At 57.6% G+C, this 45,503-nt stretch carries 41 protein-coding genes (1 of these 41 cut by a window edge); 24 read left to right on the top strand and 17 right to left on the bottom strand.

Annotation, left to right across the window (positions count from 1 at the left end; all coding sequences use genetic code 11):
• Positions 1-591: 591 nt before the first annotated feature.
• Together H8F21_RS02295 and H8F21_RS02290 are read right to left on the bottom strand one after the other, a co-directional pair.
• Positions 592-1,812 carry a CaiB/BaiF CoA transferase family protein gene (locus H8F21_RS02295; RefSeq protein WP_203476950.1) on the bottom strand — a complete coding sequence of 407 codons (1,221 nt, stop codon included), beginning with the start codon at positions 1,810-1,812 and terminating at the stop codon, positions 592-594.
• A 15-nt stretch (positions 1,813-1,827) separates the two neighbouring features.
• Entirely contained in the window at positions 1,828-3,009 is a 1,182-nt protein-coding gene (locus tag H8F21_RS02290; protein WP_136473928.1) for an acyl-CoA dehydrogenase, read from the bottom strand.
• A gap of 160 nt (positions 3,010-3,169) precedes the next feature.
• Between H8F21_RS02290 and H8F21_RS02285 the strand changes: the two genes are divergently transcribed.
• The 10 genes from H8F21_RS02285 (at position 3,170) to H8F21_RS02240 (ending at position 12,929) form a co-directional block, all read left to right on the top strand.
• The gene (locus H8F21_RS02285) at positions 3,170-4,096 is read left to right on the top strand and encodes a LysR family transcriptional regulator (RefSeq protein ID WP_203476952.1); all 927 of its coding nucleotides are present in this window, start codon (positions 3,170-3,172) and stop codon (positions 4,094-4,096) included.
• A 406-nt stretch (positions 4,097-4,502) separates the two neighbouring features.
• Positions 4,503-5,624 carry a Re/Si-specific NAD(P)(+) transhydrogenase subunit alpha gene (locus H8F21_RS02280; RefSeq protein WP_203476953.1) on the top strand — a complete coding sequence of 374 codons (1,122 nt, stop codon included), beginning with the start codon at positions 4,503-4,505 and terminating at the stop codon, positions 5,622-5,624.
• 11 nt (positions 5,625-5,635) lie between these two features.
• On the top strand, positions 5,636-5,953 hold the full coding sequence (locus H8F21_RS02275) for an NAD(P) transhydrogenase subunit alpha part 2 (RefSeq protein WP_203476954.1): 318 nt from the start codon (positions 5,636-5,638) through the stop codon (positions 5,951-5,953).
• Between the two features lie 2 nt (positions 5,954-5,955).
• Complete coding sequence (locus H8F21_RS02270) at positions 5,956-7,392, top strand: NAD(P)(+) transhydrogenase (Re/Si-specific) subunit beta (RefSeq protein ID WP_203476956.1); 1,437 nt, start codon at positions 5,956-5,958, stop codon at positions 7,390-7,392.
• A 177-nt stretch (positions 7,393-7,569) separates the two neighbouring features.
• The gene (locus H8F21_RS02265; protein WP_203476958.1) at positions 7,570-9,063 is read left to right on the top strand and encodes an acetyl-CoA hydrolase/transferase family protein; all 1,494 of its coding nucleotides are present in this window, start codon (positions 7,570-7,572) and stop codon (positions 9,061-9,063) included.
• A 319-nt stretch (positions 9,064-9,382) separates the two neighbouring features.
• Positions 9,383-9,598 (top strand): DUF1127 domain-containing protein, encoded by a 216-nt coding sequence (locus H8F21_RS02260; RefSeq protein ID WP_136473923.1) that lies wholly within the window; start codon positions 9,383-9,385, stop codon positions 9,596-9,598.
• A 295-nt stretch (positions 9,599-9,893) separates the two neighbouring features.
• Positions 9,894-10,211, top strand: a complete 318-nt coding sequence (locus H8F21_RS02255) for a DUF2388 domain-containing protein (protein ID WP_203476960.1) — start codon at positions 9,894-9,896, stop codon at positions 10,209-10,211.
• Positions 10,212-10,332: 121 nt separating this feature from the next.
• Entirely contained in the window at positions 10,333-10,626 is a 294-nt protein-coding gene (locus H8F21_RS02250; RefSeq protein ID WP_203476962.1) for a DUF2388 domain-containing protein, read from the top strand.
• Between the two features lie 27 nt (positions 10,627-10,653).
• Entirely contained in the window at positions 10,654-10,974 is a 321-nt protein-coding gene (locus H8F21_RS02245; protein WP_136473920.1) for a DUF2388 domain-containing protein, read from the top strand.
• Positions 10,971-12,929: a DUF7844 domain-containing protein gene (locus tag H8F21_RS02240; protein ID WP_203476964.1), complete on the top strand. Its 1,959-nt coding sequence runs from the start codon at positions 10,971-10,973 to the stop codon at positions 12,927-12,929. Before H8F21_RS02245 ends, H8F21_RS02240 begins: the two co-directional genes overlap by 4 nt.
• A 10-nt stretch (positions 12,930-12,939) precedes the next feature.
• Here H8F21_RS02240 and H8F21_RS02235 read toward each other — a convergent pair whose 3' ends face one another.
• A complete protein-coding gene (locus H8F21_RS02235) occupies positions 12,940-13,341 on the bottom strand; it encodes a GFA family protein (RefSeq protein WP_136473918.1) in 402 nt (133 codons plus the stop codon).
• A gap of 301 nt (positions 13,342-13,642) precedes the next feature.
• Between H8F21_RS02235 and H8F21_RS02230 the strand changes: the two genes are divergently transcribed.
• The 9 genes from H8F21_RS02230 to H8F21_RS02190 all read left to right on the top strand — a co-directional run bounded on the left by H8F21_RS02230 (position 13,643) and on the right by H8F21_RS02190 (position 23,768).
• Positions 13,643-14,950: a CitMHS family transporter gene (locus H8F21_RS02230; RefSeq protein ID WP_203476966.1), complete on the top strand. Its 1,308-nt coding sequence runs from the start codon at positions 13,643-13,645 to the stop codon at positions 14,948-14,950.
• Positions 14,951-15,021: 71 nt separating this feature from the next.
• Entirely contained in the window at positions 15,022-15,795 is a 774-nt protein-coding gene (locus H8F21_RS02225; protein WP_136473916.1) for a TerC family protein, read from the top strand.
• Positions 15,796-16,014: 219 nt separating this feature from the next.
• A complete protein-coding gene (locus H8F21_RS02220; protein WP_203476968.1) occupies positions 16,015-17,673 on the top strand; it encodes a Na/Pi cotransporter family protein in 1,659 nt (552 codons plus the stop codon).
• Between the two features lie 33 nt (positions 17,674-17,706).
• On the top strand, positions 17,707-19,083 hold the full coding sequence (locus H8F21_RS02215) for a M16 family metallopeptidase (protein WP_203476970.1): 1,377 nt from the start codon (positions 17,707-17,709) through the stop codon (positions 19,081-19,083).
• 112 nt (positions 19,084-19,195) lie between these two features.
• Positions 19,196-20,215, top strand: coding sequence for a DUF5924 family protein (locus tag H8F21_RS02210; protein ID WP_203476972.1), 1,020 nt, complete (start codon positions 19,196-19,198; stop codon positions 20,213-20,215).
• Positions 20,216-20,253: 38 nt separating this feature from the next.
• Positions 20,254-21,396 (top strand): ABC transporter permease, encoded by a 1,143-nt coding sequence (locus H8F21_RS02205; RefSeq protein ID WP_203476973.1) that lies wholly within the window; start codon positions 20,254-20,256, stop codon positions 21,394-21,396.
• 26 nt (positions 21,397-21,422) lie between these two features.
• Positions 21,423-22,196, top strand: coding sequence for an ABC transporter ATP-binding protein (locus tag H8F21_RS02200; RefSeq protein WP_413242974.1), 774 nt, complete (start codon positions 21,423-21,425; stop codon positions 22,194-22,196).
• 1 nt (position 22,197) lies between these two features.
• A complete protein-coding gene (locus tag H8F21_RS02195; RefSeq protein WP_203476977.1) occupies positions 22,198-23,136 on the top strand; it encodes an MlaD family protein in 939 nt (312 codons plus the stop codon).
• A complete protein-coding gene (locus H8F21_RS02190; RefSeq protein WP_203476979.1) occupies positions 23,133-23,768 on the top strand; it encodes an ABC-type transport auxiliary lipoprotein family protein in 636 nt (211 codons plus the stop codon). Before H8F21_RS02195 ends, H8F21_RS02190 begins: the two co-directional genes overlap by 4 nt.
• Here the strand turns inward: H8F21_RS02190 and H8F21_RS02185 are convergent.
• From H8F21_RS02185 to H8F21_RS02165, 5 genes are all read right to left on the bottom strand, one after another.
• Entirely contained in the window at positions 23,750-24,979 is a 1,230-nt protein-coding gene (locus H8F21_RS02185) for a nucleoside recognition domain-containing protein (RefSeq protein WP_203541724.1), read from the bottom strand. The two genes, H8F21_RS02190 and H8F21_RS02185, sit on opposite strands and share 19 nt — an antisense overlap.
• Before the next feature lie 150 nt (positions 24,980-25,129).
• On the bottom strand, positions 25,130-26,461 hold the full coding sequence (gltP, locus tag H8F21_RS02180) for a glutamate/aspartate:proton symporter GltP (RefSeq protein ID WP_136473907.1): 1,332 nt from the start codon (positions 26,459-26,461) through the stop codon (positions 25,130-25,132).
• A 763-nt stretch (positions 26,462-27,224) separates the two neighbouring features.
• Positions 27,225-27,389 carry a DUF1328 domain-containing protein gene (locus H8F21_RS02175; protein ID WP_203476983.1) on the bottom strand — a complete coding sequence of 55 codons (165 nt, stop codon included), beginning with the start codon at positions 27,387-27,389 and terminating at the stop codon, positions 27,225-27,227.
• Positions 27,390-27,433: 44 nt separating this feature from the next.
• The gene (locus tag H8F21_RS02170) at positions 27,434-27,706 is read right to left on the bottom strand and encodes a hypothetical protein (RefSeq protein WP_203476985.1); all 273 of its coding nucleotides are present in this window, start codon (positions 27,704-27,706) and stop codon (positions 27,434-27,436) included.
• 172 nt (positions 27,707-27,878) lie between these two features.
• Positions 27,879-28,679 carry a BON domain-containing protein gene (locus H8F21_RS02165; protein WP_203477461.1) on the bottom strand — a complete coding sequence of 267 codons (801 nt, stop codon included), beginning with the start codon at positions 28,677-28,679 and terminating at the stop codon, positions 27,879-27,881.
• 245 nt (positions 28,680-28,924) lie between these two features.
• Between H8F21_RS02165 and algB the strand changes: the two genes are divergently transcribed.
• The gene (gene algB, locus H8F21_RS02160; RefSeq protein ID WP_203476987.1) at positions 28,925-30,271 is read left to right on the top strand and encodes a sigma-54-dependent transcriptional regulator; all 1,347 of its coding nucleotides are present in this window, start codon (positions 28,925-28,927) and stop codon (positions 30,269-30,271) included.
• A complete protein-coding gene (locus tag H8F21_RS02155) occupies positions 30,268-32,055 on the top strand; it encodes a KinB sensor domain-containing domain (protein WP_203476989.1) in 1,788 nt (595 codons plus the stop codon). The genes algB and H8F21_RS02155 overlap by 4 nt, the downstream gene beginning before the upstream one ends.
• A 15-nt stretch (positions 32,056-32,070) precedes the next feature.
• On the opposite strand, the gene H8F21_RS02150 is transcribed toward H8F21_RS02155, so the two are convergent.
• The 7 genes from H8F21_RS02150 to H8F21_RS02120 all read right to left on the bottom strand — a co-directional run bounded on the left by H8F21_RS02150 (position 32,071) and on the right by H8F21_RS02120 (position 39,203).
• Positions 32,071-33,690 carry an EAL domain-containing protein gene (locus H8F21_RS02150; protein ID WP_203476992.1) on the bottom strand — a complete coding sequence of 540 codons (1,620 nt, stop codon included), beginning with the start codon at positions 33,688-33,690 and terminating at the stop codon, positions 32,071-32,073.
• Between the two features lie 78 nt (positions 33,691-33,768).
• A complete protein-coding gene (locus H8F21_RS02145) occupies positions 33,769-34,542 on the bottom strand; it encodes an N-acetylmuramoyl-L-alanine amidase (RefSeq protein WP_203476994.1) in 774 nt (257 codons plus the stop codon).
• Between the two features lie 61 nt (positions 34,543-34,603).
• Positions 34,604-36,556 (bottom strand): GGDEF domain-containing protein, encoded by a 1,953-nt coding sequence (locus H8F21_RS02140; RefSeq protein WP_203583921.1) that lies wholly within the window; start codon positions 36,554-36,556, stop codon positions 34,604-34,606.
• Between the two features lie 27 nt (positions 36,557-36,583).
• Positions 36,584-37,441 (bottom strand): endonuclease/exonuclease/phosphatase family protein, encoded by an 858-nt coding sequence (locus H8F21_RS02135; RefSeq protein ID WP_203477473.1) that lies wholly within the window; start codon positions 37,439-37,441, stop codon positions 36,584-36,586.
• Positions 37,442-37,450: 9 nt separating this feature from the next.
• On the bottom strand, positions 37,451-38,083 hold the full coding sequence (gene dsbA, locus H8F21_RS02130) for a thiol:disulfide interchange protein DsbA/DsbL (RefSeq protein ID WP_203476997.1): 633 nt from the start codon (positions 38,081-38,083) through the stop codon (positions 37,451-37,453).
• Between the two features lie 166 nt (positions 38,084-38,249).
• Complete coding sequence (locus tag H8F21_RS02125) at positions 38,250-38,867, bottom strand: c-type cytochrome (RefSeq protein ID WP_203476999.1); 618 nt, start codon at positions 38,865-38,867, stop codon at positions 38,250-38,252.
• Between the two features lie 33 nt (positions 38,868-38,900).
• Complete coding sequence (locus H8F21_RS02120; RefSeq protein ID WP_203477001.1) at positions 38,901-39,203, bottom strand: c-type cytochrome; 303 nt, start codon at positions 39,201-39,203, stop codon at positions 38,901-38,903.
• A 192-nt stretch (positions 39,204-39,395) separates the two neighbouring features.
• Here H8F21_RS02120 and yihA point away from each other — a divergent pair, with 192 nt between their 5' ends.
• Positions 39,396-40,028 carry a ribosome biogenesis GTP-binding protein YihA/YsxC gene (yihA, locus tag H8F21_RS02115; RefSeq protein ID WP_203477003.1) on the top strand — a complete coding sequence of 211 codons (633 nt, stop codon included), beginning with the start codon at positions 39,396-39,398 and terminating at the stop codon, positions 40,026-40,028.
• A 303-nt stretch (positions 40,029-40,331) separates the two neighbouring features.
• On the opposite strand, the gene polA is transcribed toward yihA, so the two are convergent.
• Positions 40,332-43,094, bottom strand: a complete 2,763-nt coding sequence (gene polA, locus H8F21_RS02110; protein WP_203477005.1) for a DNA polymerase I — start codon at positions 43,092-43,094, stop codon at positions 40,332-40,334.
• 74 nt (positions 43,095-43,168) lie between these two features.
• Between polA and H8F21_RS02105 the strand changes: the two genes are divergently transcribed.
• Together H8F21_RS02105 and H8F21_RS02100 are read left to right on the top strand one after the other, a co-directional pair.
• Positions 43,169-43,459: a DUF2782 domain-containing protein gene (locus tag H8F21_RS02105; protein WP_136473892.1), complete on the top strand. Its 291-nt coding sequence runs from the start codon at positions 43,169-43,171 to the stop codon at positions 43,457-43,459.
• Positions 43,460-43,523: 64 nt separating this feature from the next.
• On the top strand, positions 43,524-44,474 hold the full coding sequence (locus H8F21_RS02100; protein ID WP_203477007.1) for a homoserine kinase: 951 nt from the start codon (positions 43,524-43,526) through the stop codon (positions 44,472-44,474).
• A 136-nt stretch (positions 44,475-44,610) separates the two neighbouring features.
• Here the strand turns inward: H8F21_RS02100 and H8F21_RS02095 are convergent, their stop codons facing one another.
• Positions 44,611-45,503, bottom strand: the 3' portion of a protein-coding gene (locus H8F21_RS02095; RefSeq protein ID WP_203477009.1) for a zinc ABC transporter substrate-binding protein. 25 nt of this gene lie beyond the right edge of the window; 893 of the gene's 918 nt are visible here — the last part of the coding sequence; the start codon falls outside the window, past its right edge; the stop codon is at positions 44,611-44,613.

Genomic DNA, 45,503 nt, shown 5'->3' with positions numbered 1-45,503 from the left:
TCAATACTGCTTGGGTTTTGAGAAAACCCTAAACTTGGCTCAGCAATCTCAAATGACTAATTCGAAGTCTTTCGACTTCTCGTGCAGTCACTTGTGATGCTGATAATCTTTCTGACTATCAGTCTGAGTCACAAGCACCCACACGAATTGCTTGATTCGATTGTTAAAGAGCGTTGGCTGAAGTCTTTCGCTTCAACCGAGGCGCGCATTCTACGCTTTCCTCAGAGTGTGTCAAGCGCTTATTTTGAAGTTTTTCAGAATTTCTCTTTCAACTTCAACCGCTTAACTCGCTGCGATCTCTCGTCAGCGGGAGGCGAATTCTACAGCGTTTCAATTCGCTGTCAACCACCTTTTTCACCGCTGCCGATCTTTCGATCGAAGCACTTCCAGCACTACCTGAAACATCTAACTCATTGAATATCAAGGAGTTTTCTGTTCCGACTATGCCGGAAGTGGGGCGAATTATAGACACATCCGCAGGGGCGTCAAGGACTTATTACAACTTTGATTAAGGAGGGGCATTTTGGCTATAAGAAGCAAGCTGCACGCTAAAAGGAGAAACGCGCACACCGCGCTTCTCTCCTTACCGCGTCAGACCACCCCAGCAGTACGCAAGCGCTCAATATCCGACGATGTCATCCCCAGAACATCGCCCAATATCTGCTCGGTATGCTCGCCTAAAAGTGGCGGGGCATTGCGGTACTCCACTGGCGTCTCAGAAAGCCGAATAGGGCTCGCAACCTGCGGCACATGCCCAGCCAATGGGTGAGGCATCTCAATAGCCAGCTCTCGCGCCTTGACCTGCGGATCGGCAAACATCTGCGCCAGATCATTAATCGGCCCACAAGGCACACCAGCCTTCTCAAGCAACGACACCCACTCGGCAGTGGTCTTGAATACTGTTGCCTGACGAATCAACGGGATCAGCACCGTCCGATTCGCCACTCGCTGCTTATTAGTAGCAAAGCGCGGGTCGTCCGCCCATTGCGGTTGACCAGCCACCTCAGCGAACTTGCGAAACTGCCCGTCGTTGCCCACGGTAAGAATGAAGTCGCCATCAGACGTGGGGAAGGCCTGGTAAGGGACGATATTAGGGTGTGCATTGCCCAGTCGATTAGGCGGCGTGCCCGTAGTCAGGTAATTCATGGCCTGGTTGGCCAAGCAGGCAACCTGGACATCGAGCAATGCCATATCGATATGCTGGCCTCCACCATCATGATCGCGATGGGCGAGGGCGGCCAGAACTGCCACAGTAGAATACAGCCCGGTAAGAATGTCGGTCAGCGCTACTCCTACCTTTACCGGACCCGCACCCTCCTCACCCTCCGCAAGGCCGGTAAGGCTCATCAAGCCGCCAAGCCCCTGGATCATGAAGTCGTACCCGGCACGCTTGGCATACGGGCCAGTCTGGCCAAAGCCGGTAATCGAGCAATAAATCAGCTGTGGGTTGATGACCCTCAGGCTTTCATAATCCAGCCCATAAGCGGCCAAACCACCCACTTTGAAGTTCTCGATGACCACATCCGATTTTGCCGCAAGCTCACGCACTAAGCGCTGACCTTCCGGCTGGGTGAAGTCGATAGTCACCGAGCGCTTGTTACGGTTGGCCGACAAGTAGTAGGCCGCCTCGGTAGTGTTCTTACCGTAGGCATCTTTAAGGAAGGGTGGCCCCCAGGCACGCGTGTCATCGCCGGTTCCCGGGCGCTCGACCTTGATCACTTCGGCCCCAAGGTCGGCGAGAATCTGCCCGGACCAAGGCCCGGCCAGCACTCGCGACAAATCCAGTACCCGCAGATGAGATAGCGCGCCCATGGGCTGGCTCCTTAATTAATAGAAGGACTGGATGCCGGTTTGTGCGCGACCCAGGATCAACGCGTGAACGTCGTGGGTACCCTCATAGGTGTTGACCACTTCGAGGTTAACCAGATGGCGGGCCACACCGAACTCGTCGGAGATGCCGTTACCACCGAGCATGTCACGTGCCATGCGAGCAATTTCCAGGGACTTGCCGCAGGAGTTGCGCTTCATGATGGAAGTGATTTCGACAGCCGCAGTGCCTTCATCCTTCATACGCCCGAGACGCAAGCAGCCTTGCAGTGCCAAGGTGATCTCTGTCTGCATGTCCGCCAGCTTCTTCTGGATCAACTGGTTGGCCGCCAGGGGACGGCCAAACTGTTTACGATCCAAGGTGTATTGGCGAGCGGTGTGCCAGCAGGCTTCTGCCGCACCCAACGCACCCCAGGAAATGCCATAGCGAGCAGAGTTGAGGCAGGTGAAAGGACCTTTCAGGCCGCGCACATCCGGGAAGATGTTCTCTTCAGGTACGAACACATTATCCATGACGATTTCGCCGGTGATCGAGGCGCGCAGGCCAACCTTACCGTGAATCGCTGGAGCGCTGAGGCCTTGCCAGCCTTTTTCCAGAACAAAGCCGCGGATGTCGCCGGCGTCGTCCTTGGCCCACACCACGAACACATCAGCGATAGGGCTGTTGGTAATCCACATTTTGCTGCCAGACAGGCGATAGCCACCGTCGACCTTTTTAGCCCGGGTAATCATTGAGCCCGGATCGGAACCATGATCAGGCTCGGTCAGACCGAAACAACCGATCCACTCACCACTGGCCAGCTTCGGCAGGTACTTCTGCTTCGTCGCTTCAGTACCGAACTCATTGATAGGCACCATCACCAGAGAGGACTGCACACTCATCATCGAACGATAGCCGGAGTCGATACGCTCGACCTCACGGGCGATCAGGCCGTAGCAGACATAGTTCAGGCCACTGCCACCGTATTGCTCAGGAATGGTAGCGCCAAGGAGACCGACCTCACCCATCTCGCGGAAAATCGCGGGGTCAGTCTGCTCATGCCGAAAAGCTTCCAGCACGCGCGGGGCCAGCTTGTCCTGGGCGAACTGATAAGCGCTGTCACGCACCATGCGCTCTTCTTCAGTGAGCTGTTGGTCTAGCAACAGCGGGTCGATCCAGTTGAAGCTTGCTTTACCGGCCATGAGCGTATCCTCGAAATAGGGGAGCAAAGTTGTTGTGGATTGATCCTAGGCCTGTTCGAGGCATGAGACAAACGAGGAATACGCATGGTCTTGTGATAATTTCTCACTCCGTGATGGTAGAGAACCCCACACTTACGCGCTATTAGTGAGGTTGACGTACATGCGACGAAAGATTCCCAGTACAGCGGCCCTGGTTTGCTTCGAGGCAGCCGCCCGCCACGAGAGCTTTACCAAGGCTTCCCAAGAGCTGTCCCTTACCCAGGGCGCCGTCTGTCGGCAAATTGCCGGACTCGAAGAATTTCTCAACGTTGAACTGTTCCGTCGATCGCGGCGCGGGGTAAAGCTCACAGAGGCTGGCCTCTCTTACAGCCGCAGGGTGGCCACGCAGCTCGACGCCGTGGAGCGCGACACCTTGTCAGTGATGGGCCAACAGGGCGCCAACGTTATCGAGCTTGCCGTGGTTCCGACCTTTGGCACCCAATGGTTGCTGCCAAGGCTCAAAGACTTCCAGCAGCGCCATCCGGAGGTCACCGTCAATCTGACAAACCGCACGCGGCCGTTCCTGTTCGCCGATACCCCCTTTGACGCAGCCATCTATTTCGGTGATGCCGATTGGTCGGGCACTCACTCTCATCGACTGATGAGCGAAAGCCCGGTACCGGTTTGCAGCCCTGACTTGTTGGCAGGTGCCACACAGCTGGATGCGGAACAAATCGCTCGGTTGCCGCTACTTCAACAAACCACGCGCCCATACGCCTGGCGCCAATGGTTCAACAGCTTGGACATGAACGTTAACCGTGACATGACAGGGCCACGCTATGAGCTATTCTCGATGCTGGCTCAGGCGGCCATGCATGAGATGGGAATAGCCCTGATTCCTCCTTTTCTGATTCAGCGAGAATTGGCAGAAGGGCACCTGGTAATAGCCAACCGACACGGCTTGTCCAGCATCAAGGCGTATTACCTGATGATCCCTGAACGGAAGGTCGAATCTGCTTCGTTGCGCGCTTTCCGCGATTGGCTGGTTGCCGAATCTCAGCGCTACGCCGCGGAGCACAAGGCTGAAAGCGATAACCTGACCCCGTAGTCAGCAAAGTCAGAACCCTACAGATATAAGTAAATGTCGCAATTATCAAAACTGTATTAATTGGCACGACATCGCTCTTAACCCTAGTATCTATGCGGCATTCGCAGCATAAATCACGTTTTGACCGAAGCAATCGGCACATTCAGCGGAATTTTTTTAAAAATTACCGTAATCTCCCTGAAGCCCGTATTTAACGGGCTCCAGGCCTGTTCTTGCGACATTCAGTCACAGGGTGACTTGTAGTTTGATTACCGTCACCCTCCAAAACTGGTTGAAGCAACTCGGGAATCACCTGCAAAATGCCGCGCCCCGCCTGGATTCGGCGGGGTCGTGCTGATCGGCCGCCCCAGACGCACCATCCGCAGTGCGCTGGTTTTCCAACAAAAGATCACGCAGGAGATTTGACGTGCACATTGGTGTTCCTCTCGAAACGCAGACGGGCGAAACACGGGTTGCTGCAACCCCGGAAACCATCAAGAAACTGATTGGTCAGGGGCATCAGGTTACTGTCCAAAGTGGCGCCGGCATCAATGCCAGCGTTCCGGACAGTGCCTATGAAGCAGTAGGCGCTGCTATTGGCAGCGCAGCCGATGCGTTTGGCGCACAGCTTGTTTTGAAAGTTGTGGCTCCCAACGATAGCGAACTGGCCCAAATCAAGAGCGGCACCATCCTGGTGGGCATGCTCAATCCGTTCAACAACGACATGATCGCCAAGATGGCCGAGCGCGGTATTACCGCATTCGCGCTGGAGGCGGCTCCTCGCACATCACGGGCACAAAGCCTCGACGTGCTGTCTTCGCAAGCCAACATTGCCGGTTACAAGGCCGTGTTGCTGGCTGCCCATCACTATCCGCGCTTCATGCCGATGCTGATGACCGCTGCCGGTACCGTGAAGGCCGCTCGCGTGCTGATTCTCGGTGCAGGTGTTGCCGGGCTGCAGGCCATTGCCACGGCCAAACGCCTGGGTGCGGTGATTGAAGCCTCGGACGTGCGTCCTGCGGTGAAGGAGCAGATCGAGTCGCTGGGTGCCAAGTTCATCGACGTGCCTTATGAGACCGACGAGGAACGTGAATGTGCTGTCGGCGTGGGTGGCTACGCCCGCCCAATGCCAGCAAGCTGGATGCAACGTCAGGCCCAGGCTGTGCATGAGCGCGCCAAACAGGCCGATATTGTTATCACCACAGCCCTTATTCCTGGGCGCAAGGCGCCGACGTTGCTCAGCGCCGAGACGGTTGCACAGATGAAGCCAGGCTCGGTGGTCATCGACCTGGCGGCAGCACAAGGCGGCAACTGCCCATTGACTGTCGCTGACCAGGTGGTGATAGAGCAGGGCGTAACCATTGTCGGCCCGACCAATCTGCCCGCGCAGGTGAGTGCCGATGCTTCGGCCCTCTATGCTCGCAACGTGCTGGACTTCATGAAGCTGCTGTTCGACAAGGACAGTCAGCTGGTGATCAACCTCGAAGACGATATCGTCGCCGCGTGCCTGATGTGCCGCGACGGCCAGATCATCCGCAAGAACGGATAAGGAGCCAGACAATGGAAGACATGCTGATCTCTCACGGCGTCTATAACCTGATCATCTTCGTTCTGGCGATCTATATCGGTTATCACGTGGTGTGGAACGTTACGCCCGCGCTGCACACCCCCTTGATGGCAGTTACCAACGCCATCTCCGCCATTGTCATTGTCGGGGCCATGCTGGCCGCCGCCCTGACTGTTACGCCGCTGGGCAAAATCATGGGCACCCTTGCGGTGACCCTGGCAGCGGTAAACGTATTCGGTGGTTTCCTGGTCACCCGGCGCATGCTGGAGATGTTCAAGAAGAAAGCCGCAAAGGCTGAGGGGAAGCAGTAAACATGAGCATGAACCTGGTTACACTTCTCTACCTTGTCGCTTCGGTGTGCTTCATTCAGGCGCTCAAGGGCCTTTCGCACCCGACCACATCTCGGCGCGGCAACGTTTTTGGCATGCTAGGCATGGCCTTGGCCGTGGTCACCACTGTCGGGCTGATCTACAAGCTGGGCGCTGAACTGGCCACTGCCGGCATCGGCTACGTAATTGTCGGCCTGCTGATTGGCGGTACGGCGGGCTCGATCATGGCCAAGCGCGTAGAAATGACCAAGATGCCTGAGCTGGTTGCCTTCATGCACAGCATGATTGGTCTGGCTGCCGTGTTCATTGCGATCGCCGCAGTGCTCGAGCCGCAGTCGCTGGGTATTGTCTCCAGCATCAGCGACCCGATTCCTACCGGCAACCGTCTGGAGCTGTTCCTGGGCGCAGCGATCGGTGCAATCACCTTTTCCGGTTCGGTCATTGCCTTCGGCAAGCTCTCCGGCAAGTACAAGTTCCGATTGTTCCAGGGCGCCCCGGTACAGTTCAGCGGCCAGCATAAGCTGAACCTGATCCTGGGTCTGGCTACAATAGGCTTCGGCTTGGTCTTCACGTTTACCGGCAGCTACAGCGCTTTCGCCCTTATGTTGATCCTGGCATTCGTCATGGGTGTACTGATCATCATCCCGATTGGTGGCGCCGACATGCCGGTGGTGGTCTCGATGCTCAACAGCTACTCGGGCTGGGCGGCGGCTGGTATCGGCTTCTCGCTGAACAACTCGATGCTGATCATCGCAGGCTCGCTGGTAGGCTCGTCGGGTGCCATCCTCTCGTACATCATGTGCAAGGCGATGAACCGTTCGTTCTTCAACGTGATCCTCGGTGGCTTCGGCGGCGCCACAGATAGCGCCGGCCCGGCTGGCGCGCAAGAGGCTCGTCCGGTCAAGTCCGGCTCAGCCGATGACGCGACCTTCCTGCTGAGCAACGCCGACACCGTGATCATCGTTCCGGGCTACGGCCTGGCGGTAGCCCGCGCCCAGCACGCACTCAAGGAGCTCACCGAGAAGCTTACGCACAACGGCGTAACCGTTAAGTATGCAATTCACCCGGTAGCTGGCCGTATGCCTGGCCATATGAACGTGCTGCTGGCAGAAGCCGAAGTGCCCTACGACCAGGTGTTCGAGATGGAGGACATCAACTCCGAGTTCGGTCAGGCTGACGTGGTGCTGGTACTGGGCGCCAACGACGTGGTCAACCCAGCAGCCAAGAACGATCCAAAGTCGCCGATCGCGGGTATGCCGATCCTCGAAGCCTTCAAGGCCAAGACCATCATCGTCAACAAGCGCTCCATGGCCAGTGGCTATGCCGGCCTTGATAACGAACTGTTCTACCTGGACAAAACCATGATGGTTTTCGGTGACGCGAAGAAGGTCATCGAAGATATGGTCAAAGCCGTCGATTAAGCCTTTTCCAGGCTGTGACAATTAGCCCCAGCGCGGTATCGGCTGGGGCTTTCTAATGCCCGGCCCACCGACAGATGGCTTCAAATCAAAGCCTAGCATTCGACCATGGTCGCGGGACGCCGGGACACTAAATCTCTAGACTGCGCATCTAGCTTTAGTAGCCTGAGATAACAATCCATGTACCGTGATCGTATCCGCTTGTCCTCCCTGCACAGCAAGGTTATGAGTGCGGCTGATGCCGCTGGCCTGATCGAGGACGGCATGACCGTCGGCATGAGCGGTTTTACCCGCGCCGGCGAAGCTAAGGCCGTGCCGCACGCACTGGCCGAGCGCGCCAAGCAATCTCCGCTGCAAATCAGCCTGATGACAGGTGCCAGCCTGGGCAACGACCTGGACAAAGAACTGACCGAAGCCGGCGTTCTTGCCCGTCGCATGCCTTTTCAGGTCGACAGCACACTGCGCAAGGCCATCAATGAAGGCAAGGTCATGTTCATCGACCAGCACTTGTCTGAGACCGTGGAACAGCTGCGCAACCAGCAGCTGAAGCTGCCAGACATCGCGGTCATCGAAGCCGTTGCAATCACTGAGCAAGGCCACATTGTTCCGACCACGTCGGTGGGCAACTCAGCCAGCTTCGCCATTTTTGCCAAACAGGTGATCGTCGAGATCAACATGGCTCATAACGCCAACCTGGAAGGCCTGCACGACATCTACATCCCGACTTACCGCCCGACCCGCACTCCGATTCCGCTGGTCAAAGTCGATGATCGTATTGGTAGCACCGCCATCGCGATCGACCCTGCAAAGATCGTCGGCATCGTCATTACCGAACAGCCGGACTCGCCGTCGACTGTACTGCCGGCCGATGCAGAAACCCAGGGCATCGCCGACCACCTGATCAACTTCCTCAAGCAGGAAGTTGAAGCTGGGCGCATGACCAACAAGCTGGGTCCATTGCAAGCGGGCATCGGCACCATCGCCAATGCCGTGATGTGCGGCTTGATCGACTCGCCTTTCGAAGACCTGACCATGTACTCCGAAGTACTCCAGGATTCGACTTTCGACCTGATCGATGCAGGCAAGCTCAGCTTTGCCTCGGGCAGCTCCATTACCCTGTCGAGCCGTCGCAATGCCGACGTATTCGGTAATCTGGAGCGCTACAAGGACAAGCTGGTGCTACGTCCCCAGGAAATTTCCAACCACCCGGAAGTGGTCCGTAGACTCGGCATCATTGGCATCAACACTGCCCTGGAGTTCGACCTGTACGGGAACGTCAACTCCACTCACGTCTGCGGCACGCGGATGATGAACGGCATCGGTGGCTCGGGGGATTTCGCACGAAATGCACACTTGGCAATCTTCGTTACCAAGTCCATTGCCAAAGGCGGCGCGATTTCCAGCGTTGTACCCATGGTCAGCCACGTGGACCACACCGAGCATGACGTCGACATCCTCGTCACAGAACAAGGTCTGGCCGACTTGCGCGGTTTGGCGCCCCGCGAGCGCGCCCGAGTGATCATCGACAACTGTGTGCACCCGGACTATCGCGAAGCCTTGAATGACTACTTCGCTCGGGCCTGCGAGCGCGGCGGTCATACGCCGCACATCCTGCGCGAAGCACTGTCCTGGCACGAAAACCTGGAAGAAACCGGGCGCATGCTCGCCAGCTAAAGCTGATTGGATCGCGGCCGGTGATGCGCAATGCTCACCGGCTGTACAGTTACTACCGATTAGATGCAAAAAACTGTACTACTGTATCGGTGTTTTTACCCCGCAAGCCCGTCCTACCCTCCCAAGCCTCGCGCAAATCGCACCATTTCAGTGCATACCAGTACAGTTCCGTCTATTTAGAGTGCAACAGTGCTATAAAACAGTTAACTGGACCATCACAATGCAACCGAACTGTATCTACTGTTATGGACGACAGAGGAGGATCATGGGCACCAGTTAAATCACTATCTAATGCCGCCACAAGCGGAAGGATGACATCATGGAACGTACCCTCAGTTCCGATCTGGTTTTCGAACGTAACAACGAACAATCCAAAGCTGCGCTGCCACTGCGCCTGTTGGCCAACCTGATGCTATGGCAACGCCGCATCGCCAGCCGCCACCAGTTGGCTCGCCTGGACTCGCGCCTGCTGGCCGACGCTGGTATCAGCGAAGCACAACGCTACGAAGAGCTGAGCAAGCCGTTCTGGCGTTGATGCAGGGCTCGCCGGCCCTAGGCCGGCGCCCTCGAATTCTAAAACCCGTCGCAGGTAACTGCTGACGGGTTTTTTATTTTCAAAGCCCTGAATAGAGCCTTCGCCATCGATACCAGTACAGTTTATTTGATCTAATAAATTGCCGGTACAGCTGAGAAGCTTCCTGTTTACCCTGTCCAACTCGCAGTTGCTCATCGCGTGATACGCTTACAGCACCCAGTCGGGGAAATAAGTAGCCCTTCCGGCTGAGCGTGCGTCTGACACAAAGAACCCGTCTTAAACCAGGAGATTGACCATGTTCCGTACAAGCTTGTTTGGCGCCGCGCTGGTACTTGCTCTGGCTTCCACAGCCAACGCCACCAGCTTCGTGGTAACCACTGATGCCGTTGTTGGTGCTGTTGCAGCCTCCACGGACGCCACTTCCGACGTATCGTCTTCGTTTCGTGACGACAAAATTGTTCGCGCTGCCCGCGACGATGCCGCCAGCTTTGTAGCCAGCCATGGCGAAATCCGCGGCGTAAAACTGGAAAGCGCATTTGCCCACATCCGCAAGCAGGCCCCAACCCTGCAAGCAAGCGATGCACAATTGGCCCAGGCAATCCTGGCGCTGTGAAATCGTCTGCCCCCGGCTCAGTCATGTAACAACATGCAACGAAGCCGGCCCCCCTGCGCTGGCCCTGGCCAGCGCATTGGGATAGCCTTTGCCGCCTGATCCGCCAAGCCCAACGAAACTCATGCGTTATCTGTCATTTCTATTGTTTGTGCTCTGCTGGACGAATACAGCCCAAGCGCTGGACCTCACCACCAACAATCTTGTCGTAAGCGGTTATGTCACCAGCAAGGTGACCTCGGCGCCCTTCGATCGCAAATTGCTTCTTGACGCTCAAGATGATGCCGCCGCGTTTGTTGCCAGCGACGGTCAGATACACGGCGCGCGACTCCAGGCGGCCTTTGAGCGACTACGCCTGGCAGACCTCGAACTTCATGCCGACGACCTTGAACTGGCGCAGGCAATTCTCGTCCAATAAGTAACCATATTTTTTCGGAGATGCTCCATGCGTAACCCGCTGATTGCCGCCACCCTTGGCCTTATGTTGCTGGCCGATGTGGCCCAGGCACAAACCCTGGTGGCCACCAGCAATATTATCGTTCGTGCATTCGGCCGCTCGATCGACTTCACCTCTGATACAACCACTTCAATCCGTGACTCCAAAGTCGTGCGTGAAGCCCGTGACGACGCCGCCAGTTATGTCGCCAGCAACGGCGAAATCCGCGGCGCACAACTGGAAGCTGCCTTTGACACACTGCGCCAGCGCGTACCTGATGCACGCCAGGCGAGCGATCAGGATCTGGCTGAAGCCATTCTCGCCCTGTGAACACCCTGCGCGCCTGGTTGCTCGGTAGCCTGCTAGCGCTACTGGCTAGCCCTGTTCTGGCCGATCTAGAGCTGCAGCTGCAGACCGAGGGCCTGGAGCCTGCCCAGCAGCGAGCCAGCCAGGCGTTACTGGATGAAGCATTGCAAGCCTTGCCGCCCAGTTTCAAGGCGCGCCTGGATCGCCGTATCCAGGTCAACTGGAGTGCGAAAATGCCTAAGGATGCCTATGGCCAGGCATCACTGGTTTCCACGCTTGAGCTCAATAGCCAACTTCTGCCGAGCCTCACCGACGGCAGCGCAGCTACTAGCAAAACCGGACGCGCGCATGGCACTGTGCGCCAGGAACTGCTCGCCACAGTGCTCCACGAGCTGACGCACATCTATGACCGTGCGCGGCTGTGGCAGGGCCGCGAACGGCAACTGATCATTCAATGCACGCGGCACGTGAGCAGCCAGGGCAAAGTCGGCCTGCCCGAGGAATGTCGCGGCCAAGCTGAGCGACGCTTTACGCTCAGCGACGACCCACGCCTGCTCGACCTGGCCGGCTGGCCGCAGTATGTAGGCCGACGAGGGGAGAGGGAGCAACACAACCGCCAGGTCGCACGCAGCCCTGACGACTATGAATTGAGCAGCCCGAAGGAATTCATCGCGGTCAACATGGAGTACTTCCTCCTTGACCCGAGTTTCGCCTGCCGACGCCCAGCGCTGCACACCTATCTCAAAGCACACTTTGACTGGGCCCCAGATCATCCGGCGTGCGCGCAGGCGCTGCCATTTCTCAATGCCGGAAATGATTTTGCCAAAGCGCCTCTGGGCGAGATTGATCCAGAGCGCGTATACGCCGTGGATTACCTGCTGGCTGAAGCCAACCAGAACTGGGTCAGTCGCTGGGGACACAGCATGCTGCGCCTGGTCATCTGTGCCCCGGGGCGCCCGCGTGGGCCTGACTGCCGGCTGGACCTTGATCAGCACTTGGTGCTGTCGTACCGCGCCTTCGTCAATGATGTGCAATTGTCGAGCTGGGACGGCCTGACAGGTGCATACCCCTCGCGCCTGTTCGTATTGCCCCTGGCTCAGGTTATCGATGAGTACACCAAAACCGAACTGCGCAGCCTGGCCTCGATACCTTTGAAGTTTGACCGTAATGAGCTGGAAAGCCTGGTCCGCCAGGCAGCGGAGATGCACTGGAGCTACGACGGCAACTATTACTTCTTGTCCAACAACTGCGCAGTGGAAACCCTGAAGTTGCTGCGTAGCGGCACTGCCAACCCGCGTCTTTCAGACTTGGACAGCATCGTGCCCAATGGTTTGCTGGAAGTTTTGCAAGGGCGCGGACTGGCCGATGTCAGTGTCCTCGATGATCCCCGCGAGGCCTTGCGCCTGGGATACCGCTTCGACTCCTACCGCGACCGTTACCAGGCCATGTTCCTGGTGTTAAAGCAGCACTTGCCCATCCCCCAGGACAGCGTCGAAGGCTGGCTGGAGCAATCCGCCGAGCAACGCCGGCAGTGGTTCGCCAAGGCTGACTTGCGCACCAGCGCAGCACTACTCCTGCTAGAACAGGCAAGCCTGCGCAAGCAGTTGCTGCTGGCTCAGGATGAAGTCAAACAGCGTTACTTGACCGGGCGCGCCGAAAATGATGCCAGCGTCAGCAAGGCCAATGGCACGCTGCAGCAGATTCTCGCCAACAGTGGGTTTCTCAGCCGGCCCGCGGAGCTCTTGGGAAGTAGTGGCTACGGACTACCGCAAGCAAGTGAACGCAAGCAACTGATCAGCGAGTCCAGCCAACGGCAAAAGCAGTTGCAATCACTCAGTGCCGAACTGGACAAAGAAGTGCGTGCACTTCTTGGCCCTGCCCGGACCGCAGAAATTGCTGCGGTCGAAGCGAACATCAAGCAGGTTGGCGAGCACCTGCGCGCTTTGCACAAAGCCGCCGGAGGGTTGCAGCTACCGTGAGGGCTCCAAACTAAAGAGTTTCCTCTGGCTCGCCGGGCAAATGCTCATCCAACTGCAGCCAGGGTAGGCGACTGCTGGTCCAGATATGCCGACTGGGCCGGGCCACTTCAGGCTGGTCCAGCGTGGCTATTGTGATGTCGATAGTTTCCGGGCTCAGATCCGTGCTCAGCGCCACATGAGCACCGCACCGACTGCAGAAATACCGCACGCAGCTAGGTGATGAGTCATAGCACTGCGGGGTCCCGCTCAACCACTGGAAATCAGCGCAGGGCAAGGTTGCCCAGGTTACCAGCAGCCCACCGCTCACCCGTCGACACACCGAACAATGGCAGTGTGCAACGTCGATTAATGGCCCCCGAACCTGGTAGCGCAGGGCCCCGCAATGACAGCCACCTTCATGCATGTCGCGCATCGCAACTCCCTCTCCCTTCAGTCTATTGCCAACAATGCACCTCTCGTCGTCTTTGAGCCAGCGAAAGCTGGCTGAAAGCTTGCCGACTTAGGATTGCCTCCACCACCGGCACAGACCGGTCAGCCAGGGTATCTGACGTCCAGTACAGCGCCCGGCCCAATTAACAACAACAATGGTGATTCTGATGTCTGCTTACAACCGCCACCCCGCCGTATTTCCCCCGCTACTCCACGCACTGCGCCTCGCGCGCTGATCCGCCCGACCCGTTCCCTATTCGACGCGATACGCCTGGAGTACTCCCATGCTGACCTTCCTCGGCTTTGCCATGGTCATCACCTTCATGTACCTGATCATGACCAAGCGCCTTTCAGCCTTGATCGCCCTGATTCTGGTACCGATCCTGTTCGCCTTGTTCGGCGGTTTTTCGGGCGATATCGGCCCGATGATGCTGCAAGGTATTACCAAGCTTGCCCCTACCGGGGTGATGCTGATGTTCGCCATTCTGTATTTCGGACTGATGATTGATTCCGGGTTGTTTGACCCAGCCGTGCGCAAGATCCTCAAAATGGTCAAGGGTGACCCGCTGAAGGTATCGGTAGGCACCGCGGTGCTGGCACTGGTTGTGTCACTGGACGGCGATGGCGCCACCACCTACATGATCTGCGTGGCCGCCATGCTGCCGCTGTACAGCCGCCTGGGCATGAGCCCTCGGATTATGGCTGGCTTGATCATTCTCGCAGGTGGGGTGATGAACATGACCCCCTGGGGAGGACCGACCGCCCGCGCCGCCAGCGCCCTGCATGTCGACCCCTCGGATATTTTCGTGCCGATGATTCCGGCCATGCTCTTCGGCGTGGTCGCCATCTTGGCTATTGCCTACATGTACGGTAAACGTGAGCGTGCACGCCTTGGTGAGCTGCACCTTCCCGGCGATGAAATCGATCACAGTGAAATCAGTGTTTCGCAGTTCCCGGATGCCCGTCGGCCAAAAATGATTTGGTTCAACGGCGCACTGACGGCCGTACTGATGGTAACGCTGGTAGCCGGGCTGCTGCCGCTGCCCGTGTTGTTCATGGTTGCCTTCAGTATCGCCATGATCGCCAATTACCCTTGCCTGCAGATGCAGAAGGATCGGGTTGCGGCACACTCCGGCAGCGTGCTGGCTGTGGTCGGGCTGATCTTCGCCGCAGGTATCTTCACCGGCATTCTCTCCGGTACCGGCATGGTCGAAGCCATGTCCAAGAGCTTGCTGGCAGTTATTCCAGACGCCCTGGGCCCCTATCTGGCGGTGATTACAGCAATTGTCAGCATGCCATTCACCTTCTTCATGTCCAACGACGCCTTCTATTACGGGGTGCTGCCAGTGCTGGCAGAAGCAGCCAGCCACTATGGTATTTCGCCTGTGGAAATGGCTCGCGCGTCGATCGTCGGCCAACCGGTACACCTGCTCAGTCCGCTGGTACCCTCTACTTATCTGTTGGTGGCTCTGGCCGGGATCGAGTTTGGCGATCATCAGCGCTTCACCCTGAAGTGGGCAGTGCTGGTTTGCCTGTGCATAATGCTCGCCGCGCTGCTTCTGGGAACATTCCCACTGTTCAGCAGCCTATAAACCGTAGACTTATCCAACCGTAGTGGCGCCTTTGCCCAGGCGCCCTGCATCAAACGCTCGAAGGAATACACATGGAATGGCTGACCAGCCCAGAAATCTGGGTTGCCTTTTTTACCTTGACGGCTCTTGAGATCGTTCTCGGCATCGACAACATCATCATGATCTCGATCCTGGTCAGCCGTATGCCCAAGCATATGCAGCAGCGCACCCGGATTTTCGGTCTGGCCCTGGCAATGGTCACGCGTATCCTTCTGCTGCTGTCGATTACCTGGGTAATGCGCCTCACCGCCGACCTGTTCGTGGTGATGGGCCACGGTATTTCCGGTCGCGACCTGATTCTGTTCTTTGGTGGCCTGTTCCTGCTGTGGAAAAGCTCTCAGGAGATCTACCACGGCCTCGAAGGCGAAGATGAGACCCACGACGAACCTACCGGCAAAGGCGGCAAGTTCCTCTACACAATTATCCAGATCGCGATCATCGACATCGTCTTCTCCCTGGACTCGGTGATCACTGCTGTGGGCATGGTCTCGCACGTTCCGGTGATGATCGCCGCAATTGTCGTAGCGGTATTGGTGATGATGCTGTGCGCCGGCGCTATCAGTAACTTCATCGACAAGCACCCTTCATTGAAAATGCTCGCCCTGTCGTTCCTGATTGTGGTCGGTACTGTGCTGATCGCCGAAGCCTTCGAAGTGCATGTACCTAAAGGCTACGTATACTTTGCCATGGCTTTCTCTCTGGCAGTCGAAGCCGTCAACATCAAGATGCGCTCGGCCATGGCCCGGAAGAAAAACCAGGAGCAAGGCGACCCGGTGAAACTTCGCAAGGATATTCCGGGTCAGTAACCCTGGAGTGTTTTGATCAAAGGGCCTGCGGGCCCTTTTTTCATTTGTTTTCATGACGCTTTTGTTTCAAAGCCTGTGCAGGCTATGCGATGCTGGCGTCAGTCCTTCGGACCGACTAAAGCTTAAGTGAGCACTGGTAAAAACCGCCTACGATCAGGCCGGGCTCACGGCACTATCCATTCTGTCCCACTGGGGCACGCTCAACAGGGGGCCTGTTAAATGCTGACCCTGCTCAATCTGCTTTCCGCTGTAGCGCTGTTGATCTGGGGTACGCACATCGTGCGGACCGGAATCCTGCGGGTGTACGGTTCCAACCTGCGACGCGTATTGAGCCAGAACATGTCCAAGCGGCCGCTGGCGTTCATCGCTGGCATTGTGGTTACCGCCATGGTCCAGAGCAGCAATGCCACGGCAATGCTGGTGACCTCATTTGTGGGGCAAGGATTGATGACCTTGACCCCGGCGCTGGCGATCATGCTCGGCGCCGATGTCGGTACAGCGCTGATGGCGCGCGTACTGACTTTTGACTTGTCATGGCTGTCACCGCTGCTGATTTTTCTCGGGGTGATCTTTTTTCTGTCCCGTAAACAAACCCGTGCCGGACAACTAGGCCGCGTCGGTATTGGCCTGGGCCTGATCATCCTCGCTTTGCAACTGATCGTGGAGGCTGCCGCGCCCATTACCCAGGCTCAGGGCGTAAAGGTGCTGTTCGCCTCCCTGACCGGTGACATACTTCTCGACGCCTTGGTCGGCGCCCTGTTCGCACTTATTTCCTACTCAAGCCTGGCCGCTGTACTCCTTACCGCGACCCTGGCTGGTGCTGAACTGATTAGCCTGCCCGTTGCCATCGGCCTGGTGATTGGCGCCAACATCGGCAGTGGTTTGTTGGCGTTCCTCAGTACCAGCATGCAAAACGCAGCCGGGCGGCAAGTTGCCTTGGGCAGTTTGTTGTACAAGCTGATCGGTCTGGTCCTGATCATCCCGGTACTTGATCCACTGGTGCACTGGATGGACACACTGAGTTTCAGTGCCCAGGAACTGGTGATCGGCTTTCACCTCATCTACAACAGTCTGCGTTGCCTGATCATGCTGCCAACGGTCACCCCCATGGGGCGGCTCTGCAGTTGGTTGTTGCCGGAGCGGGCAGAGACCAATGGTCGGGCCAAGCCGCGCCATCTCGATCCCGCTGCATTGGGAACCCCCAGCCTGGCCTTGGCCAACGCTGTGCGTGAAACCCTGCGTGTAGGTGATTTGATCGATAACATGCTTGATGCCATGCAGGGCGTACTGCTGGGTACTCACACAGCAATGACCCAACAGGTGCGCGGCCTGGCTGAAGACGTCGAAGCGCTCAACAATGCGATCAAGCTGTACCTGGCGCAGATGCCCCGAGAGGACCTCAGCGATCAGGACAGCAAGCGTTGGGCAGAAATCATTGAGCTGGCAATCAATCTCAAGCTGGCCAGCGACTTGATCGAACGTATGCTGCGCAAGGTACAGCAGCAGAAAACCTCCCAGCGTCGGGAATTCTCTGACGTGGGCCTCGAAGAGTTGACCGGGCTGCATAGCCAGCTACTGGCCAACCTGCGCCTGGGGCTTTCGGTGTTTCTCAGCGCCGACCCGGAGAGCGCTCGCCAACTGTTACGGGAAAAACGCCGTTTCAGAGCGCAAGAGCGGCGCCTGGCCCACGCCCATGTAAGCCGACTGCAACGTAAAGTGTTGCAAAGTATCGAAACCAGCGCGTTGCACCTGGAACTGATTGCCGATATGAAACGATTGAACTCCTTGTTCTGCAGCAGTGCCTATGTGGTATTGGGTGGATCCGATACCGGCGGTCTACTGTTGGATAGCGTGCCAGATGATGCCCACTCACCTTGACCACTACCTAGAACGCCCGCAAGGAAGCTCCCCATGCGTTGCCTGATGTTCTTGTGCCTGTTATTAGGTGCCTTGCCCAGCTTTGCACTCGACCGCTCTCAGGTCGAAGGCTACTTGCTGCCCAATGGCCTGCAGGTGCTGCTCAAATCTGGATATGAACGCAACCATGTGTCGATCCGCCTGGTTGTGGGTGTCGGCTTTGACGACTTTCCCTGCGAGCAGCAAGAACTACCGCATCTGCTCGAGCACCTGCTGTTCAGTGGCCTGGATAACACCGGTGAAGGCGGTTTAGAGGCCCGCATGCAGGCTTTAGGCGGGGAGTGGAACGCCTATACCAGCAGTGCTGATACCACCTTCGTTATCGAAGCCCCTGCGCGCAACCAACGTAAAGTGCTCGACCTGCTGCTGGCTATGATCAAGGACACCGAGATCAATGAGAAATCGCTGGCACTGTCGAAAAAGATCGTCGAGCGCGAAGACGGTGGGCACTATTCGCACCTGCAGCGCTGGCTGGATCGTCAGGATTTGGGTCACCGTGCAAGCGATCAGCTCGCAGTGGAGCTGGGGCTCAAATGCGCAGAGCGCTCAGCCGTTGCGGACATGACGCTGGAACAGGTCAAGGACGTCCGCCAGCACTGGTATGCCGCTAACAATATGAGCCTGATCATAGTCGGCGGCCTGGATCGTCTGCTGCCGGCCTATCTGGAACGAACCTACGGCGAACTCGACCCGGCTGAGCCTGGCGAGCGTCGGGCCCTTGACGGTGTTGTTCACAAGGCTGAAGCACGCCGCGAGCTGACCCGTGGCTGGCTCGGCGACAGCGCCCGCCTGCACTGGATGTTTCTGGAGCCGGTGCTGGACAACGATCACGGCCAGACTTACGACTTGTTGCAGCGCTACCTGGAGTGGAGGCTCTACGAAGAGTTACGCCTCAACCACGGGCTGTCCTACGGGCCGTTCAGCCAACGGGAGAGTTTTGGCGACACGGGGATAATGAGCCTTAATGCCGATCTGGATCGCGCCGACGTCAAGGACGCCGAGCAAGCGTTGGGCGACATGCTTGAACGCTTGCGCAAGGACGGTCTGGATCCGGCAACCTTTGAGCGCATCAAGCAAGCCGCAATCGACCGCGAAGCCTGGACTACACAAGGTAACGCGGCGCTGGCCGATTACTATTGGGGTGCGCTCAACGATTACCTTGACGGGCACTTTGCCGATCCCGTGCGCTCAATGCGCCGGGTAAGCCTGAAAGACGCCAACCAGGCCCTGCGCCAGCTACTGGCCGAACCTGGCTATGTGCGTGTTGAGCAACCCATGATCAGTTATGACGAGTTGTACGGACTGATTGCTCTAGGGCTGGGTGTAATACTCGCTGGCGGCCTGATCCTAGGGCGACGACGGCGCCCCTGATTCTATCGCTTGCGTGGCCGGAAAACGCTGACCACGCAAGCAATAGAGACCGCCTGAAACACAAACAAGAGTATTCTGTTCAGGTTTAAACCCGACCCCTGCGAACACCGCCATGCCTCTCTATCTTCAGCGCGTGATCGAACTGATCAAGCGCTATCCCGGCGTCATCGCCCTCGGCGGCTTTATCTCCGGTATTGCCAGTTTCATTCTGGTCGACCGTCAGGAAAGCCTGGCCAGCTGGATCGCCATCGTGATGCTGATCAGTTGGATCTGGCTGATGATGGAAAACACCTTTACCAAAGTGTTCGCCAAGGTGTTCAAGCGCGAAATACCGCAACCGTTGCTGCGCTACGCCACACAGATGATCCACCAGGAAAGCCTGTTCTTCGTCCTGCCGTTCTTTTTCGTCACCACCACCTGGAACAGTGGCCAGCTCGTGTTTACCGGGCTGCTCGGCGCCGCAGGACTGATATCGATCGTTGACCCGCTCTATTACAAATGGCTGGCGCCGCGACGCTGGCTGTTCCTCGCACTGCACACCCTTACCTTGTTTGCGGCGCTACTCACTGCGCTACCGATCATTCTGCATCTGACCACTTCGCAAAGCTTCAAGCTGGCACTGGTGATTGCCATGCTGCTTTCCTTCCCAAGTCTGGCCAGCAGCTTCCCCATCAACCACTGGCGACGCGGCGTTATGCTGGTAGTCATAACACTTGCAGTAGGCGCCAGCGGCTGGATGATGCGTTCCTGGGTACCGCCGGCAACCTTGTGGATGACCGAAGTAGCTGTCAGTACCCAGCTGGAAAACCGCACGCCCGGAAACAGCTTGAGTGAGGTAACAGCCAGCCAGATCCGCACAGGGCTATACGCATTCACGTCCATCAATGCACCGCGCGGGCTGAATGAGCGGATTTATCACGTCTGGCAATTCAACGGCAAAGAGGTCGATCGAATTGCCCTGGATATTCATGGTGGCCGCAAAGAAGGCTACCGCGCCTGGACGCACAAGCAGAACTTCCCCGCCAATCCGATCGGACGCTGGCAGGTGAGGGTACTGACCGAGGATGGTCAGGTCATCGGTGTCCTGCGCTTCAATGTGGTTGACGATGGTCAAGCACCCAAAGGCGAGTAACGCTATGCTCTGAGGTTGCGAAACGTCAGTCGGAATGCATGGAGCCTATGACTACACAAGCCAGCGCAACCCTGGACACCTCGAGCAATCCGTCGTGCCTGCGGATTATCGGTGACTGGACACTGGCCAATTACGCCAGTCTCAAGCGCACCATCGATGGCCTGATCGGCCAATACGACCAAAGCACCGAGGTCGACTTCCAACAGCTTGGACATCTGGATACCGCGGGTGCTTCTCTGTTGGTGGAGTTGCTCGGAGCCGATCGGCTATCCCGTCTGACCGCAACGACACAACTGCCCGAGGCCAGCCGCGCGCTGCTGCAGACGGTGTACTGCTCGGTGCAAGACTTCTGCATCCCGCAGAAGCAGCCTGAGCAGTCGATAATGATCCAGTTGCTCAGCCGTATTGGCTGCGCGGTCGACACCCTTTGGAATGACACCTTGCAGGTATTGGGCTTTGTCGGCCTGATTCTGCAATCCCTGGTATCGCGCCTGTTTCAGCCTCGGCGCTGGCGGATCACCGCCGTGGTCGCGCATATCGAACAAACCGGACTGGACGCAGCGCCCATCGTTGCCTTGCTGACTTTTCTGGTGGGCGCCGTGGTGGCCTTCCTCGGTGCCACAGTACTGGCCGGATTTGGCGCCAGCATCTTCACCGTGGACCTGGTTGCATTCTCCTTCCTGCGTGAATTCGGTGTCCTGCTAACAGCGATTCTTATGGCTGGCCGCACCGCCAGTGCGTTTACTGCACAGATCGGCTCGATGAAAGCCAACGAGGAAATTGATGCCATTCGCACCCTGGGCCTGGACCCGGTCGAGTTGCTCGTAGTGCCTCGGGTGCTGGCCCTACTAATTGTTTTACCACTGCTTACGTTCCTCGCCATGCTCTGCGGCATGGTTGGCGGCGCGGTGGTGTGCGCGCTGTCGCTGGACATTTCCCCGGCCATGTTCCTTTCGTTGCTGCAAAGCGACATTGGCGTCCAGCATTTCCTTGTCGGCCTGGCCAAGGCGCCATTCTTCGCCTTCCTGATCGCTGCAATTGGCTGCCTGGAAGGCTTCAAGGTCAGCGGTAGCGCCGAGTCGGTAGGTGCTCACACCACTTCCAGTGTGGTGCAGTCGATTTTCGTGGTGATCGTTCTTGATGCGGTGGCTGCGCTGTTTTTCATGGAGATGGGCTGGTGAGTCAGACAACCCCCAATAATCGCGAGGTGGTGATCGAGGCGCGCGGCATTTGTAACCGCTTCGGCACCCAGAGCGTGCACGAACAACTCGACCTGGACTTGTTTCGCGGCGAGATCCTGGCTGTGGTGGGTGGTTCCGGCAGTGGCAAGTCAGTGCTGTTGCGGAGCATCATCGGCTTGCGCCGCCCCAACGAGGGCACGATAAAAGTGTTCGACCAAGAACTCAGCGGCCTGAACGATGATCAGCGCTCAAAGGTTGAACGTCGCTTTGGGGTGTTGTTTCAGAAGGGTGCCTTGTTCTCTTCCCTGACCGTCACCGAGAACGTCGCCTTGCCACTGATCGAGCATGCCGGCCTGTCACGTGCCGACGCCGAGCACCTGGCTGGGGTCAAGCTGGCGCTGGCCGGTTTGCCGATATCCGCCGCCGACAAATACCCCTCATCCTTGTCCGGCGGCATGATCAAACGCGCGGCACTGGCCAGGGCCTTGGCCCTGGATCCAGACATCCTGTTTCTCGATGAGCCCACTGCGGGCCTTGATCCAATCGGTGCAGCGGCCTTCGATCAATTGATTCTTACCCTGCGCGACGCCTTGGGCTTGAGTGTGTTCCTGATCACCCATGATCTGGACACCCTCTACACCATTACCGACCGGGTGGCGGTGCTGTCGCAGAAGAAAGTACTGGTCGCAGGTCCGATTGCCCAGGTCGAAGACACCGACGACGCCTGGATTCATGACTACTTTCATGGCCCTCGTGGCCGTGCGGCGTATGTGGCCGCCTCAGCAGCAAAGGAGCGCTGAAATGGAAACCCGTGCACATCACGTGCTGATCGGTCTGGTCACAGTCATTGTGGTCGCTGGCGCCATGCTGTTTGGCCTATGGCTGACCAAATCCAGCGTCGACAGCACTTTCAAGGACTACGAAGTGGTCTTCAACGAAGCGGTCTCGGGTTTGTCCCGGGGCAGCTCGGTGCAGTACAGCGGTATCAAGGTGGGGGATGTCACCAGTTTGCGCCTTGATCCCAAGGATCCTCGCCGAGTGTTGGCCCAGGTGCGCTTGAGTGCCGATACACCGGTAAAGGAAGACACCAAGGCGAAGCTGACCTTGACCGGCATTACCGGCACTTCGTTTATCCAGCTCAGCGGCGGTACGCCGCATAGTCCCGAGCTCAAGGGTAAGGACGGCAAGCTGCCGGTGATCGTTGCATCGCCATCACCTATTGCTCGCCTGCTTGATGACGGCAGTGACCTGCTGACCAATATCAACATGCTGGTGCACAACGCCAACAAGCTGTTCTCCGAAGACAACGCCGCCAGCCTGACCAACACCTTGAATCATTTGGAGCAGACAACAGCTGCATTCAGCGAACAGCGTGGCGACATTCGTACCGCGATTCAGCAATTGGCCCAGATCGGCAGTCAAGCCAGTTCCATGCTTGAGCAGACCAGCGAGCTGATGCGCAATGCCAATGGCCTGCTGAGTAACCAGGGCAAGCAGGCCTTCGGCAGCGCGGAACTGGCCATGCAGTCGCTGGCGCAAAGCACTGCGACCATCAACAGCCTGCTCAACGACAACCGTGAAGCTCTTGATGGCGGTGCACAGGGGCTCAACCAACTGGCGCCTGCCATTCGCGAACTGCGCGAGACCCTCAATTCGTTGAAAGCTATCTCCCAGCGCCTGGAAGCCAACCCCAGCGGTTACCTGCTTGGCCGTGACACTAACAAGGAGTTCACCCCATGAGTCGCACCTGCCGCTACTTGGCCCTGGCTGTGGCGCTGAGCCTGGGCAGTGCCTGCTCAATCCTGCCCAAGCCAGAGCCTGCCGATGTCTACCGCCTGCCGTCGTTGCAAGCCGCTCACCCCGCGCTGGCGAGCAGCGCAGCCACCTGGTCGCTGCGTCTGAACAAGCCGTTGGCCAGTGATGCCCTGAACAACCCAAAGATTGCCGTGGTGCCACAGGGTGATTTGATCAGTCACTATAAGGGGGCACGCTGGAGTGACCCGGCACCCCTGTTGCTACGCAACCGCATGCTCGATGCCTTCCAAAGTGATGGCCGCGTACCCCGGCTCAGTGCCGACGACAGCAACCTGCAGGCCGATTATGAATTGGCGGGTGAACTCCAGGCATTCCAGAGCGAATACAGTGCCGAGGGGGTGATGGTGGTGATCCGCTACGACGCACGCCTGGTGCAAGGGCGCGACCAGCGCATCCTTGCCAGCCGGCGCTTTGAAGTGCGCCAGCCGCTCAGCGACAAGCAAATACCAGCAGTGGTCAGTGGCTTTGCCGCTGCCAGTGACAGGCTAATGGCGCAACTGGTGGACTGGACCGTGGCCCAGGCCAACCGAGCGCAGGTTCAGGCAAAGAACCAGTAGCAGACACAGATAGCCGCGATAACCCCGGACAACTCGGCAAGCAAGGCGCAGCCCACCGCATGGCGGGCACGCTGAATGCCGACAGCACCAAAGTAGACTGCCAGTACATAGAAGGTGGTCTCTGTACTGCCCTGGATAGTCGCGGCCACCAGTGCCGGGAAGCTGTCGACGCCATGGGTTTGCATGGTTTCGATCAACATCGCCCGAGCGGCACTGCCAGAGAAGGGCTTGACCAGTGCAGTAGGCAAGCCTTCGACAAAGCGCGTATCCATGCCCAGCCATTCAACCACGTGTCGGATGCCATCCAGGCTCAGCTCCAGAGCCCCTGAGGCGCGCAGCACGCCGACTGCGCAGAGCATGGCAACCAGATAGGGCAGCAGGCTTTTGGCGACGTCAAAGCCCTCCTTGGCGCCTTCCACGAAGGTTTCGTACACCTTCACCCGCTTGAACGCACCAATCACCAGAAACAGGATGATCAAGCCGAACAAGGTGAGGTTGCCCAGGATCGACGACAACCCGGCCAAGGCGGTGGCCGAAAGGGTGCCGAGAAAAGCCATGAAACCACCCAGCATGAGGGCGCCAGGAATCAGATACGCCAGGACTACCGGGTCCCAAAGACGCAGGCGTTGCATCACCGCGACCGAAAGTAGACCCACCAGGGTCGAAGCACTGGTCGCCAGCAGGATTGGCAGAAATACCAGGGTCGGATCGGTGGCGCCTTGCTGGGCGCGATACATGAAGATAGTCACCGGCAGCAGCGTCAAAGAAGACGCATTGAGCACCAGGAAAAGAATTTGCGCATTGCTGGCCGTGGTCGAGCTGGGGTTGAGCTCCTGCAGAGCGCGCATAGCCTTGAGGCCAATGGGTGTGGCGGCGTTGTCCAAGCCCAGGCCATTGGCGGCGAAGTTCAAGGTGATCAGACCCAGTGCCGGGTGACCGGGTGGAACTTCGGGCATCAGACGGGCGAAGAGCGGACCGAGAACCTTGGCCAGCCAATCGACAATGCCCGCCTTTTCGGCAATCTTCAGAAAGCCTAGCCAGAGGGTCAAGGTGCCAAACAGCAAGACCATGACTTCAACCGACAGTTTGGCCATGGCAAAAATACTTTCAACCATTGCGGCAAAGATCCCGGCATTACCGCCTATCAGCCATTGCGCCAGCGCTGAGACGGCTGCGACCAAGAAAAAACCAAGCCAAAGGCCGTTAAGCATCCGTTGTTCCCCCACAAAGTTGCGACGAATGATAACGGCAGAGGTCGCGCAATGCACCGCTGCAAGAAGGGCCGATCGTGGAGCAGGGCACCGCCAACAACGAAAAAGCCCCGACCAGGTCGGGGCTCATTCAGTCAGCCAGGCGATATCTTAATCGTTGGCCGTCTTGCCAGCAGGAACAGCTTCTTTGCTGCGCCAGTGCGGCAGCGAGTTCCAGTAGCGCTGACCTTTGGCGTCGTCGTACATGCCTTCCCAGCGTGCAATAACCAGTACGGCCAGAGCGTTACCGATCACGTTCAGTGCGGTACGGGCCATGTCCATGACACGGTCGACACCGGCGATGAATGCCAGGCCTTCCAGCGGAATACCGACGCTGCCCAGGGTGGCCAACAGAACCACGAAGGAAACACCCGGTACACCGGCGATGCCCTTGGAGGTAACCATCAGGGTCAGAACCAGAAGCAATTGCTGGCTGATCGACAGGTCGATGCCATACAGCTGGGCAATGAAGATGGCCGCGATGCTCTGGTACAAGGTAGAGCCGTCAAGGTTGAACGAGTAGCCGGTCGGGACCACGAAGCTGCAGATGGCTTTCGGCGCACCGTAGGCTTCCATCTTCTCGATCACACGCGGCAACACGGTCTCGGAGCTGGCAGTGGAGTAGGCCAGGACCAACTCATCCTTGAAGATGCGCATCAGCTTGATCACCGAGAAGCCAAACAGGCGGGCGATCAGGCCAAGGACCATGAAGGCGAAGAAGGCGATGGCGAAGTACACCAGCAACACCAGCTTGGCCAACGGCAGCAGCGAGGCAAAGCCAAAGTTGGCTACGGTCACGGCGATCAACGCGAACACACCGATTGGCGCGTAGTTCATGATCATGTGAGTGACCTTGAACATGGCTTCGGAGACGCCCTGGAAGGTTTTCACCAATGGGTCGCGGATGTCTGCCTGCAGGCTCGACAAGCCAAGACCAAACAATACCGAGAAGAAGATGATCGGCAGCATTTCGCCACGCATCAGCGCTGCGAAGATGTTCGACGGAATCAGGTTGAGGATAGTCTCGATGAACGCGTGTTCATGCTGAACCTCGGCCGCAGTAGCCTGGTATTTGGAGATATCGACGGTACCCAGGGTACTCATGTCGATACCTGCACCCGGGTGGAACAGGTTGGCCAGAACCAAACCCACTACGATTGCGATGGTAGTAACCACCTCAAAGTAAATGATGGTCTTCAGACCGATACTACCCAACTTTTTCGCGTCGCCTACCCCGGCGATACCCACAATCAGTGACGAAATCACGATTGGGATGACGATCATCTTGATCAGGCGAATGAAGATGTCCCCAGCAGGTTGCAGGACGTTACTGATCCACCATGCCTTTTCTGCACTGAAATGATTCAGTAAAGCGCCGATTGCAATCCCCAGAACCAGACCGATGAGGATCTGCCAGGCGAGGCTTAGCTTTGCCTTCTTCATGTCGTTACCTTTTCTTCAAGTGGACACGGGCGTCTGACTAACAACCGCGACCTAGACCTGTTGAAGCGTCATTTTGATCGTGAATGGTTATCGACAGATGACTCCGTAGAAGGTCACCGCAGGCGAGCGTAGGAACGTTCGACCCAGCGAAAAAAGGCGCAACTATTCCCACGTGAGGGGGGGGCGTCTAATGCCGTAAACGACTACCCCATGCCGAATCGGCATGACCTTTTTACACCAAAACGAGCGTCCCAGAGGGCTTCTTAGAGCGCGTTCGGAATTCCGACGATGACCAAAGCGCCACATTTAGGCCGATTTAGACGTATCCTCCTGAGTGGAAAATACGGTTGTTCGACAATCCGAATGCGTGAAAGCGCATCGATCAAGTACCCCTGGCAGGGTAAAAAAATATCGATGTACGGTCGGATGAAAATGTGCCTGCGTACGTCTGGCGGGGAAACTCGAGAAAATAGATAGCTAACGATCGATGTCCAAAGCGATACGGAAGCCAGATCAAACACCTTGCCTGAAAGGCAGTTGTTCGACCTGAAACTTCCGCTATCGCTTCACCTGACCCGGCCCTCGTCGGAGGCACTCCCTGTACCCCTAGGCCTCTCCGATCCTGAAACAATCAAAGCTGCCCGACCCCTTGGTCATGCACCTACCGTCCTCGGGCGGGTGCAACATAGAAGCGTGAAACGGAAAAAGGTTCAGCTTCTATATATGTACGTGAATGGCAAAGCCACTCGGTACCTGTGTTTGTTCAACCTCTACCGCGACGACCAAAGAAGAAGGAGGCCACGAACAGCACCAGGAATACGACGAACAGAATCTTCGCAATACCGGTAGCGGCGCCCGCGATACCACCGAAGCCCAACACTGCAGCGACAATGGCGATAATCAGAAAGGTGATAGCCCAACTCAACATGGTGATTCTCCTTACCGTTCTTGAAAGAAATCCTCGGATAACGCTTAGAACACCCAACGATCACGCGGTGTAGTGGTATCCACCGAAGCTGCACTCGCGGCCTGCGGCCGGGATTGCATAAGCATCGGAGGGCTAGCCACCGGCGCTTTGATAATCAGGGCGTCCCGGGCTGCTATCTGATGAGCACTCTGTACAACTTGCCAGTTGTGATAGAGCTGGCCCGCAATGAGGGTTAGCAGCAGCGTCAAACTGAGGAGCAGTCCCTGGCGCAATTGATGTGGAGATATTTGCACTAAGGTGGCGGTGTGGCGGTTCATGCCGTGCTCCTCCTGCTGCATTCATTGTTGTCTTGCAGTAGTTATTGCAGAGTGCATGCCAGTCGACGAATTTGAATATTTTCTATATAAATCAATAACTTAAAAAATAAGAGCAAATTACTTGGTGCGTATCCTGCACGATGCTCGCTATGGGGCCGTGCGATTTGCATGATTAGCCTGAGACTTTGCTGGCGATTTTGAGCATGTCTGCGTCGACACCTCTAACGCCACGAATTTGCCGTGCAACCTCGACCGCAATGGTTTTCTGCTCACTGCTGACTACCTCGCCAGACAGGCGTACGACGCCATCTTGAGTGGCAACTTTGATATTCGGGCCGTCAAGGTTTCGGCTGTACATAAAGCTGGTCTGGATCTTGTCGTTGATCCAGGCATCACTAAGTTGTGGGTCGATCCGAACTTGTTGCTGCTCCTCTCGCAGCTTGGCCATATCGGCGGCGCTGAGGCTGATCAGGTTGTTGAGCAAAAACACCCCCTCTGTGGAACCCGCCAGTACGCCCGCCAATTCCTTGGCCTCGGCACTGTTCACCTGGCCTCGCAAGGTCACCACACCGTCGCGGCTTTCTACTTCTATAGGTACCGCCTGGGTATGGGTACTCCACAACAAGCGTGCCTGAATGATTGAAGCCAGCGTCGCGTCCTCCAACCGTTGGGCATACGCCCGTCGCTCCAGAGGCTGTTCGACCAGCTCGGCATTGACCTGCAGATTGTTCTCAACGCTTTCAATACCCCGGGTCGCCCGGGCAACCTGCTCGGCCAGTTGCCGTTCAACTTGGTTTTCGACTTCGCCCTGCAGGTACGCGGTCTTTTCTTCCACTCGCACGTCTATCTTGTAGGGATTGAGCAGCCGATTCAGTGCCAGCGCAGTTTGCAGCCCGCCCTCCAGCCGCGCTTGTTGAATGGGGGCAGGGAGGGATTCTGCGGCACAAACAGCCAGGGGTAGCGAAAGCAACATGGCAGCAGCAACTGCCAGTCGGTAAGGAGCAGCCATGGGAAAACCTCCTACAGAGTACAAAACCTTTGGACAGCAGGGTGGGCTGTAAGGTCCTACAAAGGAGATCACTCTAAAGTTTTCAAGGAGTTAGATATGTGTATCGACAGGAGCTACCATGCAGTGATCGGAATAAATCAGAAAAAAGCATGCAACTTGCCCGATTTCTCCGGCACTAAGTAAAGATCATTCTAAAAGGAGCGTAGGAAATGGAGTCAGCCCAGGACCATCAAGGCCGTATCCTGTTGGTGGACGACGAATCTGCCATTCTGCGAACCTTCCGATATTGCCTTGAAGATGAAGGCTACAGCGTGGCCACCGCCACCAGCGCAACGCAGGCCGAAACATTGCTTCAACGCCAGGTCTTCGACCTGTGCTTCCTTGACCTGCGCCTGGGCGAGGACAATGGCCTGGATGTACTGGCACAGATGCGTATCCAGGCCCCCTGGATGCGCATCGTCATCGTAACGGCCCACTCAGCGGTCGATACTGCCGTCGACGCTATCCAGGCCGGTGCAGCGGATTACCTGATCAAGCCTTGCAGCCCGGACCAGTTGCGTCTGGCAGCAGCCAAGCAATTGGAGGTACGCCAGCTGTCGGCGCGGCTTGAAGCGTTGGAAGGAGAGATACTCAAACCTAAGGACGGTCTGGATTCGCACAGCCCGGCCATGATGGCTGTGCTGGAAACCGCGCGCCAGGTAGCAGGCACCGATGCCAACATCCTGATTCTCGGAGAGTCCGGCACGGGTAAGGGCGAATTGGCTAGAGCCGTTCACGGCTGGAGCAAACGCGCGCGCAAGGCCTGCACAACCATTAACTGTCCGTCACTCACTGCCGAATTGATGGAAAGCGAGTTGTTCGGTCATAGCCGCGGCGCCTTCACCGGAGCCAGTGAAAGCACCCTGGGCCGAGTCAATCAAGCCGACGGCGGCACCCTGTTCCTCGACGAGATCGGGGACTTCCCGCTGACATTACAACCCAAGCTGCTGCGCTTTATTCAAGACAAAGAGTACGAACGGGTCGGCGACCCGGTTACCCGCCGCGCCGATGTACGCATTCTGGCCGCAACCAACCTCAACCTTGAGGACATGGTTCGCGATGGTCGCTTTCGCGAAGACCTGCTTTATCGCTTGAATGTGATCACGTTGCACTTGCCTCCGTTGCGCGAACGTAGCGAAGACATCCTGACCCTCGCCGATCGCTTCCTTGCGCGCTTTGTGAAAGAGTACTCGCGGCCAGCACGCATCTTCAGCGAAGAAGCGCGGGCAGCACTCCTCAATTACCGCTGGCCGGGGAACATTCGCGAATTGCGCAACGTGGTAGAGCGGGCCAGTATCATCTGCCCTCAGGAGCGAGTTGAAATCAGCCACCTGGGCATGGCCGAACAACCGGCAACCAACGCGCCACGTGTCGGCGCCTCGCTAAGTCTCGACGAGCTGGAGCGTGCCCATATCGGTGCGGTACTGGCCACCAGTGAAACTCTGGACCAAGCCGCAAAAACCCTGGGTATTGACGCCTCGACGTTGTATCGAAAACGTAAGCAGTACAACTTATGAAATGGTCGATGAAGCTGCGTTCGCAGCTTTTTCTCAGCATTTCGGCGCTGATTACAGTAGCGCTGTTTGGCTTGTTGCTGGGTCTGGTCAGTGTTTTGCAGATGGCTAACACCCAGCAAGCGCTGATCCGCGAAAACGCCGCCACTTTGGATCTGGGTCTGAAGCTACGACAAAACCTTGGCGAACAGCTGACGTTGATGCTGAACGAAACAGCCGATATGAACGCCCTTGGCAATGTGCAGGCGCAGTTTCAGAAGTTGTTGGACGAAGGGATCAAACGGGGTAAAAGCCATGACGCCGACGCCGGCTTCGTCGGTACCAATGCCCTTTATCAGCACTACCTCGAGACCTTTAACAGCACCCCCGTTCCTGCCCATGGCCTGGGGCCCGATCAACCGCTAGGCAACGCATTCGGGTTGCTGCGCAGCAGTTTGGTCGATGCTCACAAGCGGGCGCTTGAACACATCAATGACAATGAACAACGCAGCTATGAACGCGCCTTGATGATCTCGGCGCTGCTCGGTCTGGTGGGTTTAAGCGTACTAATCCTGGGCTTTGTCACCGCCCATAGTCTGGCTCGACGCTTCGGGCAACCTATCGAGGCTCTGGCCAAAGCGGCTGACCAGATAGGCCAGGGCGACTTCAAAATCACCTTGCCGACGGCCCGTGCGCTTGAGATCAACCAACTGACTCGGCGCTTCGGTTTGATGGCTGAAGCCTTGAGCAAGCATCAGGCAACCAACATCGACGAAATGCTCACTGGCCAGCAGCGCCTGCAAGCAGTACTCGACAGCATCGATGACGGTCTATTGATCATTGATCGCCAAGGCCACCTTGAGCACATCAACCCCGTTGCCCGTCGCCAACTGAGCTGGGACGACAGCCGCCTGGGTGCCAGCCTTAGTGACGCGTTGCAGCGACCGGACCTGGAGGAACAGCTGCAACGGGTGCTTCGCGGCGCCAGTCTGGACCGGGTACCTGAAGACCTGAGCCTGGAGATCGATGACGAGCCGCGGCTGCTGGCCTATCGTATGACCCCTATATGTCATCCTGACGGACAGATCCTGGGTGCGGTCATGGTGCTTAACGACGTTACTGAGCAACGCATCTTCGAGCGAGTACGCAGCGAATTCGTCCTACGTGCTTCTCACGAACTGCGGACCCCGGTCACGGGAATGCATATGGCCTTCGGGCTGCTGCGAGAGCGGCTGACCTTCCCAGCGCAAGCGCGAGAGACCGACCTGCTCGATACCATCGGTGAAGAAATGCAGCGTCTGACTCAACTGATAAATGACCTGCTGAACTTCTCCCGCTACCAAAGTGGGCAGCAAAAGCTGGAATTGATGCCCTGCGCTGTCGACGAGTTACTGGCCCGAGCCTGCACTCGATTTGCCGGCCCCGCCAGTGACAAGCAAATCGAGCTTCAAGTGGAATTGGCTACGCCGCTACCACATATCCAGGCCGATCCTGCGCAACTGGATCGGGTCATCGACAATCTTCTCGACAACGCCGTTCGCCACACCCCTGTGGCCGGCAGTATTCGCCTGCATGCCAGGCGGCAAGCGGAACGGGTCATCATCAGCATTGAAGACAACGGTGAAGGTATCGCCTATAGCCAGCAGGGACGGATATTTGAGCCGTTCGTGCAGGTAGGTCGTAAAAAAGGGGGAGCGGGTCTGGGACTGGCACTGTGCAAGGAAATTGTTCAATTGCATGGCGGGCGTATGGGTGTTTATTCCCGCCCTGGGCAAGGCACTCAGTTCTACATGGCCTTGCCCGTTTGAAGCCGCACAGCATCATCAGGCTTCATCGTCGATCCGTCGCGGCGCCATGCGCCGCCCTCGGGTAATCAATTCCACGAACTGGCGGGCGCTAAGCGGATGTGCAAACAGCCAGCCCTGGCCATAATCGACACCTTCGCTGTTGAGCAGCAAGGCCTGGTCTTCATATTCGATGCCTTCCGCTATAACCCGCAACTGCAAGGCATGCGCCATTCGAATGATGTGAGGGGCCACGCCGCTGCTGGCCGCATCATGTCCAAGTGCGTCGATAAAAGCCTTATCGATCTTCAGGCAGTCCACCGGAAGCGTCTGCAAGTAAGCAAGGCTGCAATAACCTGTACCAAAGTCATCGATTAATACCTGGTGGCCGCACGCCCGCAAGGACTGCAGGTTGTCACGAGCGACCACGACGTCGATCAGGCCGCGCTCGGTAACTTCGAACGCAATCTGACTGGCAGAGACATGGTGCATTGCCAGTAAACGTGCAGCCACTCTGCCAATCCGAGGCACCATCACGTCACAAGCGGCCAAATTGACCGATACATACAACTGCCGATTGGATCGTAGAAGTTGTCCTAACTGTTCAAGCACCCGCTGCAACACGAAGTCAGTGATCGGTCGAATCTGCCCGGTGTTTTCCGCCAGCGGAATAAATAGGTCTGGGCTGGTCAAAGTGCCGTCCGGTCGACGCCAGCGCACCAACGCCTCAGCCCCGACACAGCGACGGCTATTGAGCTCGAAGATCGGCTGGTACAGCACCTGCAATTCGCCCCGACGCAGCGCGCCCTGCAGTTCGGAGCTCATCGAACGCCGCTGACGTACCAACTGCAGCACCAACCAACCCAGGCACCACGCTAACACCAGGCTGCCGGGAAAAAGCAGCCACAACACCCCGTTCATTTTCAGCGGCAAACTGGCACGCGGCACGATCAACGCCAACTCATAATCAGGCGACTTGGTAGGCATCAGGTAAACCAGTCGATCGGGCAGTTCCAGCAGCGAGTCCTTGGATTTCGGTGGCCAGTCCGCCGAAGGCGGCCATACCTGCGGAGGACCCAGCACCGGCACGGCCCGCGTGCCGTTATCCAGAACCACCAGCAAGCTACCGTCCGGGGGTAGATCGACTACATCCGTCAAATGTCCGCGCGAGGTAGCTACCAGGAATTTTCCACGACCCAGCATCAGCGCTGCAATGTTGTCATCTGGCTCAGTTGTGGTGTTCAACCAATAGCTATAGGTCGGCCCATGAATATCCGGAGGTCGCAAAGGGCTGATGGTGCGCTGGCCAATTCGATTGGAGCAGGCCACCGTGCCATCAACATAAGCTGCTTCATAGACGAAGCGATAGTTGAACCCAACCATCTGCAAGGCATTGAGCATGGCTGCATCACAACCCCGAAGCGGTTGCGCCTCCAGTTGGTCAACACCCTCGCGCAGTTGCCCGAAAATCTGCTCCAAACGCTCGAGAAAACGCTCGCCTTTGGCGTTCATCTGGTCGCTTTCACTCAACTGCATCTGATGCATGGCCACACCGATGCTGGCGAGCAGCAACAAGATTGCGCTGGCCGAAGCCGCAAGTGTGGCCAGTAACCAGGGACGGTAGAGCAAGTGGCGCAGCACAGAAATGGCAGCTGACATCAAGAAACACCCAGTTGAATACCAAGAGGTATAGCAACTGCCGATCAAGTCAGCCTGGCCGTTTAGCGGCGCCGTTACTCAGCGGCTGTTGAGCACCTGCAACATCGCAGCCGTTTGCGCATCTGCTACGCCGTCGAAACGCTGGGGACGAAAGCGCATCTGGAAGGCCGCCAGCACATGTTTGGTACTGACATCGTAGACACCGGTCTGCTCGATTGCGTAGCCGAATCGTGCCAATTGCTGCTGATACCAGATGATGCTGGGTGGGTTGACGCTGAAGCGCGCCTGCTGCTGAGCCACTGCCTGCGCATTGGGCCAAACACCCAGACCTGCATCGGCCAGGCGCTTCCAGGGGAACATTGGACCGGGATCGAGCTTGCGCGCCGGTGCAATGTCGCTGTGACCAACGATGTAGCGCGGTTGAATGTTGTTACGTTTGACGATGTCCTTGAGCAACGCGATCAAGGCTTCGATCTGCGCTTCGGTATAAGGCTGCCAGACCCGTCCTGTCGGTGTATCGGTGAAGCCCGGGTTGACTATCTCGATACCGATGGAGCTGGAGTTGAGCCAAGTACGCCCATCCCACCGACTATCGCCAGCATGCCAGGCGCGGCGACTCTCATCGACCAACTGGTAGACCGTCGCCGGCGAGTCGCCAATCAGGTAGTGGCTACTGACCTCACCATGAGTCAGCAGCGCCAAGGAGCGCTCAAGGTCCGCGTTGGTGTAATGCAGGACGACAAACTGGATACGTCCGTCCTGGTTGACCGAAGGGTGGCTGCGGTCGATACGCAAACCGCTGCTGCATCCTGCAAGCGCAAGCAGCAGGAACGCGGTAAAAATGGCTTTCATGGTGAAGGGCACATGTGATGATCTGCAATGCAATAGCATAACGTATCTGCGTTACCGCCACTTACCCTTGTTCGACTCGATTTCTACCCAGATGTTTCGCTCGATAAAGCGCTTCGTCAGCTCGTTTGAGCACCACTTCACTGCGCTCCCCTGAGCGAAACGCGCTGATTCCGATCGACAGGGTAATGGTCACGCGCTCGCCCTTGAAGTGGAAAGGACAAGCTTCTACGGCGGCACGCAAGGTTTCGACCAATTGGCAGCCTGCAGCCAAAGCAGTCTGTGGAATCAACAGGACAAACTCCTCACCACCAAAGCGAGCAATGAAGTCCTGGGGGCGTAAGCGTTTACGCAACTCATTGGCGACTATCTTGAGCACCTTGTCGCCGGCCAAATGGCCGTAGCTGTCGTTGATGCGTTTGAAGTGGTCCAGATCGAGGATAGCCATCAGCAGATGGCCACCGATCTCTTGCCACTGCAGCAACTCCTGGTCGACACGTTCAGACCAGGCCGCCCGATTGGGTAGCCCGGTCAAGGGGTCGATCAAGGCTTTCTGTCGCTGCTCCTCGAGATGCTCGCGATAGCCCAGGGCTTCCTGTTCCATGTTGGCCACACGCTCGGCCAGGCCCTGCAGGCGACCCGCCATTTCCTGCTCGCGCTGATCACGTTGGTGCTGATGCGCATCCATGGTGCCGAGCAACCCTTCAAGGCGGTTTTCCAGAACCGACTTGAGGCTGTCCAGATCGGCTGCACCTTGCACACTGCTTTGCAATCCATCGACCTGTTTGCGCAACTGGCTGTCCAGGTCCCGGGCAGCGGTGCTGTTGTCGGCATGGCCTTCGCTGGCTTCCTGCAAATGGCTCTGAAACGACTCAAGTCGTTCGTTGAGCTGTTGCAGGTACGCTTCAAATTCGTGCTGGCCGCTGTCATTGATGGCCAGCATGAGCACGGCCAGGTCGTCCAGCACAGGTAGCAGCTCATACCAGTTCAGACCATGTTCCAGGCGTTCGCGCACATGTTGCGCCTGTTCCTTGTGGCGTTCGGGAAAGTCCAGGTCGTTGAGCAGGCCCAGCAAGGTTTCTTCAATGTGCGCCGCAACCGAGCTGTAGCTTGGTTCGGTGCCATCGGGCAGAGAGTATTGGATGGCCTCCGATAGCGCTTCGTCGGTCTCATGCTGATGCGAAGCAAGGGATGTCCCAGCATCCACAAGTATCTCGACGTCTTCCAGAACTTCGAGTTCTTGTGCCTGTAGCTCTGGCTCTGGCTCTGGCTCTGGCTCTGGCTCTGGCGCCGAGACTACTGGCAAGGCTTCGGGTCCGAGCGCAATGCTAGCGGTTTGAGCTTCAGCGACGGGCTGCAACTCATCGATGTCTGCAGGCTCGTTGGGTGCAAGTTTTGGTTCTACATGAAATGCCGGTTGCAGCGCAGGAACACTATCCGCCGTAGCGTGCCCCTCGCCTGCAAAAGCCGGCTGCAGTTCTTCGACTTCTGTCTCGCGACCGCCAAACAACCGCTGTAGCAAGCCGGGACGCGTGGCTTCCTCCGGCCGCTCCAACGCCGACAGCGCCTGACCTTGCAGGCTGCTGAGTTCACCCAGCAACAGCGGCATCTCGCGTGACTGGCCAGCCCGGGCGTCGAGCTGCTTGGCGAATTTTTTCAGCGCGCGACTGACATCACTAGGCAAGGGCAAGTTCTGCAACTGACTCACCAACGCGTTCAACGCGGTGCCTACCTGGCCGATCCGGGTTTCGCGACGCTGTTCGGAATCGAGTACCGCCTTTTCCAGGCGCGGAATGAGCCCAGCCAGGGCGGCATCCATATTGTCGGTGCGGATAACTTCGCGCATTTCCTTCATGCACTGATCCACCGCACGATCGCTGCCTTCGGCGGCCAAGGTGCTACGCACCAGACCACGGCGCAACAAGTCGAGGCGGGCTTCCCACCGGCGCTCGAGCTTCTCTTGCTGTTCGATACTCTTGAGGTACTTTTCTTTCCAGCGTTGCGCTTCGTCGGTCATGCCTGGGTCCGCAGAGGGTAGTGGCAATTAGCTCAAAGCGGGCAGCGTATCCATAGCAAGGGCATCAGGCAAACGAATCTCAACAGCAACCGGAAGATGATCGGAAATTGGTTGGGCCAGCACCTCGACCCGCTCCAAGGTCAGGCTCGAACTGAGCAAAATATGGTCAAGGCAACGCTGCGGCCGCCAGCTGGGGAAGGTGGCTTGCACTTGCGGAGCGACAAGGCCCAAATCGCGCAGGGGAGAGTGTTCGAGCAAGTCATTGGCGTGGGTATTCATGTCGCCCATCAGCACCTGATGTCGATAGCCGCCAATCAATTCGCGAATATAAGCGAGCTGCAGGGCCCGGGTCTTGGAACCCAGCGCCAAGTGCATCATGACCACGACCAGCGCGTCTTCGCCCTCACCAAAGCGCACCAGAATCGCCCCGCGCCCAGCTGGTCCGGGCAGGGGATGGTCTTCGAGCAATTGTGGCTTGAGGCGGCTGAGCACCCCATTGCTGTGCTGAGCAAAGCGCCCAAGGTTGCGGTTGAGCTGTTGGTACCAGTAAGGGAAGGCACCCAGTTGAGCCAGATGTTCGACCTGATTGACGTACCCCGAACGCAGGCTTCCGCCATCGGCTTCCTGAAGGGCAACCAAGTCGAAATCACCAAGCAATTCACCGATTTTCTGCAGATTACCGGCACGACCGTTATGCGGCAGCAAGTGCTGCCAGCTCTTGGTCAGGTAGTGCCGGTAACGTTCGGTGCTGATTCCCACCTGGATATTGAAACTGAGCAGACGCAGCCTGCCATCCTCTGGCAGGCCATTAGCCTGCAGGTGATGTTCGTTGACCCGCGGGTCGTGCAGGCCTACGCCTCGCTCAGCTTTCCAACGTCGCATGATGGGCGCCGCTTACTTGGCGGCGCGCTCCTTGGCGATCAGTTGGTCTGCAACGTTCAGCACGCCTTGTGGACCTTGGGCAGTGCCCAGGTCGAAGCGATACTTGCCGTTGACGACCATGCTTGGAACGCCGGTGATTTCATATTTCTTGGCCAGCTCTTTGGCCTGCTGTACCTGACCTTTGATGGCAAAGGAGTTAAAAGTGGCGAGGAATTTGTCTTTATCGACACCCTGGGTAGCCAGGAACTCGGCCATTTCTTCAGGGTCGGTAAGTTTCTTGCGCTGTACCTGAATCGCTTCAAACACTGCAGCGTGCACATTGTGCTCGACACCCATGGCTTCTAGAGTGAGGAACATTTGACCATGTGCATCCCATGGGCCACCGAACATGGCGGGGACACGCTTGAAATTGACATCGGCAGGCAGTTTTTCAGCCCATGGATTAACCACCGGCTCGAAGCTGTAGCAGTGTGGGCAGCCGTACCAGAACAGCTCGACGACTTCGATTTTACCTGGCACCGACACCGGTACTGCGTTGCTCAGCTCGACATACTCCCGACCGGCTTCGATGGGCTCGGCAGCCTGGGCAGTCATTCCGAATACGCTGGCGGCGACCAGCGTGGCGCTGAGAATCAAATTACGCATGCTTCACTCCTGAGCAATCTATTGGTCGCCTCGATACGACCTGCAATAAGACAGGTCGAAGCGGGCCCGAGTTCGTTAGTGTAACGGCAGCGGGCACAAAAAAGGGTGGCCCAAGCCACCCTTTTCATCTTTACGCTGCAGTATTAACCCAGCGTTAAAGCGTGGATCAGTGCAGACCCTGAATATAGCTGGACAGCGCTTCGATATCTTTGTTGCTCAGCTTGGCAGCGATGGTGCGCATGGTGGTGGCATCGCCATCATTGGTACGGTTGCCTTCGCGGAAGTCGGTCAGCTGTTTGGCAACATAGGTAGCGTGCTGGCCACCCAGGTGCGGGAAGCCGGCCAGGGCAATGCCCGCGCCGTTAGGGGAGTGGCAGCCGGTACAGGCTGGCAGGCCCTTTTCGATGTCACCACCATTGAACAGGGCGCGGCCATGCTCTACCAGCTTAGGATCGGCAGCACCTACGCTACCTTTCTGGCTGGAGAAGTAGGCAGCGATATCCGCCATATCCTGGTCGTTAAAAGCGGCAAGCATGCCAGTCATTTCCAGCACGGTGCGCTTGCCCGACTTGATGTCGTGCAGTTGTTTCTCCAGGTACTTTTCACCCTGGCCTGCAAGTTTCGGGAAATTCGGCGCCATGCTGTTGCCGTCAGGATTGTGACAAGCGCCACATACAGCAGTTTTGGCCTGACCAGCAGCGGCATCCCCTTTGATAGGCTCTGCGGCATTGGCTGCACCAGTGACGCCTAAGGTCAACAGCAGACTCACGAGTAGTTTGTTCATCAGCTAATCCAACTACGGCTAAGGGTGAAAGAGTTATGTATCGGGACTTTGGCTCATCCAATGGATGATCACCTGGTAGTCCTCGGCACTGCAGTCCATGCACAATCCACGCGGCGGCATAGCCTTGAAACCCTGTGTAACATGCTTCACCAGCGTCTCCATTCCTTGCGCCAGCCGAGGCTCCCAAGCTGCCTTGTCACCGACCTGCGGTGCCTGCGGTAGCTGTCCGGCATGGCAAGCGGCACATGCTCGCTTGTACACTGCCTGAGGATCCTGTGTAGCCTGAGCGCTGAAAAACGGTATCAAGACACCAGCAGCAAGCAGCCATTTCGTCATACGAACGACCTTTCAGGGTTGGGGGTTGCACTGCGTTCTACTGCGCGAGCTTGAATCAACCGCCCCCGTGCACATCCTCCTACGCCGGGATAATGCGCACACAAAAACTGGGGCATTATATACTCCCGTTACTGAAACGGAAACGACACTGCTTGCCGAGACCTCCTCGCGCAACGCCCAACCGGAAAAACCATGCAAGTCAAAAACCCCATTCTCGGTCTCTGCCAACAGGCCAAATTCGCTCTCAGCGCTGCCAAGGTCGACCAGTGCCCGGACGACCAAGGCTATGAAGTGGCTTTTGCCGGCCGCTCCAACGCCGGTAAATCCAGCGCCCTGAATACCCTGACCCACGCCAGCCTGGCGCGCACCTCGAAAACGCCAGGGCGCACCCAGCTTTTGAATTTCTTCAGTCTGGACGATGAACGGCGTTTGGTCGACTTGCCGGGTTACGGTTATGCCAAGGTTCCGATTCCGCTCAAGCAACACTGGCAGAAGCACCTGGAAGCCTACCTGGGCAGCCGCGAATGCCTGAAGGGCCTGATCCTGATGATGGACGTGCGCCATCCAATGACCGATTTCGACAAGATGATGCTCGACTGGTCCCAGGCCGCTGGCATGCCTATGCATATCCTGTTGACCAAGGCCGACAAGCTGACCTTCGGCGCAGCCAAGAACACCCTGCTCAAAGTGCAGTCCGAAATCCGCAAGGGTTGGGGTGACGCCGTGACTATCCAGTTGTTCTCGGCACCCAAGCGCCAGGGTCTGGAAGAAGCCTATGGCGTATTGGCCAAGTGGATGGAATTGGCCGACAAGCCCGTAGAATAAGGGCTGCCCGGTAAACGCCGGGCAAAAAAAACCCCGGACTTCGTATGGGGAGGGGGAAGTTCGGGGTCCAAGTTTCCGGACCGCTAGGGCGGGGTCCAGATATCTGCCAACACTTAACACAACATAGGAGCATCGAAGGGCTTCACCAGCCATTCAGGTACTCTGAGTCACAGTTCACTGGTTTAGTTCCGAAGCGTTAGAAACTATTTGCGATAGGGTCAAATTCCTTTCGAGCTAACGACCCGGAAACCGGAAAAAGCCGCGACGATATGTCGCAGCATTTCCCGGCAATTAGCCGCGTTTTTAATGCGCTTCGTCCCAGTTTGCCCCTACTCCTACCTCAACCAGCAGCGGAACATCGAGTGATGCCGCGTTGCTCATATGCGGGCGAATTTGTTCACGAACCTGCTCGATCAGGTCTTCGCGCACCTCCAGAACCAATTCGTCGTGGACCTGTAGAATGACTCGAGCGTCCAGGCCAGACTCGGTAAGCCAGTTATCCACAGCTACCATGGCGCGCTTGATAATGTCTGCCGCCGTGCCCTGCATCGGCGCGTTGATCGCCGTGCGTTCTGCCCCCTTGCGCAAGGCTGGGTTCTTGGCATTGATTTCAGGCAAGTACAAACGGCGACCAAACAGTGTTTCGACAAAGCCTTGTTCCGCCGCCTGCGCGCGAGTGCGCTCCATGTAGGCCAGCACGCCAGGGTAACGCGCAAAATAGCGGTCGATGTAAGCCTGGGACTGTTTGCGGTCCACGCCAATCTGTTTGGCCAGACCAAAAGCGCTCATGCCATAGATCAAACCGAAGTTGATCGCCTTGGCACTGCGTCGCTGATCGACGGTGACATCCGCCAGATCAACACCGAAAACCTCCGCCGCAGTGGCCCGGTGTACGTCCAGGTCGTTGCGAAACGCGTGCAGCAGCCCCTCGTCCTTGGCCAGGTGCGCCATGATTCGCAGCTCAATCTGCGAATAGTCCGCCGCCAGAAGCTGATAGCCAGGCGCTGCGATGAAGGCTTGGCGAATCCGCCGACCTTCAGCGGTACGGATCGGGATGTTCTGCAGGTTCGGATCACTGGAGGACAAACGACCGGTGGCTGCGACAGCCTGCTGGTACGAAGTATGGATACGCCCGGTGCGCGGGTTGATCTGTTCTGGCAGGCGGTCGGTGTAGGTGCTTTTGAGCTTGCTCAAGGAGCGGTATTGCATCAGCACCTTCGGCAGTGGGAACTCCATGTCGGCCAGTTCAGCCAATACCGCTTCAGCGGTAGAAGCCTGGCCCTTGGCAGTCTTGCTCAGCACCGGCATGCCGAGCTTTTCGTAAAGGATCACACCCAATTGCTTCGGAGAACCGAGGTTGAACTCCTCACCTGCAATGGCAAAAGCCTCGCGCTCCAGCTCAACCAGCTTCTCGCCCAGCTCGACACTCTGGATACCCAGCAGATTCGCATCGACCAGCGCCCCTTGGCGTTCGATTTTCGCCAACACTGGCACCAGCGGCATTTCGATATCGGTCAGCACCGGCAATACGCTGGGTGTTTTGGCCAGCTTTTGTTGCAGTGCCTGATGCAGGCGCAGGGTAACGTCCGCATCTTCAGCCGCGTAGGGGCCGGCTTGTTCCAGACTGATCTGGTCGAACGTCAGCTGTTTGGCACCTTTCCCGGCAATGTCGGTAAAACCGATGGTGGTGTGGTTCAGGTACTTGAGCGCCAGGCTATCCATGTCGTGACGGGTAGCCGTGGAGTCCAGCACATAAGATTCAAGCATGGTGTCGAAGGCCACACCCTGCATCAGAATGCCATTGGCACTATCACCGCCGATGGCGCAGTTGGCGAGGATGTTCATGTCGTACTTGGCGTTCTGCCCAACCTTGAGCTTGCTCGGGTCTTCCAGCAACGGTTTGAGCGCCAACAGCACGCTGTCACGATCCAGTTGCTCGGGTACGCCCATGTAACTATGGGTCAAGGGCACATAGGCGGCTTCGTGGGCCTGTACGGCGAACGACAGGCCCACCAGCTGCGCCTGTTGCGCATCAAGGCCGGTTGTTTCGGTATCAAAGGCAAACAATGGGGCGGCGCGCAGCTTTTCCAGCCAAGCGTCGAAGCGGGCCTGATCGAGGATGGTTTCATACTTCGCCTCGACCACTTCCTCGACGACCTCGGCGACGATCTCCTGGCCGGCTCGCTTGGCGTCGCGCTGTACCTCGTCGATCCAGCTCTTGAACTCCATTTCGGTGTATAGCTCAAGCAGTGCTTCACGATCCGGCTCGCCACACACCAGGTCGTCGACTTCGACATCCAGCGGCACATCGACCTTGATCGTTGCCAGTTCATAGGAAAGGAAGGCCGCATCGCGGTGTTCTTCAAGCTTTGCTGGCAGCGTCTTGGCGCCACGAATGGCCAGGCCTGGAACCTTGTCCAGGTTCTCGTAAAGCTCGCGCAAACCGCCGCCAATACCGGTCAACAGGCCAACGGCGGTCTTTTCGCCGACGCCTGGAACACCCGGAATGTTGTCGACTTTGTCACCCATCAGGGCAAGAAAGTCGATGATGTGCTCAGGACCGACGCCGAATTTCTCGTGTACGCCAGGTACGTCGAGGACAGTACCGGTCATGGTGTTGACCAGCGTAATGTGGCCATCAACCAATTGCGCCATGTCCTTGTCACCGGTAGAGATGATCACCGGGCGGTCCAGAGCGGCGCTGCTGCGGGCCAGTGTGCCGATAACGTCGTCGGCTTCAACCCCTTCAACGCACAACAATGGATAGCCCAAGGCGCGAACGCTGGCATGCAACGGCTCGACTTGCACACGCAGATCATCCGGCATGCTGGGCCGGTTGGCCTTGTACTCGGCGAACATCTCATCACGGAAGGTGCCGCCCTTGGCGTCGAACACCACCGCAAACAAGCTGTCTGGATACTGCCTGCGCAAGCTCTTGAGCATGTTCAGCACGCCCTTGACCGCACCGGTCGGCATGCCCTTGGAGGTGGTCAGCGGCGGCAGCGCATGGAAGGCGCGGTAGAGGTACGAGGAACCGTCCACCAGGACGAGGGGAGCTTGGCTCATGAGCAGAATCAACCTTTTCGGCGGGCCCGGCGCTAGAATGTCCGGAACATTGACGACAAAGGGACAAGGTTATCATGCGTACACTAAATCGCCTGTTGCTGCTCAGCCTGTTGGCAGCCACTCCGGTCGTCACCTTGGCCGCAGAAGATGCGCCATCGGCTGATCCGGAAGTAACTATTCGCACGGAAGGCGACAAGACTATTCAGGAATACCGTCAAAATGGCTTCCTGTATGCAATCAAGGTCACCCCAAAAGGTGGCAAGCCTTATTTCCTGGTACGCGCCGACGGTACGGACGCCAACTTTGTTCGCTCCGACCAACCAGACATGCTGATCCCTTCGTGGAAAATCTTCGAGTGGAAGTAAGCCGTACCCTTCACATCAACTTGGCACTTCGCTGTAGAGGTGCCCGTATGGGCAATTTTTGATCATGTCAGTCTTCACCCCCCTGACCCGGCCTGAGCTGGAAACCTTTCTGGCGCCGTACGGCCTTGGCCGCCTGCGAGACTTCCAGGGCATTGCCGCCGGCACCGAGAACAGCAATTTCTTTGTCAGTCTGGAACAGGGAGAGTACGTGCTGACGCTGGTCGAACGCGGTCCGATCCAGGATCTGCCGTTCTTCATCGAATTGCTCGACGTATTGCATGAAGCCGACCTGCCGGTGCCTTACGCCCTGCGCGACACCGACGGCGTGGCCTTGCGCGAGCTGGCTGGCAAACCGGCCCTGCTGCAGCCGCGCCTGGCTGGCAAGCACATCAAGGCGGTCAACAATCAGCACTGTGTACAGATCGGCGAATGGCTAGGCCACCTTCACCTGGCAACTCGCAACAAAGTGCTGGAGCGCAAGACTGATCGCGGTCTGGACTGGATGCTGGAGACCGGTGTCGAGCTGATGCCACGCTTGAGTGAACAACAGCGCCAGTTGTTGCAAGGCTGCCTCGACGAGATCAGCGCGCATCAGGCGCAGATCATGGCACTGCCACGGTCCAACCTGCATGCCGACCTGTTCCGCGACAATGTCTTGTTCGAAGGCACTCACCTTACCGGCGTGATTGACTTCTACAATGCCTGCTCCGGGCCGATGCTCTATGACCTGGCCATTACCCTGAACGATTGGTGCTGCGACGACCTCGGCAACATCGACAGCCCGCGCGCGCGCGCGCTGCTCGGCGCCTACGCGGCACTGCGTCCATTCACTGCTGCCGAAGCCCAGCTATGGCCGGTCATGTTGCGCATTGCCTGCGTCCGCTTCTGGCTGTCGCGCTTGATCGCTGCCGAATCTTTCGCGGGCATGGATGTGCTGATCCACGACCCAGCTGATTTTGAAGTTCGGCTGGCGGCGCGCCAGCACGTGGAAATAGCCTTGCCGTTTGCCTTGTAAGGTAACGAGCGATCCCGGTCGGGATGGGTTTGCTCCGGAACCGGCTGTGCAGCAGCCGTGAAACCTCGGAGCATGCCTGCCACGTTGCGGCAGGATCGCGGGGTAAGCCCGCTCCTGCCGGACTACCGCCGTCGTCCTAGAGTTTTTCCAAGCACCCAGCCAAATCATTGCCCAGCGTTTCAAGCAATTGCTCGTAGCCTTGAGCGCTGGCCGGCGCCGTACCGCCCAATGCATCCAGTTCAGCCAGGGTTACCGGCAAACCTGCCGTCAATGTCTCGGCCAGGCGTGGGCGCAACGGCGGTTCACTGAACACGCAGGTCTTGCCTGCTTCTTGCAGGCGCTTGCGCATTGCTGCCACGTGCTGTGCACCTGGCTGTACTTCGGCAGCCACACTGAAAACGCCCGCATGCTTGAGGCCATACGCCGACTCGAAATAATCGAATGCTTCGTGGAACACAAAGAACGGCTTGGCGCTGATAGCAGCCAAACGCTTCTTCAGGCGCGCATCCAGGGCATCCAGCCGTTCATTGAACGTTTTCAGGTTGCTCTGGTAACGAGTCGCATTGGCTGGGTCGATGCCGCTAAGGTCAGCAGCCATCTTTGCCGCAATGACCCGGGCATTGACCGATGACAGCCACAGGTGCGCATCAAGGCTGCCCGGACGATGGTCGTGGTCATGGTCGTCGCCGTCTTCGTCATGCGAATGGCTGTCTTCACCAAAATGACGCAGATGCAGCCCCGGCAGTTCCTGTACAGCTACGCTCGGTTTGCTGCGGGTTTTAAGCACCCGAGGCAGGAAGCCTTCCATATCCGGGCCGATCCAGTACAACAACTCGGCATCGCCAACCCGACGCACATCAGAAGGGCGCAGAGCGTAGTGGTGTGGCGAGGCGCCTGGCGGCAGCAACACTTCGGGGCTGCCAACACCATCCTGAACTGCAGCCGCGATCTGCTGCAGAGGCTTGATGCTGGTCAGAACACGGACTTCAGCCTGTGCCTGAACCATCACCATCGAGGTGATAAAAGCGA

It is taken from the genome of Pseudomonas arcuscaelestis, from assembly GCF_016881005.1.
GTDB classification, from domain to species: domain Bacteria; phylum Pseudomonadota; class Gammaproteobacteria; order Pseudomonadales; family Pseudomonadaceae; genus Aquipseudomonas; species Aquipseudomonas arcuscaelestis.
This window is presented reverse-complemented; position numbering and strand designations above follow the sequence as displayed.

Excerpts from the sequence above, each read along its gene's own strand:
- H8F21_RS02205 (WP_203476973.1), top strand. The coding sequence starts at position 20,254 with ATGGAGCCTATGACTACACAAGCCAGCGCAACCCTGGACACCTCGAGC.
- H8F21_RS02275 (WP_203476954.1), top strand. The coding sequence starts at position 5,636 with ATGGAAGACATGCTGATCTCTCACGGCGTCTATAACCTGATCATCTTC.
- H8F21_RS02100 (WP_203477007.1), top strand. The coding sequence starts at position 43,524 with ATGTCAGTCTTCACCCCCCTGACCCGGCCTGAGCTGGAAACCTTTCTG.
- dsbA (WP_203476997.1), bottom strand. The coding sequence starts at position 38,083 with ATGCGTAATTTGATTCTCAGCGCCACGCTGGTCGCCGCCAGCGTATTC.
- yihA (WP_203477003.1), top strand. The coding sequence starts at position 39,396 with ATGCAAGTCAAAAACCCCATTCTCGGTCTCTGCCAACAGGCCAAATTC.
- H8F21_RS02145 (WP_203476994.1), bottom strand. The coding sequence starts at position 34,542 with ATGAAAGCCATTTTTACCGCGTTCCTGCTGCTTGCGCTTGCAGGATGC.
- H8F21_RS02285 (WP_203476952.1), top strand. The coding sequence starts at position 3,170 with ATGCGACGAAAGATTCCCAGTACAGCGGCCCTGGTTTGCTTCGAGGCA.
- gltP (WP_136473907.1), bottom strand. The coding sequence starts at position 26,461 with ATGAAGAAGGCAAAGCTAAGCCTCGCCTGGCAGATCCTCATCGGTCTG.
- H8F21_RS02270 (WP_203476956.1), top strand. The coding sequence starts at position 5,956 with ATGAGCATGAACCTGGTTACACTTCTCTACCTTGTCGCTTCGGTGTGC.
- H8F21_RS02230 (WP_203476966.1), top strand. The coding sequence starts at position 13,643 with ATGCTGACCTTCCTCGGCTTTGCCATGGTCATCACCTTCATGTACCTG.
- H8F21_RS02235 (WP_136473918.1), bottom strand. The coding sequence starts at position 13,341 with ATGCGCGACATGCATGAAGGTGGCTGTCATTGCGGGGCCCTGCGCTAC.
- H8F21_RS02295 (WP_203476950.1), bottom strand. The coding sequence starts at position 1,812 with ATGGGCGCGCTATCTCATCTGCGGGTACTGGATTTGTCGCGAGTGCTG.
- H8F21_RS02225 (WP_136473916.1), top strand. The coding sequence starts at position 15,022 with ATGGAATGGCTGACCAGCCCAGAAATCTGGGTTGCCTTTTTTACCTTG.
- H8F21_RS02125 (WP_203476999.1), bottom strand. The coding sequence starts at position 38,867 with ATGAACAAACTACTCGTGAGTCTGCTGTTGACCTTAGGCGTCACTGGT.
- H8F21_RS02210 (WP_203476972.1), top strand. The coding sequence starts at position 19,196 with ATGCCTCTCTATCTTCAGCGCGTGATCGAACTGATCAAGCGCTATCCC.
- H8F21_RS02165 (WP_203477461.1), bottom strand. The coding sequence starts at position 28,679 with ATGTTGCTTTCGCTACCCCTGGCTGTTTGTGCCGCAGAATCCCTCCCT.
- H8F21_RS02155 (WP_203476989.1), top strand. The coding sequence starts at position 30,268 with ATGAAATGGTCGATGAAGCTGCGTTCGCAGCTTTTTCTCAGCATTTCG.
- H8F21_RS02220 (WP_203476968.1), top strand. The coding sequence starts at position 16,015 with ATGCTGACCCTGCTCAATCTGCTTTCCGCTGTAGCGCTGTTGATCTGG.
- H8F21_RS02120 (WP_203477001.1), bottom strand. The coding sequence starts at position 39,203 with ATGACGAAATGGCTGCTTGCTGCTGGTGTCTTGATACCGTTTTTCAGC.
- algB (WP_203476987.1), top strand. The coding sequence starts at position 28,925 with ATGGAGTCAGCCCAGGACCATCAAGGCCGTATCCTGTTGGTGGACGAC.
- H8F21_RS02185 (WP_203541724.1), bottom strand. The coding sequence starts at position 24,979 with ATGCTTAACGGCCTTTGGCTTGGTTTTTTCTTGGTCGCAGCCGTCTCA.
- H8F21_RS02170 (WP_203476985.1), bottom strand. The coding sequence starts at position 27,706 with ATGAACCGCCACACCGCCACCTTAGTGCAAATATCTCCACATCAATTG.
- H8F21_RS02290 (WP_136473928.1), bottom strand. The coding sequence starts at position 3,009 with ATGGCCGGTAAAGCAAGCTTCAACTGGATCGACCCGCTGTTGCTAGAC.
- H8F21_RS02175 (WP_203476983.1), bottom strand. The coding sequence starts at position 27,389 with ATGTTGAGTTGGGCTATCACCTTTCTGATTATCGCCATTGTCGCTGCA.
- H8F21_RS02255 (WP_203476960.1), top strand. The coding sequence starts at position 9,894 with ATGTTCCGTACAAGCTTGTTTGGCGCCGCGCTGGTACTTGCTCTGGCT.
- H8F21_RS02105 (WP_136473892.1), top strand. The coding sequence starts at position 43,169 with ATGCGTACACTAAATCGCCTGTTGCTGCTCAGCCTGTTGGCAGCCACT.
- H8F21_RS02260 (WP_136473923.1), top strand. The coding sequence starts at position 9,383 with ATGGAACGTACCCTCAGTTCCGATCTGGTTTTCGAACGTAACAACGAA.
- H8F21_RS02250 (WP_203476962.1), top strand. The coding sequence starts at position 10,333 with ATGCGTTATCTGTCATTTCTATTGTTTGTGCTCTGCTGGACGAATACA.
- H8F21_RS02195 (WP_203476977.1), top strand. The coding sequence starts at position 22,198 with ATGGAAACCCGTGCACATCACGTGCTGATCGGTCTGGTCACAGTCATT.
- H8F21_RS02140 (WP_203583921.1), bottom strand. The coding sequence starts at position 36,556 with ATGACCGACGAAGCGCAACGCTGGAAAGAAAAGTACCTCAAGAGTATC.
- H8F21_RS02265 (WP_203476958.1), top strand. The coding sequence starts at position 7,570 with ATGTACCGTGATCGTATCCGCTTGTCCTCCCTGCACAGCAAGGTTATG.
- H8F21_RS02215 (WP_203476970.1), top strand. The coding sequence starts at position 17,707 with ATGCGTTGCCTGATGTTCTTGTGCCTGTTATTAGGTGCCTTGCCCAGC.
- polA (WP_203477005.1), bottom strand. The coding sequence starts at position 43,094 with ATGAGCCAAGCTCCCCTCGTCCTGGTGGACGGTTCCTCGTACCTCTAC.
- H8F21_RS02190 (WP_203476979.1), top strand. The coding sequence starts at position 23,133 with ATGAGTCGCACCTGCCGCTACTTGGCCCTGGCTGTGGCGCTGAGCCTG.
- H8F21_RS02150 (WP_203476992.1), bottom strand. The coding sequence starts at position 33,690 with ATGTCAGCTGCCATTTCTGTGCTGCGCCACTTGCTCTACCGTCCCTGG.
- H8F21_RS02245 (WP_136473920.1), top strand. The coding sequence starts at position 10,654 with ATGCGTAACCCGCTGATTGCCGCCACCCTTGGCCTTATGTTGCTGGCC.